Origin of the sequence: Methylocaldum sp. GT1TLB, assembly GCF_051027445.1 — a bacterium.
Lineage (GTDB): Bacteria > Pseudomonadota > Gammaproteobacteria > Methylococcales > Methylococcaceae > Methylocaldum.
In genome coordinates this window covers 2,355,001-2,412,671 of record NZ_CP194898.1, presented here as the reverse complement: position 1 = coordinate 2,412,671, position 57,671 = coordinate 2,355,001, and the positions used below count along the sequence as shown (strand labels likewise).

The window sequence follows — 57,671 nt, the reverse complement described above, 5'->3', positions numbered from 1 at the left end:
GCCTCGATCCGGCCAAGTACGCCGGTCTTACCGAGGGCGACGCCCACGTGATCCGCAATGCCGGCGGACGGGCCAGCGACGACGCCATCCGTTCCCTGGTGATCTCCTACAAGCTGCTCGGCACCCGCGAATGGTTCGTGATTCACCATACCGATTGCGGTATGGAACTGTTCACCAATGAGATCATGGGCGATCTTCTGAGCAATAGCCTCGAAACCGCGACCATCGACGCCAGCGGTTGGCACGATGTGGGTAAGGGGCCGGGGTGTACCGACGGCAAGTACATCAACTGGCTGACCATCAAGAATCAGGAACAGAGCGTTGCCGAGGACGTGAGACGCATCCGCAACCATGCCCTGGTGCCGAAGAACATTCCGATCTACGGTTTCATCTACGACGTAAGATCGGGCAAGCTGATCGAAGTACCGGAGGCGATGAAAGCCGGCAGCGTCGGCTGAATTTCGGTTCCGACGAGTCGAAGCGGATAAGCCCCGCGGAGTCGGTCGGAGTATCCATCGACCGACTTCCCGCCCGAGATTCGGTCGGTACGATTGGTATGAACAATTTCGAGAGGCAATACCATGCAACGAAATCCAAGCTGTTCGTATATCGCCCTCATGCTGGGCATATTGATTTTCGGTGCCGGGATCGGTTCGGCCTGCGCCGAGGAAGCGCCGACGATGGCGCCGCGGCAACTGTTGTTGAAAAAGGCGGTACCGCTATCCGCCGATACCGTCGAAACACGAGTCGTTCGGGTTCAGTTCCCGTCCGGCTACAAGACGCCCCTGCATACCCACGAAGGTCCCGGCCCGCGCTACGTACTCAAGGGGAGGTTAAAGGTGGAGGACTCCGGCGAGACGCACGTCTACGGTCCGGGCGATGTTTTCTGGGAAACGGGGGCCGCCATGACCGTCGAGAATATCGGGGGAGGCGACGCCGAGATCGTGATTTTCGAACTCGCGCCGGTGAAGAGAGATTAAGGCCATGAATCGCCGTGTCGATTCCGGAGGATGACCCGTTCGGTTCATCCGGCAGATGCCGACTTGCCTGTTGTCGGTGACTATTTTTCGTTCGGAACCAGCCGTTGTTTGGCACGTGGCGGACGGTCGGAATCTACCGGCCTGCCGCATCCATCGTGCTCCCTGCTGCTATACCGGTTTCAGGTCATCCGGCCGCGCATCCGGCTGTCCCATCGCCGCCATTAGAGCATTTTCATACCTACTGTACGGGCACTCGCGAGTAGGTCGGGAATCCTTCCCAATCGCAAACGGCGTCTTCGGGAAGGGCGTGGCCGGAGCTCCCGGCCAGGCCGTTTGCGATTGGAGCGCCGAAGCCGCCCTTCCCGACACCACGTCCCGGCCGAGCGTCTTCGTCGGAAGGGTCGCGACTAAAGCGACCGTTTGCGATTGGGAAAGGATTGCCGAGCTACGAATGCTTGAATCAATTCACCCGAGCCGAAGGCGCCAACGACTTTCGCCAAGCCGGTTTTGCCGTACGAGCGAGATGAAAACGCTCTATCATCCTTTGAAACCTCGCGGCGTGTGATCGGCTTGACCCCTTTAATTCGTCCGCCCTTGCGCTTCTTCCTCGCATAACGCCTTCCATCGTTTCAGGGTCATCTTCTTCCCGAACCTCAGATTCTCATCTTGCAGGCTTACGTTCGCCGGATCGCGTGCAACATCGATGAATTCTCGAGGGGCGCTGGTTGGCGCCCCTTTCGAGACGAGGTAATTCAGAATGTCGGGCCTTTCCGCATAGATAGCCATGTCGCTCGGAAAAACCCTGAGCTCGGGGTCTTTTCTATCAACCGGGTAACCCGCTTCGACGAGAATTTCGACGGCCTCTCTGCTTTTGACGGCGATGGCCAATAGAAGCAGGTCGTCCTTGGACTCGAGACTTGCGTTTCTCTCGATCAGTTCCTTCAAAACGAATGGGTTTTGGTAGCGAACGGCATAATAGATGACCGAGTGGCCTCTCCAATCCCTGGCATTGATGTCGAACTTTTTTTGCATCATGCGGCGAGCGATCTCATCGTGACCGCCTTCCAATGCGGCCATTATCAGGGTGTTTTTATAGCTGTCATATTCATGGTAATCGAGGTTCAGCTCTTCATTATTCAGGAGATTTTTCGCTTGCGCGTAATCTCTTTTCTTCATTGCCTGAATGAATTCTCGTTCGAGGTTGCCCGGTTTCCAGGTGTCCGGAATCAGTCCGGGAAGATACTCTTTCGATGCCATGACGGCAGCAAAACCAAAGATGCCGATAAAAGCCCATTTGACGTGTTTGAACCAAACGGGAGCGTGTTCAAAAATAGGGTCGACATCGTTTTCTGTCGCCGCGGACAGCATTGGCCAGCATAGAAGAGTCAATCCGAAGAAGATCGAACCGAGAACAAAATAAATGGCGGCGGCGGTATAGCGTACGTAAAAGGTATCGACATACACGCCGCCTTTTCCATCGGCCACGACGCTGATAGGGACCTGGTCTCCAGGCTCATACCATTCGATGGGAACGATATTGGGATCGGTGTAAGTTTTGCCCTTGTACTCGACCTTGGGCTGCGGAAACCAGACGCCCGTCGTGTAACCGGTGCCTGTTGTTTTTCGGACTCTGGATATCTCTTGGTGGTAGCCAAGCAGTTTGGCGGTGGTTTTCTCGAGAGAGGATGAGAGAACCGTTACCCGCAGTGATTCGTAGGTTTCATGGCAGGCGAGCCCAATCAGGCCGATGCCCGTTACGATGAACAAGCCGGCGACAAACCTAAATAGTCCCATAGCTTATCGTTTCTTTCGATGGTTTATTGTTGCGATCATATATTGCGTCGGCATAAAGAGCGATCTTCGACAATTCAGTCCGTAGGACGCACCGACATTCGGGAAGCGCCCTTCGACTCGGCTCAGGACAGGCGTCGTCGCCGGTTTGGCAATGCTGAAAGCGGCCAAGGTTCGGTTGATTGTCCGCCGCAAATTCTAGTCTAAGACATAGTGGCGGCGCACAATTCCACTGTTCGGATTGGTATCTCTCGCGCGGCGGGAAACACCTGGAGCCAGTTACCTCCCTGTTGCCATCCGGGGATTTCGTTGAGCAAGTTGCGAATAATGAGGAAAACGTCCCTTGTCATTTGCCAGGCTTATCCACCATGTTGTTTCGGGTCTCATTCCTTGAACGCGTATTGATCCGGTTTAGCGGAAAGATTTCGACCTTATCCGCCAGGGTAAAAATCTCCGCTTTCCTTGTTTTGGTCGCGTTCGCCTTGGTCGGTGTTTATGCCACCGTCACATTCATGGTCGAGCGATGGTATTACGGCGCGTTCCCTGAAGCGCAAGTTACTGCCAGCTATCGGAGAGACATCAAGATATCGAAACATCTCTTCGCTCTTGAGCTCGCAAGAACAATCAATACCAAACACCCAAACAGAAAATACTCGACCGTTGCGGCCGCCCGCCTCGATATCGAAAGCGCTGTTTACAAGGTAGAGCCAGACCATTACAGAAGCATCGATAATTTTATCGAGGATGTGAAAAAGGAGGTTTCTTCCGGGATTAATCTCAATAATCCCGACAAAAAGGACGTCCAGCGTTTAGCCGATGTCATCAAACATATCCTGTATCTTCGCCTGATAAATCACACGGCTCCGCAATACCTGTTGTCTCAAGGACTGGATGAAAAATCGCTGGATTGCGATACGCTGGTAACGCTCTATCTCGCGGTCGGTGAAGCGCTCAATCTTCCGTTTCGAGCGGTCGTCCTAAAGACGAACGATGCGGCGCGCGGGAACATCGAGCACGTCATGCTCGTTTGGAGAACGGGGAAAGGACGCTGGTACATCGAAGTGACCAATACCGAGCTTGCTGTGCCGTTGAATGAAGACGAATTTCGCGCTTACCGGGAGAAAGAAGGATTTACGACCTTTTCGGAACTCAACTCTTCCGATTTTTTAGAGGACGTGAAATGGACGGAAATCGCGAAGTATTACTACAACACGATTATTTATCGCCCCTGATTCCGTCCTGCTGGTCGGACAAGACCGGTTCGCCTCATCTTCCCGCATTTCGGGACAACCGCCGAGAGCTTCCTCAACCGCCCGAGGTCGTCACCGGCACCGTACAAATCGGCATTCGCATGACCCCGAGGGTCAGCATCGGCGACAACTTCCGGAGAAAGCGAAGCTTCTACTGTGCCGGTTCGTCTCCCTGCCGCGCTCGAAGGACATTGCGTCTTAAGACGACCGCCGAAGTGCTATACACTGGGATCGGAAATTCCCACTCACTGATCGACCATGAAGCTACTGCCCGACGATCTGAACAAGATCGTAACCCTGACACTGGCGCACTATAACCGGCATGCGGAAGATTTTCGGGAGGGAACGCGGAATCACGACGTCAGCCAGAACATTGATGCGCTGCTGCGCCATATCGAAGGGGACCCGCCCTTCAGAATCCTCGATTTCGGCTGTGGGCCGGGGCGTGATCTCAAGGAATTCGCCAGGCGCGGACACATAGCTGTAGGCGTGGAGGGGGCGGAGCGCTTTGCGGCCATGGCGAGGGAGGATACCGGTTGCGAGGTGTGGCAACAGGATTTCCTGCAACTCGACCTTCCGAAAAGTTCCTTTGATGGCGTATTTGCCAATGCGAGCTTGTTTCATGTTCCATCCCAGGAACTGCCGAGGGTACTCGGTCAATTGCATGTCGCCCTGAAATCGGGCGGCGTCTTGTTCAGCTCCAATCCGCGCGGCAACAATGAGGAAGGCTGGAGCAGCGGGCGCTATGGCGCTTACTATGACCTGGAGGGGTGGCGCCAGCGGATGACCGCTGCGGGATTCGTGGAGCTCGAACACTATTTCCGGCCCGCCGGATTGCCTCGAACGGCGCAGCCTTGGCTGGCCAGCGTGTGGCGGCGGTCCTAGGATCCACAAAACGAATCCTGCGGTTTCGCCGGCCAGTCTCTTCGCGCGAGCTGGCTTGCACGTCGGGAAACTCAATAGACAGGAGATTTCACGATGAATGTCGGCGATCAGAAATCCTTTTCCGTCCGCGCTAGATCGTTCTGGAACGACAGCGGCATCGATCTCGCCGCGGGTGGCATTTATCAGTTTTCCGCTCGGAGAACATGGACGGATTTCTTCATTTCCTGCGGCCCCGCCGGGTACTCCGGTTTGTCTTATCAGAACAAGTTGGGGTCGTCGCTGCGTCTTCCACGCGAGAAATGGTTCGCTCTCTGCGGAGCCTTGGACCGGAACGGCCAGACGGCATTTGTTATCGGGGAAAGCTGTCGGTACACCGCCGAAGCCGCAGGGCGGCTGTACTGTTTCGCGAACGATGTGCCGGGGTGGTACTGGAACAATTTCGGAAGCGCGGAAGTAATTGCGACGCGCCTTGCTTGAACCCGATTCTTGCCGCTATCGACCTGTGACCGTTTCTCCAAACGATTCGGTGCCGATCGGCACGTTCACGACAAACATTGTCGGGTTTCCATCACTCTTCTTTCTTCGGATATCGGCAAAGGCCCGCGAGATGGTGAAAAATCGAGCAGTTTGTATCGGTTTAATCCTGGTACCGGAATTGCTTGATGGCTCATGGGCGTAACGTCCGCCGAGATCCTGTGCGCGGCGCTTCGGTCCGATCCTCAATCTTGGGTGTGCGATATGAATGAGCTATTTGTAGTTTGCCGTACGACGGAAATAGACGAAGAACAGGCGCGGGGCTTTTGGCTGGCCGTGCGAACCGAGACCGGCGAGGTAAAACCCTGGCCGATTCTGATTACGCGCAAGGGCAACCGTTTTTTTGGATTTGAAAATGTCTGCCCTCATGCCGGCAGCCGGCTGGATACCGTACCGGGGCAGTTCATGGATGAAGATGGCAACTTTCTGACCTGCGGCCAACATCACGCCCAGTTCGACATCGATAGCGGGCACTGTTTCATTGGACCCTGCCAAGGCAAGCAGCTCACAGCCGTGCCTTTGATCGTCGATGACGGCGATGTTTGCGTCACCGGCGTGGAACTAGCCGAAGAAGACGGCCTGGATCTCGACGCGTGATGAATTTCCGGACGGCGGTTTTGTGAGGAATCCGAGATGACACCGGAGCAGCAAGTCCGGCTTCGCGCTTTTCTGGCGAGCCTGCCGGAGATGAGCGTGGATCAATTGTTCGAAGCTCTGCACAACGCGCGCAGCTGCAAAGCGGCAGCGACCGAAGGCGATGCTCCTTATTGGCGCGCGCTGATGCTCGGCGTGGGCGAACAACTGCACCGGCGTCTTGGCCCCGGCGCTCTGCAAGAATATGCCAGCCGTTATTGCTGAACCGATCGGCTGATCGCGATCGACACGATTCACCGAAAACGTTCCCGGCGAAGAGTCCGCGCGTTCGGGTGGTCTTGCGGGCGTGAACGCATCGGTAAGAAAGCTCTGATCAGGTCCTTCTTCAGGATCGGGACAAACGGTAAGGTGTTGATTCGGCTCGTGGTGAGCTCATCGACTCCCCTCATGCGTCCAGACGAAGGGCACGAACTGAACCAACTTCTTTAGCGTTTCCGTAATTTTTCCGGAATTCGGCCTCGCTGGAAACCACACTTCCTCGCCGGGAAACCGGCTTTAGAGCATTTTTCACCACAATATAGCGACATAGCATGGGAGACCGCTCCACCCCCTAAAATGGAAGCCGAAAGAATCGTAGGTCGGCAATCCGTTGCCGACAAACCCGCTGGCCGGACAGTTGCTGTCGGGAAGGGTCGCGACTAAAGCGACCGTTTGCGATTGGGAAGGATTCCCGACCTACAACAGCGGGCGCTACACCAAACCGAGAAACCGGCTCTAGCCAAGTTTTTGAGCAGTTCCAGCGCACCCATAAGCGAGTGAATGCCATTCATCGGTTCGCCATGGCCGCTTCCAAAATGGCTTGCATCGTATCGGCTGTCATCGGGCGGCCGAATAAATAGCCCTGGGCGACGTCGCAGCCGTGGCGCTTCAGGAAAGCTAGCTGGGCTTCCGCTTCCACTCCCTCGGCCAGCACCTCCAGTTTCAGGTTCCGCGCCATGGCGATGATGGCGGCGGCGATTTCCATGTTGGACGTATCTTGAGGAATGTCCCGCATGAAGCTTTGGTCGATTTTGAGCTTGTCGATGGGGAAGCGCTTCAGATAGGCCAGCGACGAGTAGCCTGTACCGAAGTCGTCGATCGCAATCCGGACGCCGAGGTCCTTGAGGGCCGCCAGTTTGGCCTCGTTCTCCGGGCCATCCTCCATGAGGGCGGTTTCGGTGATTTCCAGTTCGAGGTGATGGGACGGCAGGCCGGTTTCGGCCAGGATGGCACGGATGCGTTCGTGAAGATCGCCCTGCTGGAACTGGCGCGGCGAGAGATTGACCGCCAGCATTTCCAGCGGCAGACCGGCATCCAGCCAGGCTTTCATGCACCTGCAGGCCGTGCGCAGTACCCATTCGCCCAGCGGCACGATGAGGCCGGTTTCTTCCGCCAAGGGAATGAAACGATTGGGGGAAAGCAGACCCTGGTCGGGAATCTGCCAGCGCAACAGGGCCTCCACGCCGAAGATCCGGCCATCCGTCAGCGTCACCAGCGGCTGATAGTGCAAGACGAATTCATCCCGGTCCAGCGCGTGGCGCAGCCGGGTTTCCAGAGCGAGCCGCTCGTTGGCGGACGTGGTCAACGACTCGGTATAGAAGTGATATGTCCCTCGACCGCTGTCTTTTGCCTGGTAGAGCGCCGCATCCGCGTATTGGATGAGCCGATCGGCATCATCGCCGTCGTCGGGGAAAATGCCGATACCGAGACTGGCGCCGATGTAAACCTCCTGTCCGCCGGACAGCACGAAGGGCGCGCTGAGCCGGTCGATCAGGTGATGAGCCACGCTCGCGGCGTTCTCGGGATCGGACAGTTCTTCCAGCACCACGACGAATTCGTCGCCGCCCAAGCGGGCCACGGTATCGGTCTCGCGCAGGCATTCGCGCATGCGCTGCGAGGCGAGTTGCAACAGTTCGTCGCCGGTGGCGTGCCCCAAGCTGTCGTTGACGTTCTTGAACCGGTCAAGGTCGAGAAACAGTACGGCGCCGCGACTCCTATCACGCCTGGCGCGCTCCAGGGCATGGTTCAGGCGGGAGAGGAGCAAAAGCCGATTGGGCAAGCCGGTCAGCGGGTCGTAATGAGCCAAGTATTCCAGTTGGGTTTCCGAACGCTTGAGGTGGGTGATGTCGGTAAACACTCCCACGTAATTGACCGCCTCGCCTTGCTCGTTGCGTACCGTGCTGATGTTGAGCCACTCCGGATAGATTTCGCCGCCCTTGCGCCGATTCCAGAGTTCCCCCTGCCAGGAGCCGGTGGTGCGGATGGCGTGCCACATGGCTTGGTAGAACGAGCGGCTATGGTGGCCCGATTGCAGAAGGCGCGGGTTCTTGCCCGAAACCTCCGCCTCGGTATATTCGGTGATCATGGTAAAAGCCGGGTTGACCGTGAGGATGTTGCCATCGAGGTCAGTAATGATCACTCCCTCTTGAGTGCTGGTGAATACGGTGGCCGCCTGACGCAGCCGCTCCTCCGCCTGGCGTTGCTCCGTGATGTCCGAGGCCACGCCCGAGGTCAGGATGACCTTGCCGGCATCGTCGCACAGCGCGTAGCTGCGGTCGTTGATCCAGCGCACCGTGCCGTCGGGACGGTTGATGCGGTACTGAATGTCGTAGCGCTGGCCATGGGCCAGCTCTTCCAAGGCACGCAAGACTTGCCGGGAATCCTCGGCATGCACGGCCTCCAGCCAAAGCTTGGGATTCGCATACAGTTCGGCGCAGGGTCGTCCCCAGACCTGTTCGAATGCGGGGCTCACGTAAAGAACGGACCGGAAATCCGGCGAGCTCAGCCAGAACACTTCGCCTATCGTTTCCGCCATCCGGCGAAAACGCAGTTCGCTCTCGCGCAGGGCCATCTCGGCGGCATGCCGCACACGCCGCTCCTCCATCTCGCGCAAGCTGCGCTCTATGGCCGGCCCGAGACGGCCCGGACGGTCCTTGAGGACGAAGTCCCAAACGCCCTGTTTCAGGAGTTCGACCGCTCTCTCTTCGCCGATACTTCCCGAGATCAGGATCACCGGCAAATCGGGCAGCCGTTCCTGTATGAGCCTGAGACTCGCTTCGAAATCCAGGCCGGGTACGCTGTAGTCGGATAACACGGCATCCCAGCTCTCTTCCTCCAGGGCCTGGTTCAGTTCTCCGCAGCTCACAACTCGCCGACAGCTGGCGGTCAACCCGTGAAGCCGCAGCTGGCGCTGAATCAAGAGGAAGTCGGTCTCGCTATCTTCGATGACCAGAAGGTTTAGCGGCGCGGTCACGGTCTCGTCAACCCCATGGCGGTTCGTTCGTGGCTAGCCAGTAAACCCCGAGGCGCGCCACCGTTTCTGCGAATTCGGTGAAATCCAGGGGCTTGCGGACGAAACTATTGGCACCGTGTTCGTAGCTGCCCAAGCGGTCTCTCTCCTCGTCGGAGGACGTGAGGATGACCACCGGCACCAGACGGGTACGCGGATCGGCACGCAGCCGTTCCAGCACTTCCAGACCTCCGATTCTGGGCAGGTTGAGATCCAGCAAAACCACCGTGGGCAAGTCGGGACCTTCGCGTGTCGCGAATTCGCCCTCCCGGAACACATAATCCAGCGCCTGCTGGCCATCGCGTACCACGTCCACCTGATTGGCCAGATTGACCCTGCGCAGCGCGCGCAGGGTCAGCATCTCGTCCTGAGCGTTGTCCTCCACCAGCAGAATCGTCTTGGCTTTCATCGAATTTCCTCGTCTCCGCGGCCCACGGCCGGTAGCGAAAAACGGAAGGTAGCGCCCTGGCCCGGAGCAGAAACGGCGTCAATCGTGCCACCGTGACGATGAACGATGCGCTGGACCGTGGCCAGGCCTATGCCCAGACCCGGAAATTCCTCTTGCCGGTGCAGCCGCTGGAACGGCTGAAACAGTTTGCCGGCGTGGGCCATGTCAAAACCGGCGCCATTGTCTGCCACATAAAATCGCCGATACTCGCCTTCAGAGGCTTGCTCGGCATACACCCGGATCATCGGCGTATCGGTGCCGGCGGTGTATTTCCAGGCGTTGCCGATGAGATTTCTCAGAACCACTTCGATCATTCGAGCATCGCCCCGAGCGAAAAGGCCCGGTTCTACGCACCATTCCACCCGGCGGGCCGGTTCCACACGAGTCAACTCGGCGAGGATGCGTTCCGCAAGCGCCGAAAGATCCACCGGGTCACGCCCCAACTCACCGCGGGTGCAGCGCGAAAGTTGGAGCAGGCCGTCGATCAGTTCGCCCATGCGACGACTGGCGAGCATGATTTGATCCAGATAGACGCGGGCTTCGCCTTCCAGGCGCTCGCCGTAATCCTCCATCAAGGCCTGGCTGAATCCGCTCATAGCCCTAAGAGGCGCGCGGAGGTCGTGAGAGACGGCGTAGGCGAAACTCTCCAACTCCTGGTTGGCGGCCTGGAGTTCGGCCGTACGCTCCTCGACCCGTCGCTCCAGATCGGCATTGAGGAGGCGGATTTCTTCCTCGGCCCGCTTGCGCAGGGTGATATCGACGACACTGACGATCACATGGAGCTCCCCGCCAATGGCCACCGGCCCCAAGCTCACCTCGCAGGGAAACTCTTCCCCGTCGGCCCGGACAGCGTGCAGATCGCGGCCCTTGCCCATGGCGCGCGGCTCCGGATGGCGGAAATACTCCGAAGCGAGCATCTGATGACGAACATGAAAACGTTCGGGTATAAGGACGTCCATCGGACGTCCGATCAGCTTTTCGGACGGGCAGCGGAAGAGCTCGGCGGCACGCCCGTTCGCTTGGACGATTTGTCCGCCGCTATCGACGACGAGCATGGCCAAAGGCGAGGTATCGAAAATCAGCTGGGCTCGCGCCTCGCTTTCGCGCTGTGCCGCCTCGGCCGTGTCCTTGGCCCGGGCATAAATCTCCGCTTCCATCCGCAAAACTTGTTCACGCAGCGACTCGGTGAGCCGGCTCTGCTCGATTCCCTGCTGTTTGAGCCGGACGAGTTCGGTGACGTCCTCCACTCGGTGGATGATGTAGGCGACCGAGCCGTCCGCGCTCAGCACGGGGGAGTTGAATGGGCTCCAGTAGCGCACGGCAAACCCGCCGCCTTCCTCCTCTGGTATACGGATATCGTATTTCTGCACCGCCATGACATCCGCCGTACGGTTCCGCAGCACACGCTGCAGGGAGGCTCTCAAGTTGCGTACGCCAGTGGCGTCAGGGTCCTCGGGGTTGTCCGGGAAGACCTCGAAAATATCGCGGCCGATAATCTCCTTCCGTTGCGTCATCGTGGCACGCGCATAGGAGTCGCTGACGGCTGCGATACGGAGGTCCGGAGTCAGCACAAGATAAAGGCCCGGCGCGGATTCGAATAAGACCCGGAAGTCCGGATCGTCGATTGGAATGCGAGTTAACGGCTGCGAAGCGTCTGGCTCGGCGTTCATATCGCTGATCGGATCAAGCCTGGCCTATTTCGGTTGTCCGGCTGCGGAAAAGCATAGCCTTCGGCGGCACGCGGCAGAGCCAAATTGTTATCGTTCATTGTTATTCTTTATAGTCGTTCATTGTGCCGTCGGCGCCAGCGTTCTCTTCGCTATCGCCGTCGAACAGTCGTTGTCCCAACCCATAACGCAGCACCAAGCGTTACCACGGGCTGCGCCAATCATATTCCCGACCTTACCGTAGAGAAACATGGCGTGCTATCACGTTTGACGTAGCGACCAGCCCGCGGCTTTCCAAGCTGTCCGCTCCCGGCTTCTCGCGTCTGCTCGACAAAAACCGAATCGGCGCTTTCCGTTAAAGAACTATAAAAATAGTAGGAAATTTCGCGCAACGTGAATTGTTATCTTGACAGAGAAAAATTCTACTGGAGGGTTTTGTGCCGGCACATCATCCGCGGAAGAGATTCCTCAGGCGCTCGAAGATTTGATATGGCATCGGCTTGGCGGTTCGAGTGACGCGGCGTCGCCGTGCTGTCCGTCATTTCACCGGCGAGCGCTGCGCAGCTAGTGCATTTTTAAACCTACTGTACGAGCACTGGCGAGTAGATACTGTTATCCGGGTCAAGTGCCATGGAGTGCTGGATCGAAGGGTTTTCCGGACTTGAGGACGCCGAAAGCGACATGGAGGAGCTTGCGCATCATGGCACCGATGATGAGCTTGGCGGGCTTACCCGAGAGCGCGAGCCGGTTCTTGAATGGCTGGCCCCAAGCGGTCTTATACAGGGTCACCATGGCCGGCATGTAGAGGGCTTTGCGCAAGAAGGCATGGCCGACTTTGGACAGCCGCGGCTTGGTTTTCACGCTCGTTCCGGACTCCTGCCGGCGCGGGTCGAGCCCGGCGAAGGCGGCGGCTTGCCGGCTATTGGCGAAGCGGCTAGGCTCGGCATAGAAGGCGAGCAGAATGGCGATGGTGCGTTCCCCGATACCGGGGATGCTCTCGAGTAATTCGCGCTTCCCTTTCAGATCGGGGTTAGAGTCGATGTGCTCATTGATGGCTTTGATCAGGCTTTTGATCTGCTGATCGAGCCAATTCAGGTGTTCTTGAATGTTGGCGCGCACCGCGTCCCGGGCGACCTCCAGGCGGTTACTTTCCTGGGTCCGCATGGCTTGCAACGCATCCAGACGCAACACGAGCGCGCGCAAGGCGACTTCGGCTTGGCTTCTCGCCTGCCAGGGAGGCGGATGGCGCTCGGCGCAAAATTCGGCGATGAGGCGCGCATCGACGGCATCGGTTTTCGTCCGGGTTAAGCGGGAAGCGGCATAGGCTTTGATTTGGGCGGGGTTGATGACGCTGACAGTGAGCCCTTGGGTAGCCAAGCATTGGGCGACGTCTTCCCAATACACCCCAGTGGCTTCCATGCAAACGTGAACATCCCGTGCCTCTGTGCCGGTGAGCCAAGTGACGAGGGTGGCGAACCCGTCTTGGGAGTTGGCGATGACTTTGGTTCGGAACTTCCCGTTGGGGAGGCGTAACGCGCAGTCCAGTTTGGCTTTGGCGACATCAATTCCGAGATAAAACGTGGGCATCATGAACCTCAAATGATCTACCTTGTGAATGCGGGCTGCCGGCATGCCGGGCCGAAGATACTGTTCGATCGCTCGATGAGGGTGAGCGACTGCTGCATCGATCTACGCAACGGGCTAGGTGTCCCAAGGGCGGGAACGGCATCCAGTCGCTCAAACCTGGAGTGCCCTCCAGGCCTGTGGTTACCGGCGGGGGAGTCTTCTCCAACCACTTCCGAACCACACGGAATTCATAATACAAGGTCGGGAATCCCTCCCAATCGCAAACGTCGCTTTAGTCGCGACCTTCCAATCGCAAACGGTCATCCCAGGAGCGCTGGGATGACCGTTTGCGATTGGAGCGCCGAAGCCGCCCTTCCCGACGCCATGCTCCGGCCGAGCGTCTTTGTCGGCAAGGGATTGCCGACCTACGATCGTGCATCCCCGTAGATCGGGAGTCCTTTCGCGACGCCACGGCCCGGCCGAGCGTCTTCGCCGGCAAGGGATTGCCGACGAATGCTTGAATCGGTTCACCCGAGCCGAAGGCGCCAACGAGTTCCGCCAAGCCTGTTTTGCCGTACGAGCGAGATGAAGACGCTCTAAGTACATTCATGAAACTTTTACGGCATAGGAACCGATAATCGAGAGCACCTGCTGTGGAGAGCGGTTGTGACGGTCGAAGAACTCGCGGGCGGCTTGGAGCAAGGCGGCTACCGTCTCGAAGAGTTCGCAATGGGTCACTTCGCGGCGGAAATGGCGCCACAGCATCTCGATCGGGTTGAGCCAAGGGCTATAGGTCGGCAAGTACAGCAGGACCAGTCGCCCGGCGGCTCCGCGCACGACCGCTTCGATGTCGTCGTCTTGATGCGTGTCGGCATTGTCCCACGCGACGTAAATCGTCCCCGTGGGATGCTGGTCCACTATGGCTTGCAGCAGTTCGGCCACCTCCCGACGGCGCTTGTGTCGTTTGAATAAGACCACGGTTTCACCGGTATGGTAATTCACCGCTCCCAACCCATAGCGCTTCTTAGGCTGACCTGGGGTCGGAATCATAATTTGCTGGCCTACCGGGCTCCACAACGCCGTCAAGGTAGGCAGCCAACTGAGGTTAAACTCGTCGGCGTAGTAAAACACATCGCCCGGTTTCAAGTGATCGCGGGTGTCTTCGACCGCTTTTTTTTCACCGCATAGTCTGGATCAGGGCTGCTGATCTTATGCTGCGGACGACTGAGCACAATCCCTTCGCGCTTCAAGGTTTGGCGCAGGGTTTCCAGAGCGATGCGAATCCCGGTTTGCTCGGCCAGGTAATCCACCAGCCGTTGCAGGGTCCATATGGAAAACGGCAGGTCCAAACTGCGCGGACGGCGCCGTACCGCCGCCACCAGGGCGGCCCGATACGCCGCCGTCACTTTGGCTTGCCGTCCCGCTCGCGGCGCATCTTTCAGCCCGTCCACGCCTTCGCTCTGATACCGTTTCAGCCACCGCACCACGGTGTCCTCGCTCTCCCGCACGATCCCCGCGATCTCCAGCGCTTTGAGACCCCGCTCGGCCGAGAGCAAGACCATCTGGGCACGAGTTCGGAGTCGTGGGTCCTTGGTCTTTCGATACAGGGTGTCTAACTCACTCTGTTGCGCTTTGCCCAACGGGGGGATCAGGATGGCTTTCATGCCACCAGTGTACGCCCTTTCCGCAGAACTTTATGGGATGTACTTAGTACTACAGTCGCAGTTATGGTGGACGACCACGACAGCGGCGTCGGTAATGGCACTGCCTGGCGCGCCACTGATGACGGCGCCGCCAGAGTGACCAGGCCAGCACATGCGCCGCCTCGGGACGCCGGGTCCAGAGCACGTGGACCAGCAAGCGGCGGACTTCCGGGGCAGTAAATGGGATCAAGCCGGCCTCAGTGCCCCTTTTTTCGCTTGGGTGCTCATAGCCACCAAGAACGCCTGGGCCAGCAGCGCCAAGGTGATATGCCGATGCCAGGCGTCCCACGTCCGTCCCTCATACTCGTCCAACCCACAGTCCTGCTTGGCCCTCTCGAAGCCCACTTCAATGGTCCACCGTCGCCCGGCGACCTGAATCAGGGTCTCCAGCGTCGTGCCCTCCCGCGGGGCAAACGCTACGTAATACGCCAGCTTGCTCGGATCCTCAAGACTCCGGCGCACCACCAGCCAATGGCCCCAGGCCCGCTCCTCAGCGGTCGGTTGCCACCGCCACAAAGGCTGCCACGCCCAGTCGTACTCCCGTGGCCCCTTGGCACCGTCTCCGGCCGAGTGCCGCTGCCACGCCGAAGCGGGTAGTTCGGCGGCGAGTTCCTGCGCCGGCCGATACACCGGACCATCACGCCACAACGGCACGTTACAGGCCACCCCCAGCACAAACGGCTGGCGCCGTTGCTCCAGCCAAAACCGCAGCCGCCGATCGCCCCCATACACCTCATCACCGGTCACCCAGCGGCACGGCACACCGGCGTCCAACGCGCGTTCGATCATCTCCAACGCTAACCCAGGCTTGGTGCGAAACGTCACCCCTTCAGGCACGTGCGCCTCGGCGCGGCGATGGGGGGCGGCGGCCCACTCCTTGGGCAGGTACAGTGCCCGATCGAGAAAAGCCGCCCCGTGCACACTGGCATAAGCGAGAAAAACGCCGACCTGGCTGTTCTCGATGCGGCCGGCCGTGCCACTGTATTGGCGCTTGACTCCGACCGAGTGCGTGCCTTTCTTCAAAAAACCCGTCTCGTCCACCACTAACACCGCCTCTGGATCGGCCAACCGCTCCACCACGTAAGCCCTCAGGTCATCCCGTACCCGATCGGCATCCCACTCAGCGCCATTCAACAGCCGCTGGACGCCATCCGGGGTCCGCTCCCCCAAGTGCTCCGCCAGCTGCCAGCCGTTCTTGCGCGCGACCGGACTTAACAGCCCACGCAGATACCCCAACGCGCGTTGCCGCGGTTCCGCCCGCCGAAAACGCGAGCCAATCCGCGCATGCAGTGCGGTCAGCTCCGCGTCCCACTGTCGTATCGAGTCTTGCATGGCAGTCTCCTCAGTCGATTACCATGCTTGTTAGACCTAAATAAATGCGGCTGTAGTATTAGAGCCTATCCCAATAGGCCGGTGGCTCGCCAGGTGATGATGCCCAGTGTCAGATGCAACAGAGCGAGATAGGTATCCGCCCGCTTTTCCCAGCGGATGAGAATGCGCCGAAAGCGGTTCATCCAACTGTGCGTGCGCTCTACGACCCAGCGCCGCGCTGCGAATCCCGCGTCCCGCTTGATCGCTTGGGCCTCCTCGCCGCGGGTTCGAAGGTGGGCCGTGAACCCGAACGCGTGGACAATATCCCGCACCTCGTCATAGTCATACCCTTTATCCAAACATAATCCTTGGGGCTGTTCCGGGGTCGGTTCGGGCCGCTGGGCTTGAACCGCCGCCAGCGTCGAACGGACCAGTTTCATGTCGTGGCGGTTGGCACCCTCGACCACTACGGCCAGTGGGATTCCATCCGCCTCGGTCAACAGGCTGCGCTTGACCCCCTGTTTGCCCCTGTCCGTCGGATTTGGCCCCGTTTTTTTGTGCCGGCCAGGGGCGCCTTGGTCGTGGCGCCATCCAGGGATAGCCAACTCCAGTCGATGCCCTTGAGCCGCTCGTATTCGAGCAACCCCTCCTGCCAGAAACGCTCGAAAATACCCGCCTCAACCCATTCCAGGAACCGGCGGTGGGCACTACTGCTGGAGCAGATCCCCGTCGCATTCAGGGCATTCCATTGACACCCGGTACGCAGGACGAACACAATCGCATTCATCGCCACACGGTCGTCGACCCGGCGACGATGACATCCCAGGGGATGCGGCTTGGGCACGTGCACCGGAAGCAGGGGTGACATCTTTTCCCATAAGGCGTCGGGAATCCGCCAGCCATCGTCTTCGGTAATGAGTCCCATGGGTCTTCTCCTCGGTTACCGGTTAAAGACGCTTATTATCGCCTATTGGGATAGGCTCTTAGTGCAAGATCTTCGGTTCGACCGTCTGAGCGGGGCTGGATCGAATTATGAAGCCGGAGAGCCACGATTGGCGGATGCTCGACGAGGTTCAAAATTCCGGGTCATTTCGGGACTTAAGGCATCGGACATACGCTGCTCGTCCGTGCTGTCGCTCTTATCCCAAAAATCATAAAAATTGAACCAATTGTAAGGCGCCTGGCGGCAGTAATGTTCCAGCCGGTCGGCGTAGTGCTGCATGAACGCCCGGATTTTTTCGTCGCGGTTTTTCCGGGAACACTCGATGCGCTCGGCCAGCAGCTCAAAGTGTACGTCGTAATCGGCGCCGCCTTTGTGGAGACAAAAGAACAGAATCACCGGAGCCTTGAACAAGTTCGCCAGCAGCACTGGCGCCGCCGGGAACCAGGCGTCCTCGCCGAGAAACCGGCACAGGACGCGCTTCTCCCCGTGTACGCTGCGGTCTCCGAGCAAGGCGACCACGCCGCCGTTAGCGATGTGCTCATCCAGCCCCAGAAGGGCGCTCGCCGTGCCTACGGGGATGATGTCCTTGAACAGATCCGGGTTCAGCGTCCTGAAAATGGCATTGATCTTGGGGGAATTTTCGCCGTAAACCAGCGCCTTGACGGAAAGCCCCCTGTGCCTCAGCCCGAGGCCGCGGAGGATTTCGAAGCTGCCGACATGGGCGCCGACCAGGAGGAATCCCTGTTTGTCCGCTATCAGCCGCTCCAGCAGATCGAATCCGTGCATCCGGATTTGAAAGAATTCGTCCCGCTCGGCGAACACGAACACCCTGTCGAGCAGAGCTTCGGCGAAAGTGTGATAGTGGCGGAACAACTCCCGGCCCGACGGTGGTCTACCGAAGATGCGTGTCAGATAGGCAGCGGAAGCTTGCCGCGCGCGGTCGGCGAAAATCAGAAAATACGCCGTGATGGGGTAGAGCAGGGCGCGGGCGATCGGCCGCCCGAGCCGCAGGGCGATCCAGACGATCGTTCGCAGCCAGAAGCCGGTGCTGCGCTCTTTTTGATTAATCCAGCTGCGGCTCATGGTGCGACTGAGGTGAACAGCAGACGCCCTTGCGCGATGCGCCGGTCGCCCGAGAAGCAGTCGAATTTCACCGATTTTTCTCCCGCATCATCGAATTGCACCCGGCACGGTTCGCCCGGACGGAGCACCGAGAGAAATTTCGCGGCAGGAATGCCGGCGAGGCGAAAGCCTGGATGGCCCGCCAGCCAGAGACAGGCGATCTCGTCCAGAATCACTACGCCGGGCACCACCGGATTGCCCGGAAAATGACCGGGCAGGGCAGGGTGGTCTGATGAAACGGTAAAGTGTGCCTCCATCGGTCTGGGTGTCGCTCGAGTTCGCCCGGCGGAATTCCGGTCAGTTCCTGGGAGCCGAGATTACGCCCGAGCGGGCGATGGTCGCGATCAAGTGGAGGATGGACGGATGGCTGTGATGCCGGTAGCGGATGCGCCGGTAGATGTACTCGGTGATGAAAAACGCGCCGACGAAGAAATAATTCACGGTGTTGGTGAATAGGAGAAAGGTTTCCACCGGAGCGAACAAAGCCAGCAACACCGATTCCAGAACCAACAGGCAGAAAAAGATCGCCCAGGCCCAGGTGAGATTGCGCGTGTAAATCCGCAAATCGTCGGGCAGCACGCCCCGCCGCTCCAGCCGGGCAAAGCGTGTAATCAGCGGTTCCCGTCCCGGAGTCAGCGTCGTCAGGAATAGGCTTGCGAGTATCAGACCGATGCCGACGGGCGAAAAATAGATCATCGCGTCCGGCCTCAGATAAAAGAGCGGCGCGCAGAGGCCGATGCCCACCGCGAAAGGCCAAAGGCGGCCTATCATGCTCGACCGGCCTTCGCCCGATAAGCGCATTGCAATCAAGATGGCCGTGAAGAGAAGAAAGTCGACGAATCCAAGCCAGACCGGCGAGATGTCCGAACGGACGGCGGCAAAGGAAAAAACCGGAAACAGCGCCGCCAGGCACACGGTTAAAGCCGGTTTGATCCCCATACCTTATTTCGCACGCCGCTTTTCGATGGTGCCGGCCAGCGCCCGGAGCGACGAGAAAATATGGGTGACGTCCGGATCGTCCGATTTGATCTGAAATCCGTATTTTTTGGAGATAACCAGCGAGAGTTCGAGCAGGTCTATGGAATCGAGTCCCAACCCGTCCCGGTACAGCGGTTTTTCCGGCTCGATGTGCTCGGGAATGGCTTCGAGATTCAACGATTCGACGATCATCCGTGCCAGTTCCAGTTCCATCGGGGTCAGTTGCGTGGTCATAAGTTATTGATATTCGACAGTTAGATCATTAAGGCCGATCGCCTTGGACCGGATTACGAACGGGGCAATCGAATGATGCCTTCGATTTCCAGCAAAAGGTCTCTACGGCAAATATCGCCTTGAAGAAAGATAACCGGGCATGAAGGATTCAGGGTTTCCGCGAGCCGTTGCTTCGCGATGCCGAAATGTTCGCGATGGCGTACATAAACCTTCAACATGCAATCCGGCCCCAATTCGTCGAGCCTGATTCGGGACTGGCCCAACTCGTTTAGTACGGCTTGAATGTTGATCAGCGTTTCCCGCAATTGCCCGGCCGCATCCTCGGGATGCAGGGTTTCGTGCCCTACGATGCTCGCGGTTCCCGACAGATAAAGCTGGCGTTCACCGCCGAACTCCGTCAGCGTCGCGCGCGAAAACGACGGGCTGCGCGGTCCGTATTGTAACGGATATCGATAGGCGCTCACCTGGCGCGGATTCTCGATCTGGCGTCCTGGCGCGCGGGAGGCGATGAAATAGATCCGCAGCCCTTCCGTCCCGGTCCCGATCGCGCTGGCGGCGGGCAAATCCCGGTCGAACACGTAATCGGCTTCGGCGAAGGCTTGGTGCCGCCCCAGGCAAAAGCGCTGATAGTTTTCGAGCCCAAGGTATTCGCCGTTGATCCGCGGAAGATAGTTCCACATGCGGATGAGATGGGTATAGCCGGAGAGACGGATCAGATCCAGTATCCGGCAGTACGTCCGGTAAGTCCGGGTTTCCACCGAATCCGGCTCCTGTTCGGGCAAGTAAAAGCAGCCGAACAGAATATCGCCGTTGCAGGCGTAGCGTATCCCCTGATGTTCTCCGTAGCGTGCCGGCTGTGGGCTGAGCCAGACTTCGCAAAGCTTTTGTTCGTCCAAGCTGCTCATGGGCAGCGTCAGGACCGGGTACGGCGTGTCTGTACCGGATTCGGAAAAGCCATCGAAGCCGATGATTCCGAGCACGGAGGCTGGCTTCGTGTTCGTCAGACCGCTCAGGGCTTCGGCAGGAAACAGGGTGAGATAAACGGGCGGATCAAGCCTGGCGGAACGCTGTTGCGTAACGCCTAGGCTCGGATCGAAAGAGCCCATTCGTGCTGGCAAATTCATGTCGGGCGTATATGAGACGAGCTTCAGGATGCGATGTTTTGGCGTCTGCGCTTATGGGCCGCGTAGTTATTGATCGGGTCGAACAGGCTTTTCAAATAATAAATAACCTTGAACATCAAGAGTTTGGGCGCGATCGGGGTGTTCCGGAACAGGTCGCCGGCAAGCAGCGAAATGACGCCTTCCTTGATACGGAACCGGTTGTGAGGATGGATGATCAAGTCCCGCATGGCGGGTGTGGTGATGCGGTAGATGAACCAGGAAAACGTCTTCAGCCCGCGGCGCACCGATTTTTCGTACTGATTGAGGCGTTTTTCCGCGGTTTTCGGCTCGCGCAGGATGCCGTCCACGGTCTCCGCGCCGGACATCGCGCCGTATAGCGCGAGATGGACGCCGCTGGAAAATACCGGATCGATAAAGGCGAAAGCATCGCCGATCAACAAGTAATTCTTGCCCCTCATCCGTTTGGAAGCGTACGAATAATTGCCGGTCGCGGTTACGGGCGATACCAGCCGGGCGTTTTTCAGGCGAGCTTGCACCGGCGGGCATAAGGCGATGGTGTCGAACAGGAATTGTTCGACCGGTGTCTGGCGGCCTTTCAGATAATAAGGCCAGCAGACGGCGCCAACGCTCATCAGGTCCCCCTTGAGCGGGATCATCCAAAACCAGCCGTGATCGAACCAGTAAATGCTGATATTGCCTTCGTCCCGGCCGCTTCTGCGCTCGGCTCCTTCGAAATGGCCGAAAACAGCCGCGCTGCTGTGTTTCTTGTTGCGCTCCTTGGTGCCGAGCCTGTCGGCCAAAAAGGTGTCGCGGCCCGATGCATCGACCAGGAAGCGCGGTTGCCAGACATGCTCCGCGCCGTTTTCACCGGTCGCCCTGACTTTATCCACGCGGCCTTCGTGGAATTCCACCGAAGTCACGCGGCAGCCCTCGCGAACGTCCGCGCCCTTGGCGGCGGCGTTTTTCAAGAGGATATGATCGAACTCCGCCCGCTTGACCTCGAAGGCATAGGGATGAGTTTTGTCCAGAGCCTCGCCGAACTGAAAGTCGGAGCACTTGCCGTGGTAGATGGAATCGAATTCGGCGGCGTACTTGCGAAGACCGATCTTCTCGACCTCATTCAGCACGCCCAGCCGTTCCAGGTAAGGAAGACTCAAAGGCAGCAGGGATTCGCCGATGTGAAACCTCGGATGTCGATCCTTTTCGGCCAGAACGACGCGCCAATTCTTTTCCGCCAGCAACGCCGCAATCGACGACCCGGCCGGTCCTCCCCCGATGACCAGCACATCGCATGATTCGCTCATATGAGAATTCTTGAGTTGATAAGTCAGCCCCCGAGGCCGATAAGGATAATCGGCAAGATTCGTGCTGCCAAGCCACGTTTGCAGAAGACAGGGGGCGCAGACCCGCCCGGCCGCCGGCGCGGCCGGGATCGGCCGATCAGGGACGCGCCTTTCTCAATGATCCGTCACGAGGTAGTTCCGGGTGATCGGTACGGCTCCATGCCGCTTCGCCAGCTGAAGTTGAAAAACCACCATATCGCGCCAGCGGAACGAGCCTTCGCATACCGCCAGATAAAATTCCCACATGCGGGCGAAGCGTTCTCCCATCCGCTCGACCACTTCGGCTCTATGGTTCTGGAAACGCCGAAACCATTCGCGAAGGGTATATGCATAATGCAGCCGCAACACCTCCAGGTCGGTCAGAATCAGGCCCGAGCGCTGCATTGCCGGCGACACGTCGGAAAGCAAAGGGATATAACTGCCCGGAAAAATGTGGCGCTTTATCCATGGGTTGGCAGGGCCATCCTTGTTGGTGGCGCCGATGGTATGGAGCAGTGCTATGCCGTCGGGTTTCAGCAGTTTCGCCATTTGCCGGAAGAAAGCCGGATAGTGTCGGGCTCCGACATGTTCGAACATTCCGACGCTGACGATCCGGTCATATTCTCCGGTGTGCTTCCGGTAATCTCGAAGATGGAAGCGAACCTGATCTTGAAGTCCGAGTCGTTCGGCATCGGCTTGCGCCACTCGGAGTTGCTCCCTGGAGAGCGTTACGCCGGTTACTTCGACGCCGGCTTCTTGCGCGAGGTAAACGGCTAAGCCTCCCCAGCCGCTGCCGATATCGAGGACCTGCATTCCGGGCTGTAGACGCAGCTTTCGGGCGATGAGCCGGCATTTGGCGAGTTGCGCCTCTTCGAGCGTCTGCTCGGGCGTTTCGAAATAAGCGCAGGAATAAAACAGGCGTTCATCCAGAAACCGTCGGAACAGCCATTCGTCGAGATTGTAATGATGGCTCACATTCCGGTAACTGCGGGCGATGGCGTTACCCGTTCGAACAAGCGGGTGCAGCCATCGGCGGACATGCAGATAGGGTGCGGGTCCGGGTTCGGAGAAATTCCGCATCATGACCTCCATGAACGCCGGCAACGCCTCGGAGGATCCCACGTTCCAACCGCCTTCGAGATAGGTTTCGCCCAATTGAAGTTCCGGATCCCACAAGAGACGGAGCAGGGCCGAGGGGTCTAGAACATTCCAGTGCGCTTCCGGCTGCCCGGTTCCGAAGCGGCGGCTCGGACCGCCTGTAACGTGAAGATGGAGAGAGCCTTCCCGGATATGCCGGTCCAATAGTCCGGTTACGGTCTGATGCAGTATTTTTTCCAGTGCCATCGGTTTTCACTCCTTGTTCACCGCGGTACGAAAAGCCTACCCGGATAGGATATAGCCAAAAACAATGTTCCGATTCGTGTTTCCGGCGTAGGGCGGGTTGGGAGAGCATCGCAAGGGAACCGAAAAGTTCCTTTGGGACACCTCGAAAAATCTACTGCGCGACTCGATTGCTGCGTTGCGCGGTGCGCGGAATCCTCATGTACTCCATGTACACTCCGGTTCCTGTGCTCCGGGCGCCTAGCACTCGGGGCGCTCGCGACGGTTTTTCGAGGTGTCCTTTGGTGTTTCCACGCGCCGTCGTCCACCGGGCAAGGCCGCGGAATCAGTGAGTTAGGCGCGCGGAGAGTCCGGCAGCGACGGCATGGCTCGTAGCAGTGCGCGTCTAATCCACCCTATATCTGAGTGAGACAAAACGGGAAGCGACAGATGCCGAACCGCTGGAACCGGGTACGCGCCAATCGGCATCGTTCAGCGAAAAGCCTGTTCGTTTCTATAGATCGAGTTGCTGCTTGAGCAGGGCGAGCTTAAAGTCGGGAGTTTGCGATTCGGCGTTTTCCCAGGGGAAATTCGGCAGATTTTCCAAAGCGAGAATCAATCCCTCGTTCCATTTTTCGGAAAGCTGTCTGGCGAAAGGATCGTCCTCGGTGAGGAACAGCCGGCGGCCTTCGGTCAGGCTGTCTCGCTCGTAGATCAACAATTCCACCGGCGGGCCGACGGTCACGTTGCTGCGTATGGTGGAGTTCATGGAGACCAGGGCGCATCGGGCAGCCCGTTCCAGGCCGATGTCCCGCTTGATGATGCGGTCCAGGATGGGCTTGCCGTATTTGGTTTCGCCGATTTGCAGAAAGGGATGTTCCCCGGACTCGTGAATGTAATTGCCCTGCGGGTAAATCATGAAGGTCTCGGGCGGGCTATGGCCCAGCTGGCCGCCGAAGATGAAGCTGGCCTCGAAGCTGGTGTTGGCGGTATCGCGGCTAGCCTGCTGGCGCTGTAGCTGGGTGCTGATCATGCCGACGTAATCCGCGGCTTCGCACATGTTGGTCGCCGTCATCAGATTGGGTACCCAGGCCTGCTCGACATCACGATAAATCTTTTTTACCACAGCCTGGGTGGTGGCGAGATTGCCGGCGGAGAGCAAGATAAAAACCCGCTCTCCCGGCCACACGAAAGTGTGCATTTTCGAATAGGTGCCGATGCTGTCCATTCCGGCATTGGTGCGGGAATCGGAGCAGAACACCAGACCGCGTTCCACGTTGATCGAAAGGCAATACGTCATGGCAATGTCAGAATGGGCTCAGTGTATGGGTATTCGATCGATTCTATCGTCAGATGTTTCAGGAAGAAATCGTTTAATACGACAGGCTCTCTTAGTGCCGTATCCGCGTAGGCCGTTGGCCCTGAGTTCGTCGACGGGCGTGTCCCGAGCAAGGTCGAAGGGTTTCGAGAGTCTGATCGGATGGGCTCCCATTCTCGAGCGTGCGAACGCCACGCCATATCACTATGCGCACCACAACAGCGCGGGGCGCATGCAACCGTGCACCTTATTCGCTTTGTCAGGGAGTCGACACAGACGGCGAAACGCTTGCTTGCCCGGTGGCGCGCCGTAGCGCTCGTCTGCGCCATTGGCACGGAGGATGCTTCGTCGGAAACGTCAACATCATCGTTCGCTCATGAACATTTCCCACGACTACCGCAGCAGCGAAGCCTACGACGAACTCCTGGAACCGGGCGGCCAGCCGCGATCCGCCGCCCGAGCTCTGTTCCGTTATCTGAACTCTCTTCAGCCGGGAGAATTGGAAGCCCGCCGGCAGTCGGTGGATGCGGCCATCATGACGATGGGCATCACGTTTACCGTGTACAGCGAGGCTGGGAACATCGATCGGGCTTGGCCTTTCGACATCATCCCCCGCGTCATGGCGAAAAGCGAATGGATGCGGATCGAGGAGGGGCTGAAGCAACGGCTTACGGCTCTGAATTTGTTCATCAACGATCTTTATAACGAGCAGCGCATCGTCAAGGACGGCGTTTTTCCGCTGGAAGTGATCGCCGGTTCGCGCAACTTCCGGCCGCAGTGCCGAGGTATCACGCCCCGTTTTGGCGTATGGGCCCATGTGTGCGGTACCGATTTGGTGCGCGACAAGGACGGCACGGTCTACGTGCTGGAGGACAATCTCCGGGTGCCGTCGGGCGTGTCTTACATGTTGGAAAACCGACAATTGACGAAGCGCCTGTTTCCCGAGTTTTTTCAGGGTTGCGATATCCTGCCGGTCGATGACTACCCGGTTCAGCTTTACGATGCGCTGGCGGCTCTTTCTCCGAGGGATGGCGAGAGGCCGGTGGTGGCCGTGCTGACTCCGGGGATTTTCAACTCGGCTTATTTCGAACACAGCTATCTCGCGCAGCAGATGGGCGCCTTCCTGGTGGAAGGCTCGGATCTGATGGTGGATGCGGATGACCGGGTTTATATGAAGACCGTTTCCGGCCCCAGGCGGGTCGATGTGATCTACCGCCGCATCGACGACGATTTTCTGGATCCGGAGGTCTTCCGTCCGGACTCGGCGCTCGGCGTTCCGGGTCTCATGCGCGCCTGGCGCAACGGCAAGGTCGGCATCGCCAATGCGCCCGGCTCCGGTGTGGCGGACGACAAGGTCGTATACACCTACGTGCCTAAAATCATCCGCTATTACCTCGATCAGGACCCGATTATTCCCAACGTGCCGAGCTACCTCTGCATGGACGAAAAAGAACGGGCCTATGTGCTGGCCAACCTGGACAAACTGGTGGTCAAGCCGGCCAATGAGTCGGGCGGCTACGGCATGATCATAGGCCCTAGGGCCAGCCGCGAGGAACGTGCGGCGTTCGCCGAGCTGATCCGGGCCAATCCGCGCAATTACATGGCGCAGCCGACGCTCAGCATCTCCACCGCGCCGACTCTGGTCGGCGATTGCCTCGCGCCCCGCCATCTGGATCTTCGGCCTTTCATACTGCAATCCAGCCGGCTCTACGCCACCACCGGCGGACTGACGCGAGTGGCGCTGAAAGCGGGGTCCCTGGTCGTGAATTCATCGCAGGGCGGGGGCAGCAAAGATACCTGGATCGTCGACACGGAGGACGCATGCTATCCCGCGTAGCCGAGAACTTGTATTGGATGGCCCGTTATCTGGAGCGGGCCGAGAATACCGCACGCTTGATCAACACCACGACCGATGTGCTGCTGGATCTCCCCAAAGGCGCCTCGTTCGGCTGGGATATCCTGCTCAAGTTGGTCGGCCTGGACGAACTCTTCGAAGAGCATTACCGAGAGGCGAACGAATCCAATATCCTGCGCTTCCTGATCCAGGACGAGCGCAACCCGAGCGCCATCGTATCCAGCATCCGCCGCGCCCGCGAGAACAGCCGCACATTCCGGGAAATCCTTCCCAAGGAATTTTGGGAGCGGGTGAACGGGCTTTATCTCTATGTCCAAGGGTTCGCGTCCAGCGCGGCGCAAAATCGGGCGCAGCGTTACGAAGTCCTCAATCACATCATCGAGCGCAACCAATCGCTGGCCGGCTTGCTGATCAGTTGCATGAGCCACGACCTGGTTTATGAATTCATCAGGCTGGGGAGAAACATCGAACGCGCCGACATGACCACGCGCATCGCGGATATCAATGCAGCCGTGCTGCTCCCGCGGCAAGGCGGCGCGTTGGAGCCTTTGCAGGAGCGGTTGTGGATGAGCGTGCTCAAGGCCCTGAGCGCTTACCAAATGTACCGCCGTCACGTGGACGTGCATGTGCGCGGCCACGCCGTGCTGAATTATCTGCTGCTCGATCCCCATTTTCCGCGGACCGTCCGTCACTGCCTCTCGGAAATCGAGGAGTGTCTGGCCATGCTGCCGAACCACAAGGAGGTCATGAAAGTGACTCGCCGGACTTGGCGGCGGCTTACGGGTCTGCGCTGGGAAGGTTTGGCGCCTGCCGTGCTGCACGAATATTTGGATCAGGTCCAAACCGACTTGGGCGCCATTCATGTGGCGGTGTCGAATCAGTATTTCTATTTCTATATGCGACAGCAACAGACTACTTCGACGACACGGGTAGTCAATGAATAGGGAGTAGCGACCGTGATGTCTTCGCTCGATTTTCCCCGTCATGGCGACAAGGTGAACTCGCCGTTTTTCGAGGAGTTCTTGATCAAACTGCTGGAGCAGCGCGATCGGATCGGGCTTACCGAGCTGATCCATCAGGTCGATGCCATGATGATCGCGGTCGAGCCCGGGCACTCGGTTCCCTACGTGGGCGAGCTGTGCCTGATGACGCCTTATCATTATCTCGCGACGATCGAATCGGAACGCCATTACACCCATGTGCTCCGCATCGACCTGAACGCTCCCGACGTTCTGATTCGCGAAGTCAAGGACCCCGAGACGCGAGGCATTTTTCGAAGCCTCAACGAGCTATACCCGATCGGCGCGCATAAGCCGAACTCCCGCTACATGGGCGAAGTTTTTCGGGTGACCGATGTGAACGAAGTGGTGGCATTGCAGAAGTCGAGGGATGTCCGCTTCTTCAATCGGGCTCAGATCCAGAAGCTCGAAATGCCCGACGACATGGCCATCGTCAAGCCGTCGCCCTATACCCACAACATCGTTGGTTATTGGGAGAGGCCGGAAGCGGACACCCGTGTTTATGCCCCGAGTCGGAGTACCATTCGCGACGACGTTCAAAGGGCCTACCTGGAGGCGAAGGAAGCTCAGGTCAAACTGGGGCTGGAAGCGCTGCTCCTGCCCATCGACCACCTCGCCACCCGCATCTATAGCCAGAACCGGGAAGCGGCCATCCTCGAATGGCTGACCTTGACCAGTTATTACTACTGGGGCTCTTACGACATCGCTTCCCAGAATTCCTCGACCAACGTCACCAAGAGCGTGCATCACTCGAACGAGCTGGAATGTCCCGCCAAGGTGTTCACCGCCGCGAATCATCCCTATTTCGTCAACCACCTGCTCAGACTGCCGTCGCCGACCGAAGCCTTCGTCCGCAACTACGGCCCGAGGCTTCATCATCTCGCGGTCGCTGTCCGGGACGGCGAAACGGAAGGGAAGGCCAACATCGATTACGTGGTGGGCACGCTGCGGGATTGCGGCAAGGAATTCCTGCTCGACGTCATCGGCTCCAGGGAGGAAGGACTCAAGCAAATCTTCTCCAGCGCCTCGGAATATTCCTCCCTGATCGTGGAATACGTGCAACGCTTCGGCGACTTCCAGGGATTCTTCACCAAGGACAACGTCGCCGAGCTGACTCATGCCGCCGGGGTGGAAGAAAACTTGCGCGCGTTGGAGACCGAGGCCGTTTAATCGCGGCGTAAGAATGCGGCTGGTTTCGTGCTTGCCCTGGCGCGAAGATCGGCGGAGACGAAGGCAGCCCAATACTTGGCCGTTTTAGAATCGCTCTTCCGTCTTTCAAGTTGTAGGTCGACAATCCTTTGCCGACGCCGGCGGTTGGTCGACCCGTCACGGCGGTACCGATTCGTAGGTCGGCAATCCTTTGCCGACGAAGTTGTCTATCGCCTCCGCGGGGGAACGGGCCGTAATACGGTCCCCGTGTTAGAATCGGCCCTCGACAATTCGAGCCGAAACGAACTTCGGCGCACCGCTCGTCGACTTTCAGCCGATCAACCCGCACTCTGCAGAATCCTGTGAATACCCCTATGACTTGCCCCTGCGGCTCTGAAAAACCTTTCGATCAATGTTGCGGCCCTTATCTGGCGGGACAATCTCCTGCGCTCACTGCTGAAGCCTTGATGCGCTCGCGTTTTACCGCGTTCCAGCTGCGCGATGCCGATTATCTCAGGGAGAGCTGGGACCCCGGCAAGCGGCCGGCGTCTTTGGACTTCGAAGGCGACACCCGCACCTGGTCCCGTCTAGAGATCGTCGGAACCATAGGTGGCGGCGAAAACGACGATAGAGGCGTCGTGGAATTCAAAGCCCAGTTCGAGTTGGGAGACGACACCTATCTGATCCATGAAGTCAGCCGGTTTCACCGGGTGGCGGGACGATGGGTCTATCTGGACGGCACCATCAATTATCACGGCAAAATCGCCCACAAGGGCGAAATCCTTCGCAATGCGCCGTGTCCCTGCGGCAGCGGTAAAAAATACAAGAAATGCTGCGGCGGCTCGGCCGGACGCTCGGGCAGGGCATAGCGCCCGTCGTGCACTAGCGACGCAGCACGGTCATTCCGATAGCGTTTTCGACCCCAATCGCGGCGAAAATGTAGGCTATGGCAATTCCATCATCTCCCTGAGGCATCTCACGCCCTTTATCCACGCGCGTTTCGGTAAGTGCTGCAATAACTGGCGTTGCTCATGGCATATGAATTGCAATTTATGTTTCGGCGGCCGGTGAGTGATCGGCAGGATGCCACCAATCAACATCCACTCATCGGACCGCACCATTCAGCATCTCCGATTCTCTCCCCTCCCTCTCTGGACCGGGTGCCGCCGGGAATGGCGACACCTTTCTTTTGTCCCGGTTTATCGTGCCTTCTTGCGGCTTCCTTCCGGGGTCGTGATATTTCCTCGATGCCTTGATACGATCGGTATCGCGGACATCGAATCGAACGGAAGGAGGATCAGGAATGATCAAAGAGCTGGCTCTATGGCTGACGATCATAGGTCTCTGGGAAAGCAGTCCGATCTATGGAGACGAAGGCCGCTACTTCAAGGTTGCTCGCCAAGATCCAAGACAGTGCGTTGCACCAACGTGCGACAAGGTTTTCGTTAAGGAAGTCAACAAACCGCGAACGCGCTGCGCCGACGGGATTTGGCGCCGGGAATGCTATGTCGGCGCGATAGACTTTTCCGAGACGGGCGGCGTGCCGCAACAAAACGAGGACTTCAAGAAGGAGTTCGTTTTGGGGCGCGGGCTGGTGCGCGGAATTCTCGAGAGGCGTGCGACCGATTCCAACAGAGAAGACAGCGTTCTGGTCGTGCACGAAACATGGCGGGCCCAGGCACGGGCATCTCCCGCGGGCGCTCTGTACCGGGTGAGGGATGTCGATGGCCCTTGTCCGACCGAGCCCTGCGAGCACATCGAGGAAGAGCGGCTGAATACGCTGACCAAGGCTCTGATTGCCGAGGTCGACCTGCTCGCATCCGCCGCCGATCCGGAGAAGGTCAATGCCGGATATCAGGCTCTCAAGCAGGGGAGCATACTGGTGGCCGGCACTCATCAGGCCGTGACCGGCCCGGCCGGTACGAGCAAGTCCCTTATCGCGAGCGAATTCTACCTGATGGAATCCCCGGCGCCGGTGACCGGCCAAGCCTGCGGCGGAACGACAGGGGCACGGTGTCCGCCCGGCCAATACTGCGAGATCGGAACTCCCAATGCATGCGGTTCGACCAGCATATCGGGAACCTGCGAGGTTCCGCCCGAAATCTGCACGACCGAGCACAATCCCGTCTGCGGATGCGACGGCGAAACCTACAGCAACGATTGCGCACGCCGCCGCGCCCAGGTTCAGCTCGATCACGCCGGCCCCTGCGCGAAACCGGCCGGGGCGCCGACTTCCAAGCGTTAGGGAGGTTTCGATTCATTTGCCGCCCGATCTGTGCGAATGTCTCGGCGGCGCAAGTCGGCGGGAACTGCGGCGAAGCGCGAGCATCAAACCAAAAATCAACGGGCGGGTATTTCGCGGGGAAAACAGGCTTTTAGGCCAGGGGAAGAGTCCCGATCGGGCGCTGGGATTTGGCGCGGCGCCCCGAAACCACCAGGTGAAGACCGGAGGCAAAAATGAAGGGAGTCGTTTTTCACGGAATCGGCGATATTCGTCTGGAAGATATCCCCGAGCCGCATATCGAAGATCCTACAGACGCTATTTTGCGAATCACCGCCAGCGCGATTTGCGGAACCGATCTGCACATGGTGCGCGGCACCTTGGGCGGGCTCAAACCCGGCACCGTACTGGGACACGAGGCCGTCGGCGTCGTCGAATCTCTGGGATCGAACGTTCGGAATCTCAGGGAAGGCGATCGGGTGGTGGTGCCGTCGACCGTTGCCTGCGGCTATTGCTCCTATTGCCGAGCGGGCTACTACGCCCAGTGCGACAACGCCAATCCCAACGGTCTTCTGGGCGGCACGACCTTTTTCGGCGGTCCGGCGATCGCCGGCGGCCTGAACGGATTGCAGGCGGAAAAGGCGCGCATCCCGTTCGCCAATGTCGGGCTGGTCAAGCTGCCGGACGACATCACCGACGATGAGGCCATACTCATCTCGGACATTCTGCCGACGGCGTACTTCGGCGCGGAACTGGCGGAGATCAAACCCGGCGATACCGTAGCCGTCTTCGGGTGCGGACCGGTCGGGCAATTCTCAATCACTTGCGCCAAGCTTCAGGGCGCCGGCCGGGTCCTGGCCGTGGACAACGAACCCTCTCGTCTCGAGATGGCACGCAATCAGGGTGCGGAGGTCATCAATTTCGATCTCGAAGATCCGGTGCAGACTATCCGCGATCTGACCGGCGGGATTGGCGTGGACCGCGCCATCGATGCGGTGGGCGTGGATGCCGAGCGTCCCCATCATGGGCCGGCCGCGCAAAAGGCCGATGAGCAAAAGGCCCAGTTCGACCAGGAACTGAACGAAATCGCGCCGGAAGCCCAGCAGGCCGGGATTCGCTGGCATCACGGCGACAGCCCGTCCCTGGTTTTGACCTGGGCCGTTCAGGCTCTGGCCAAGGCCGGAACATTGTCGATCATCGGCGTTTATCCGCCATCCGACCGTTTCTTCCCGATCGGCATGGCGATGAACAAGAATCTCACCCTGAAGATGGGGAACTGCAATCATCGCCAGTACATTCCCATGCTGATCGACCTGGTTCGGAGCGGAGTCATCGATCCGACCGAGATCCTGACCCAAACCGAGCCTTTGACTTCAGTCATCGAAGCCTATCAGGCATTCGACGAGCATCGACCCGGCTGGCTGAAGGTCGAACTGGTTTGAGGTTCACGGGCGGGTTTTATATCCCATACGGCATTACACCTTCCGTAACTCAAGGCATCCGAATTGATTCCCTCTGCCGGTCCACTCTCATACTCGTGATAGAGAGATTGATGTTTTAAGGAAGCTCTGAACAAGTGGAATCCGTTCATGCCCCTTCGACAGGCTCAGGGCAGGCTCAGGAGAGCGTTCGACAAGCCTGTCCTGAGCCGAGTCGAAGGGCCTGTCCTGAGCGAAGCCGAAGGGCTCACCGCGAACGGAACCAATACGTTACCGTTCGTCCTGCGCCTGTCGAAGGACTTAATCAGAGCTTCCTTAACTCAACCGCATTTTCGAAAGCTTGTTTTCCCATTGAAACTTCCCCCGCTGTGCAGTATCGCTACCATTGAAATGTGACGGCCTGATCGGGCCCGGGAAGAGGATTGGATGCGAACGGATGATCCGGGCAGAATCAGTGCTGAATTGCGCTGTCAGAGAAATAGGGAGAGATCACAGGACAGTCTGCATGAACATCGTTGTGCTGGTGTTTGCGGTTATTGTGGCCGTTCTGTCGGCCGGGCGCGTCTTTGCGCTCATCCACGGCGAACCGTTGCCGATCGGCCGGGAATCGACCCTGCCGCTGACGATCGAACTACATCACTGGGATGAGTACCGGCGGGTCTGGAAAAGTGGGAACGGTGCTTGCAGTTCCGCGGTACTCGGCACGCGCCCGCTGACTTTGATCACGGCTGCGCATTGTCTGCGCGACGTACGTCTGGAGGGACCGCTTAAATTGCCGGCGGTCCGCTTGCAGGCCGCTCCTTCCGCAACGGTATCGAATGCCAGGCTGCGCGCGGCGGTGTATCCGAATTTCGGCGTCGTGCAGGAGAACATCGCCGAGGATATCGCCATTCTGATTTTCGACGCGGATGTCGGGGACGCGCTGCGGCCATTGCCGATCACGACCGGGAATACTCCCGATAAGGCCCTGATCTGTGGCTTCGGTTATGGTTACCGGGAAACGGAAATCGATGGTCCCCGCTGTGCCGAGAAGCGCGTCTTCGATTTGACGAGCAGTTTCTATGAGTTCGTGCCGAAGCGATACGAGGATCTGGATCCCATACTTCACCTGCAGTTCCGGGCGCAGTTCGAATCCAAGGAATCATCGGTGTCTTCGCTTTCCACCCTGCTGGCGGTCAACCGATTGGATGCTCAAGGGGCTTATTCGGTCGACGAGCCCATGCCTACGCGCGGCGATTCCGGCGGTCCGTGGATCGCTTCCGATCCGCAGGGGAATGCTTCGCTCTTGGCCATCACCAGTTTTGTGGAAACCTTCTACCGCAAGAACAAGCAATGGCCTTTCTTTCAGGGGAGCCGCGCGCCGCTTTCCGACCTCGCCTACGTGGCGTACGGCGTGCGCCTGGACACCCGTGAGGCGAGGGCGCGGATCGAAGAGGCGCGCCGCCTGGATGCGGATATCCGCGAAATACCGGTGGCGGGGTCGGCGCATGGCTTCGCCGGGAGCGGAACCACGGAAACCCGATAGAGCGGTGTGGTTTGGCTGTTTTCGTTACCTCGGTTTGTTACGCAGGACGTACGCAGATACAAAATGGACCGGGCACATGGTTTACATCCATTAAGGTATTGGCGAGGAGGAAACGCCGATGCCGTGGAAAGAGACCTGTGCCATGGACCAACGAGTTCAATTTATCGGCGACAGCCTTCGTAGATACCGTCTTAGAAATCACGATGCAAGCCCATGATTGGGATCGAACGGTCGGCCGGACTTAAGGACGCCGTAGGCCAGGACGAGGAGCTTGCGCATGGCGGCGCCGACGATGAGTTTGCCGTTCTTGCCTTGGGCTTTAAGGCGCTCGCAGAAGGCCCGGATCAGTGGGTTATGGCGCCGGGCGACGATGGCCGGCATGTAAAGGGCCTTGCGGAGCAAGGCATCGCCGGTCTTGGACAGGCGGGTGTGGCCTTTCCACTTCCCGGACTGGTGCTCTTTGGGCGAGAGGCCCGCAAAGGCGGCGACGCTGCGCGCGTTTTCGAAGCGGTGAACGTCGCCCAGGGCGGCCAGCAGCACCGGGATGGTGGCGTCGCCGAAACCGGGGATGGTGTCGAGCAGGTCACGCCGTTGGCGGAGGTCCGGATCGTGGTCGATGTGCTCGCGGATGCGTTGTTGGGTAGCGGCGATCTCGGCGTCGAGGGTGGCGAGCACGGCTTCGATGGAGGGGCGTACGGTGGGGTCGGCCCCGTCCAGGCGGTTTTTTTCCATCTGCCGCATCTCGAGGAGGCTCTCGAGCCGACGCACTAAGGCTTGTAATGGGCGCACGGCCGGCGGAGGCGGCTGCCAGAGCAGCGGCCGTTGGCTGAGACAGAAGCGGGCGATGCGCTTGGCATCGCTTTTATCGGTCTTGGTGCGGCTCAGTTCGGCTTGGCCGAAGGCGTGGATTTGGGCGGGGTTGACCACGCTGACGGCGAGGCCGTGGTCGACCAGGAACAGGGCCAAGCCCTCACCATAGCGGCCGGTGGCCTCCAGGCATACGTGGGGCGTTGGGAAGGCTTGCAGCCAGGCCAGGAACGCCTTAAACCCTTCGGGCGTGTTCTGGAAGACCTTGGTTTTGTACTTGCCGTTGCGTAGCGCGGCGGCGTCGAACTTGGCTTTGGCGATGTCGATCCCGATGGGGCTGAACGTCATAGGGTCTCCTTGGTCTGCGTTGACGATGGGGCAAAGTGCTGACCGATCGAAACCGCTCCTGCCGGGTTCAGCCTTATCCATCCAGGGTGTTGCCCAAGGCAGCCCTACGATACCGTTCGAACTCTATGGCGAGGAAGGGACGCTGGGGGACGATCTACGGCGCGGGCTTCAGGCCCAAGGTCGGCAACGTCTTGCCCAGCGTCTGGGTCCGATGATCAGTCGGAGATTCTGCCTCTTGTGGAATCCAGAATCGAGATATAAGGTCGGCAATCCTTTGCCGATGCAGACGCACGGTCGGAGCACGGCGTCGCGAAAGGATTCGCGACCTACGGCGGTACGGTCGTAGGTCGGCAATCCTTTGCCGACGAAACCGCCCGGCCGGGAGATGGCGTCGGCAAGGGATTCCCGACCTACCGGGTGCCTCGGTCAAGCCGCTTCGGCTCCCGTCCTCATGCGCTGCATGACGACGGCGACCGCGGCGGCGCGGGTGCCGACGCCCAGCTTTTCGAAAATGTGCTCCAGATGTTTGTTGACCGTCCGGGGACTGCTGCCGAGGATAGTCCCGACCTCGCGGTTGGTTTTGCCGCGGGCGATCCACATGAGGATTTCCGCTTCGCGGAAGGTAAGTCCGAGTTCGTCCCGCAAGGACTCCAAGTTCCAGTCGCCGGAAAATTCCTGCAATAGCAGCAGGTATTCGCGTCCGCTTTCGCATGGGGCGAGCTTCGCGGTGAATTTCTTGCCGTCGCGATGAAGCGTGAACAACTCGTGTTCCGTGGTTCCGCCCGGAGCGATACGGGCCAAAGCCCAATCCAGAAGTGTCTTGGGCAAAAAGCAGGCTGAGGTCTCGAAATCGAACACCTTGATTCCCGAGAACGCCGCCAGCCAGCGGACGGCCGAGGATGTCAGCCAGATGATCCGCCCGGCGGCATCGATGCTGATCGTCGCGAATCCGCTGCGCTCCAGGGCTTCTTCCGCGCGGAACACCATCCGCGACTGGGCCAGATGTGCTTCGACCCGGGCCAGAACCTCCTCATGGCGGATCGGCTTGACCAGATAATCCACGGCGCCTTCGCGAAAACCCCGGAGCAAATCGTTCAGCTCGCCGAGTCCGGTCATGAAAATGATGGGAATGGAGCGGGTCGCGGGATTCGCCTTTAGGTGGCGGCAGGTTTCGAAACCGTCCATGCCCGGCATGACCGCGTCCATCAATATGACGTCGGGTTCGGCGTAGCGAAGCTGCTCCAGGGCGGAAGCGCCGTCGGTCGCAACCAGTACGCGATAGCCAGCTTCGTCCAGGGCGTCGGAAAGCAGGGCGAGATTGGCCGGTACGTCGTCCACGATCATTACCGTGCCTTGGCGGTATTGACGTTTTAAGCTCATCTTAGACCTCGCTGAGTGTTTTCTTGATGTCGCCGAGACGGAACTCCCGCGAAAGCGCCTGGAGATGCTCGGCGAACGGGATGTAGCCGGCATCGCTTCCGGCCAGCGTGTCCAGGCGGTCCGCAAGGCCCCGAAGATCGCCGATGCGGGCGAATGCGGCCAGTTCTTCGAGGCAGTCGGGCGGCGGCCTTAACATCGGCTGCGCGGTGTCGGGGGCGGTTTCGATTTGCTCCGTATCCTCTCCCCGATAGAGCCAGTCGAGACTCAAATGCAGTTTGAGTTTGCGCAGGAGTTCTTCGATCTGAATCGGCTTGGCCAGGAAATCGTCGCAGCCGGCGGCGCTGGCCGAACGGCGGTCGCTTTGGTAGGCATTGGCGCTGACGACGATGATGGGGGTCTTGCATCCGGTCTGGCGCAGGCTGGCCGCCGCTTCGATGCCGGTCGTTCCGGGCATGATGATGTCCAGCAGAATCAGGTCCGGATTCCATTCCCTGGCCTTCGCCAGGCATTCTTCGCCGGAACCCGCTTCCTCGAGAACGAACCCCAAGGGGGTTAGCGCCGAGGTCAGAATGCCGCGATGCTCGGGTTGGTCGTCGACCACCAGGATCTTGCGGCGCGGACCGCGGTAACCCACGATGTCGCCTTCATCCAGAACCTCTTCCGCGCTGCGCAGGCTGGGAAGGAAAAGCCGGACGGCAAACGTGGAACCCTTTTGAGGCTCGCTCTCCACCGTCAGTTCGCCGCCCATGATTTGCGTGAGCATCTTGCTGATGGTGAGTCCGAGACCGCTGCCCGGAATGGCGTTGCCGCGGGCTCTGGGCAGGCGCCGGAAGGGCAGGAAGATGGTTTCGATCTGGTCCTGCGATATGCCTTCTCCGGTGTCCGTCACCTGGAACCGTGCGATTTCTCCGCTGTAGCCTACACGGAAAACGATTCCGCCCTCCTGGGTGAACTTCACGGCGTTGCTCAGCAGATTGATGAGAATCTGGCCCACTCGCTTTTCGTCGCCGCGAATCCGGCGCGGCAGCACATCGACGATCTGGCAACGGAAGGTCAGTCCTTTCGCTTCCGCCTGCGGCCGGAACATGCGCACCAATTGCTCGATGAACGCGGGAAAATCGATAGCCCCGTGCCGCAGCTCGATCTTGCGCGCCTCGATGCGGGCGATGTCGAGAATGTCTTCGATCAGGGAAGAAAGGTGTTCCCCGCTGCGCTGAATGATCTCCACCGCCTCCCGGCGATGGGCCGGGATGCTCGGATCTTTGCGCAGGATCTGGGCGTACCCGAGTATGCTGTTCAATGGCGTTCGAATCTCGTGGCTCATGTCGCTTACGAAGCGGCTCTTGGCCTGATTGGCGCGGTCGGCGGCCTCCCTCGTTTTCTGGAGCATGCTGTCGGTTTTGCGATGTTCCTCGATTTCCTTGAGCAGCAGGGCGGTTTGTTTCCCGGATTCCTCCTGCGCCACCTGACGGCTTTCGTTGTTGAGCACGATCCACCACGCGGCGAGGCCCAGGAAAACCAGCAGCGCCGAATAGACCTTGAGGAAATTGGCGAACAGCGCTTGAGATAAAGCCTCGTCCCCGGAAGCGGCTGCCAGGATATCCTGGTAATAGATCACACCTACGAAGACGCCGGTGAGCGCGGCGAGCAGCAGGTAAACGAGAGCGAACTGAATCAGGCGCAGCCTGAATTGCGGCGACAGGCACGAGGGCAGCCAGCGGCGGCTGGCCCGTTCGAGCTGGTCCTTGAGCCGCGCGTTCGGTTTGCAGGTGTCCAGGCAACGGGCATCCAGGGTGCAGCAGAGCGAGCAGATCGTTCCCTGATAGGCCGGGCAGTACGCCTTGTCTTCCAGTTCGAAATCGTTTTCGCAAATGCAGCATTTGGCATGGGGCGTGGTCGAGCCCCAGTCGTTGCGGTCTCTCGCCAGATAGTGGCGGCCTCGGGTCAGCCAAGCGATGACCGGCGTCAGCAGAAAAGCGGTCGCCAAAGCGATGAAGGCCGAAAATGCTTGCGGCAGCGCCCCGAACAACCCCGTGTAGGCTGCGGTCGAAATCGCCGAAGCACCGAGCGTGGACAGTACGCCGACCGGGTTGATGTCCGGCAGGTACGCTCGCTTGAATTCGACGAAAGGCGGACTCAGGCCCAGCGGCTTGTTGATCACCAGATCGGCCACCAGGGCGCCGATCCAGGCGATGGCGACGTTCGAAAACAGGCCGAGGACCCGCTCGAGCGCGCCGAAAACGCCGAGCTCCATGAGGAGCAGGGCGATCATCACATTGAAGACCAGCCAGACCACTCGACCGGGATGGCTGTGGGTCAGCCGCGAGAAGAAATTCGACCAGGCCAGCGAGCCCGCGTAAGCATTGGTGACATTGATCTTGAGTTGCGATACGACCACGAACAGTACCGTTGCCGCGAGCGCCAGCCTGCCGTCGTCGAACAGGTAGCCGTAGGCCACCCGATACATCTGGGTGGGTTCGTGCGCCCGCTCGCCGGCGATGCCGTGCTTGAGCGCCAGATACGCCAGGAAAGCGCCGCCCAGTTGCCGGGCCATGCCCAAAAAGATCCATCCGGGGCCGGCGATAATGGTGGCCGCCCACCACCGATATCGGTTGCGATGATTCTTTTCCGGCAGAAACCGTAGAAAGTCCACTTGCTCGCCGATTTGGGCCACCATGGAAAAGGCCATGGTCGCGGCCGTTCCGAACAGTATCCAGTCGAACTGCGCGCCGCGATTCTCGCTTCCGGGGAACAGGGCGAGTTCGGTCAGAGCCTCTGGTTCGCGCCAGATGACGGCCGCGTAGGGTGCGACAAGCAGCACGATCCACAACGGTTGGGTCCAGAGCTGAAGCCGGCTGATGGTGGTGACGCCGAAGGTGACGAGCGGAATGACCGAGAGGGCGCTGACGACATGCGCTGCGGCGATGGGAATGTCGAAGTACAGTTCCAGCGCCAGCGACATGATGGACGCTTCCAGCGCGAATAGGGTGAAGGTGAAGGAGGCGTAGATCAGCGAGGTCAGGGTCGAGCCGATATAGCCGAACCCGGCGCCGCGGGTCAGCAAGTCCATGTCGATGTTGTGTTTGGCGGCGTAGTAGCTGATCGGGAGCCCGGTGAGGAAAACGACGAGGCCCACCGCGATGATGGCCCAGCAGGCGTTGACGAATCCGTAGTTGATCGCGAGAAAACCGCCGATGGCTTCCAGAACCAGAAACGAAATCGAGCCGAAGGCGGTGTTCGCCACCCGGAACTCGGACCACTTCCGAAACGACCGCGGCGCGAACCGAAGCGCATAGTCTTCCAGGGTCTCGTTCGCGACCCAGGCGTTATAGTCGCGCCGTATCTTTACGATGGCCTGACGGCTCAATCCTTCCAAAGCGATGGTTTGCCTCTTGTCTGATCTTGTTGTTTTTATGCCGAGTGCAATTCCAATTTGTCGCTCGAATTCAACAAGGTGAGCAAATCACGTGCCGTTGAGTTGACTACAGGGAGAAGGCAGAAGAAGAGGGTGTTGCTGAACGGTCGCCGCCCCGATTTGGGGCGAAGACCGCAAGATTGCACGCTAAAAGGGCGGGTGGCGGCAGGAAGCCGGCGTCAGGCCTATTTCCGCTCGAAGCCGAAGTCGAGGATCACCGGGTTGCCGCGATTGTGAATGATGATCCGCTTGCGACCTTCCTCCGTATCGGTGTTGGTTTCAGTTGTTACCGGCGGCTCTTCGGGCGGGTTCGATTGGCCGTCTTCGGAGTTCCGCGCGTCCGGATTCGTGGGCCTATCCGTTTCCACGGGGAGAACGGGAAGCGCGCCGGTCGAGGCGCCGCTTTCGGACTTCGCCGGTTTTTCCGTGACTTCGATGCGTATCTCGGGCATCCAGGTGCTGGTGCTGGTCGACGAGGCTGCTTTTTTTCTCGGCACCTTCAGCTTGTCGAGAAGATTGAAGCAGACCGTTCCGATGTGATTCTCGTAAGTTTCCAGCAATGCCGGATCGCTCTTGATGCGGTTCGGATTCTTGATTTTCTCGTCGGCGATGAAATCCATGAAGAGGCTTACGGTTTCGGACGAACGCGCGGTGGATTTGAGCGTACAGGTTACCGGCAACACGTCCGCCTTTTGAAAATCGAGCGCGCGCGGGTCGGAATTGCCGATGCTGAACGAGAACCCGGTGGGCGTGCTCTTGTTCTCGATCCTGCCAACCCGTGCTTCCATCTCGTGAGTGGCGCCGGTTTCGCCGCTCTCGTCCAGGCCCGGCTCCACCGGATATCCCCAGGAACTCAGATTCATGCTGATCCGTTCGGCCATGGCTGCGGTTTGCTCCTCGTCCAGATTGTCCGGCGCCACGCGGAACAGAATCTCGCCCACCGATTCGGGCCGGAGCGGAGTGCCCTGGGGTTTCAAGCCGATGGAGCAGCCGGCGAGCAGGCTCATAGAAACGATCAGAAACGGAATACGCATATTGTTTTCATAAGATTAAGAGTGCTTACGGCGTCGGCGGCCAAGCCGGTTCGAGTTCTCTGAGCGGCCCGGCACCTAACGTCGGCAAAGGGTTGCCGACCTACGACCGTAGCCCTTGTAGGTCGGGAATCCCTCCCAATCGCAAACGGCGTCTTCGGGAGCGCCGAAGCCCCCCTTCCCGACGCTACACCCCAGCCGAGCGTCTTCGTCGGCAAAGGATTGCCGACCTACAATCGTGCACCTTGTAGGTCGGGAATCCCTTCCCAATCGCAAACGGCCATCCCAGCGCTCCTGGGATGACCGTTTGCGATTGGAGCGCCGAAGCCGCCCTTTCCGATCTTGGCGTTCCGGGTTGTTCGCCACTGCTTACACACCCTCCAAGTCGCCTGTAACCGGCCGCGAGTGCGCTGCCGAGACTCTAAGCCGATACCCCCCGCTCCGGGATACGTCATTTGACTGATTGTGACATATACCCCCCGGAAATCTAATTACCCCCGTGCCGACAACGAGTTAGCCGCAACGGCCGACTCCGTGAACAGCTCTTCGGATTCAACCGATAAGGATATTTGCCGCGCCCGATGAAAGGCCTTCGCCGACGGGGCGCGGACATCCGGGCGGCTCGCGACTACACCGGAAACGACCGGTGGCGCGGACCGCCCGCGGACCGACTTCAACGATCAGGGGGTTTCAAGTCATGAAGAATCGAACAACATGCGCGACGCAAGCGGATCGCCGCGGCTTGCGGATTGCGCTTTTGCCCGCCGCCTTGGCGGCGCTGACGACGGCGTACGCACCCGTGTCGCTTGGGGGAGCGACGTTCAAAATCGACGATACCAAGTGGGTGAGCATAGGCGCCGGCCTCAGAACGAGCTTTACCGCTACCGAGGAAGCCGCCAATGCGGGCAAATGGTCGAACGATTTCAATCTGGACAATATCCGTTTGTACCTGAACGGCCAGATTCACAAGTATTTCAAGATTGAGTTCAACACCGATTGCCAGACCTGCGGCGACGGCGGCGAGATGCGCATTCTCGACGCCATCGGCAAATTCGAATTCGATCCCATGTTCAATATCTGGATGGGCCGCATGCTGGTGCCCGCCGAGCGCCGCGAAATGAACGGACCGTTCTTCAGCGCCGTGTACAACATCTTCGGCGCCGGCACGCCCTTCGAGCCGGCGGACTTCAACACGACGATCCGATCCGACGGTACGTCCGCCGGCTCCTTCGGCCGCGACGACGGCGCCACCATCTGGGGTTCCTTCTTCGACGGCCGCCTGCAATACGCGGCGGGCTTTTTTCGTGGGCTCCGCAACGGCGCCAACGTCGACGACAACATCCTCTACGCCCAGCGCGTCGCCTACAACTTCCTCGACGTGGAAAAGAACCCCGGTTACTACACCAGCGGAACCTACTACGGCCAGGGCGGCGACATCCTGACCTTGGGCGTTTCCAACCAGTATCAGGAAGACGGCGCCGGGACGCGGAGCGATCCGGGCAATTTCCGCGGCACCGCGGTCGACGTTCTGTTCGAGAAGCCGTTGGGCGATATGGGCGTGGTGACCGTCAATGGCGAATACAAGAACTACGGCATCAAGGGCTACGGCATGGCGTCCAGGCTCGCGGGCGGCGGCTTCGCCATGTTCGAGGGCAACGCCTACGACGTAAGCGCCATGTACCTGCTTCCGCAAAAGGTGTGGGTCGGTCAATTCCAGCCTTACGTCCGCTATGTCAACGTCGATCCGATCAAAAGCGCCAGCCGCGACGTTTACGAAGCCGGCATCAATTACATCATCGACGGCCACAACGCCAAGATCATGCTGATGTACGAGTACGGCGATCTGCTCACCAAGGGGCTGGATTACACCTCGACCGCCGCGGGCGACGACGTCAGCTCGATCAAGCTGGGCTTCCAGTTGCAGATCTGATCACTCCTAGACACTCCATCAATTACTCGAGAGGTAACTATTCATGCCTGATTATGCAAGATCCTTACGACAGTTCTGTTTGGCTCTGTCGGCGGCCATGCTCCTTTTTGGTGCGGAGGCGCGCGCCGAAGACACGATCAAGGTGGGCATTCTCCACTCGCTCTCCGGCACCATGGCGATCAGCGAAACCACGTTGAAGGACACCATGCTGATGCTGATCGACGAGCAGAACAAGAAAGGCGGCCTGCTCGGCAAGAAACTGGAGCCGGTGGTGGTCGATCCCGCTTCGAACTGGCCGCTGTTCGCCGAAAAAACGCGAGAGCTTCTGACCAAGGACAAGGTCGCCGCCATCTTCGGCTGCTGGACCTCGGTGTCCCGCAAATCGGTGCTGCCGGTGGTGGAGGAATTGAACGGCCTTCTCTTCTATCCGGTTCAGTACGAGGGTGAGGAATCGTCGAAGAACGTGTTCTATACCGGCGCCGCGCCCAACCAGCAGGCGATTCCCGCCGTCGACTATCTGATGAAGGATCTGAAGGTCAAACGCTGGGTACTGGCCGGCACGGATTATGTATATCCGAGAACGACCAACAAGATTCTGGAGGCATATCTGAAATCGAAAGGCGTGAAGGACAAGGACATCATGATCAATTACACGCCGTTCGGCCATTCGGATTGGCAGAGCATCGTCGCGGACATCAAGAAGTTCGGTTCGGCGGGCAAGAAAACGGCGGTAGTGTCCACCATCAACGGCGACGCCAACGTGCCTTTCTATAAGGAGCTGGGCAATCAGGGCATTTCGGCCGAGTCGATTCCGGTCGTGGCGTTCTCGGTCGGCGAAGAGGAGCTGTCCGGCATCGACACCAAGCCTCTGGTCGGCCATCTCGCTGCCTGGAACTATTTCATGAGCGTCGATACGCCCGAGAATGCCGTGTTCATCACCAAATGGCACCAGTTCATCAAGAACCGGAGCCGGGTAACCAACGACCCGATGGAAGCGCATTACATCGGCTTCAACATGTGGGTCAAGGCGGTGGAAAAGGCGGGCACGACGGATACCGACGCGGTGGGCAAGGCGATCATCGGCATCGAGGCGCCGAACCTGACCGGCGGGACGTCGAAGATGCTTCCGAACCACCACATCACCAAGCCCGTGCTGATCGGAGAGATTCAGGACGACGGCCAGTTCCAGACGGTATGGCAGACCAAGAGTTTGGTCGAGGGCGATGCCTGGTCGGATTACCTGCCGGAAAGCAAGCCGATCATCGCCCAGTGGACGGCGCCGATCAATTGCGGCAACTACAACACCAAGACCAAGAAGTGTTCGGGTCAGAAGTATTGATCGATGGGGTTTCTTCTGGGGATAGGTCGACGCAAAACCTCTCCCTCTCCCGCCGGCTACGACAGCGGCGAACGGAATACGGGATAGGCGGGGGCGAGGTTTTGACTCGGGGTTCCGCCGTAGGGTGGGTTAGGCGCGCCTTGCACTGAGTCCGCAATGTTCGCTGGTGGTGTCGCGCGCCGTAACCCACCGGGCAAGGCCACGGAATCGGTGGGTTACGGCGCGTTCATAGCCCGGTGACCGCCAGAAAACGCTTTCTGGTACGCGCCTAACCCACCCTACGGCGGAAATATTCGCGATCAGATTGTGTAAAGAATTCGGGAGACGAGATGAGACCTTTGATTTTCGGCATGAGCAGATGGTATATCGCCATGCTGATTATGATGATGCCGGGCTTGTGCAATGCGGTGGCGGAGCCGGGGGGACCGTTCGTCGACGCATTGGCCCGGCTCAAGGAGGCTCCTCTGACTGAATTGGGCGAAGCCGTCGATCGGCTCGCCGAAACCAAGGACCCGAGGGTCGCGCCCGTGTTGCGGGCTCTGCTCGACGGTCGGCTTTATTACCGCAAGGACGACGGCAGCGTCGTTTTCGGCGATCCGGCCGAGGACGGCCTGGCTATCGTGAACGTCCTCGACGGAGAAACTTTGGGCATAGTCGGCAAGTTCGATCTCAAGAAGGTCGGCGTCAACAATGCGCTGCGCACGAGTTTACGCGAAACCCTCGGGAGGCTCGAATTGACGGCGGACGACCCGGCTCAGCGGCTCAAGGCGGTCGAAGCCATGAGCAAATCGCTGGACGAAGAAAACCTCGAATTGCTGCGCGCCCGACTGAATACCGAAACCGATGCCAAGGTGTCGGAAGCGATCGAAACGGCTCTGGCTTTGGCGGATCTCTCCAGCGAAGACAAGGGCGTGCGCATCGCCGCCATCAATGCCTTGCACGGCAGCCTCAATCCGGAGGCGCTCAACCGTCTGAATCAATTGCTGGAGAAGGACGACGAGGGACAATATCTTGAGCCCGACTCGGACGTTCGAAATTCGGCGCAGGTCGCCGTCAAATCCATCGAATCCAAGCTGACCGTGTATCGCGCGGCCGAGACAGTGTTTTTCGGTTTGAGCCTGGGTGCGGTGCTGGTGCTCGCCTCCATCGGCCTCGCGATCACCTTCGGCGTCATGGGTGTCATCAACATGGCCCACGGCGAATTGATGATGCTGGGCGCTTACACCACCTACGTGGTCCAGCAGCTGATGCCGGGGCATCTGGACATTTCCTTGTTCGTGGCCATCCCGGCGGCATTTCTGCTGTCCGCGCTGGTCGGGATCGCCATCGAGCGCGGCATCATCCGGTTTCTCTACGGACGTCCTCTCGAAACCCTGCTGGCGACGTTCGGGGTGAGCCTGTTTCTTCAGCAGCTGGTCCGCACGATCTTTTCGCCCCTGAATCGCAGCGTCGCGACGCCGGCCTGGATGAGCGGTTCGCTGGAGATCAACGGCGCGTTGTCGCTGACCTTGAACCGGTTCTACATCCTGATGTTTTGCCTTCTGGTGTTCGCAGCCTTGCTGCAAGTCCTGAAACGTAGCCGGATTGGTCTGGAAGTGCGGGCGGTCGCGCAAAACCGCGCCATGGCCAAAGCCATGGGCATTCCGACCGACCGGGTCGACGCGCTGACCTTCGGCCTCGGCTCGGGCATCGCCGGCGTCGCCGGCGTGGCGCTCAGCCAGCTCACCAACGTGGGACCGAATCTCGGGCAGTCGTACATCGTGGATTCGTTCATGGTGGTGGTGTTCGGCGGGGTGGGCAACTTGTGGGGCACCCTGATTGGCGGATTTTCGCTGGGGATCGCCAACAAGCTGCTGGAACCGTACGCCGGCGCGGTGCTGGCGAAAATCCTGATGCTCGTGTTCATCATCCTATTCATCCAGAAACGCCCGCGCGGATTGTTCCCGCAGAAGGGCCGGGCAGCGGAGGCTTGATCCATGGCGTTCGGTTTATTGCGGAAATCGACGGTTGACGTTCCGTTTCTGGCGGTGCTGGCGGCCATAACCGTGCTCGTTCCGCTAGCGAATCTGGCCTTGCCGGAATCGTCGCCCTTGCACCTTTCGACTTACACCGTGACCTTGGTGGGCAAATACTTGACCTACGCACTACTGGCGCTGGCCGTGGACCTGGTTTGGGGCTATTGCGGCATCCTGAGCCTCGGCCACGGCGCTTTTTTTGCCTTGGGCGGCTATGCGATGGGCATGTATCTGATGCGGCAGATCGGCGAACGCGGCGTGTACGGCAATCCGGTACTGCCGGATTTCATGGTCTTTCTCAACTGGCAGGAATTGCCCTGGTATTGGTACGGCTTCGATCATTTCTGGTTCTCTCTCCTCGTGGTGGCTTTGGCGCCGGGCCTGCTGGCCTATGTGTTCGGATGGCTTGCGTTTCGCTCGCGGGTGACCGGCGTCTATCTTTCCATCATCACTCAAGCGCTGACCTACGCCCTGATGCTGGCATTCTTCCGCAACGAGATGGGCTTCGGCGGCAATAACGGCCTGACCGATTTCAAGGACATCCTGGGTTTCAATTTGCAGTCCGACGGCACGCGCGCGGCGCTGTTCGCGGCTTCGGCGATTGCGTTGATGGGGGCGTACGCGGCCAGCCGCCTGGTGGTCGAATCGAAGCTTGGTCGGGTGGTCGCGGCGATCCGCGACGCCGAAAACCGCGTGCGCTTCCTGGGTTATCGGGTCGAACAGTTCAAGCTCTGGGTCTTCGTCTTTTCCGCGGTCCTCGCTGGCATCGCCGGGGCCTTGTACGTGCCCCAGGTCGGCATCATCAATCCCAGCGAATTTTCGCCGCTGAACTCGCTCGAGATCGTCGTCTGGGTCGCGGTCGGCGGTCGCGGAACGCTTTACGGCGCGGTGGTCGGCGCGATTCTGGTGAATTACGCCAAGACCGTGTTCACCGGCGTGCTGCCGGAAATGTGGTTGTTCGCCCTGGGGGCGATATTCGTACTGGTCACCTTGCTGCTCCCCGAAGGCCTGACCGGGTTTTGGCGTCGAAAGGAGCAAGCCGCATGATCGCCGCAAAGGCGGAAATTCCCGGCGCTCCGGCGCATGACCAACCCGCCGCCGATCGCCGGATCGAGCCGGCGCACAAGCCGATCCTTTATCTGGAAGAAGTCACGGTTAGCTTCGACGGATTCCGGGCGCTTAACGCGCTGACCCTGTACATCGACGAAGGCGAGCTGCGCTGCATCATAGGGCCGAACGGCGCCGGCAAGACGACGATGATGGACGTCATCACCGGAAAGACCCGGCCGGACAAGGGTACGATCTATTTCGGCCAAACCTTGGATCTTTTGACGCTGGACGAGCCGGCCATCGCCGAAGCCGGCATCTGCCGGAAATTCCAGAAGCCCAGTGTGTTCGAGAAGCAAACCGTGTTCGAAAACCTGGAACTGGCCATGCGCACCGACAAGCGGGTGTGGCCGACCCTGTTCGCGCGATTGACCGGAGAGCAGCGGGATGCCATACACGAAGTGCTGGAGACCGTCGGCTTGGCCGCCCACTGCGACCGGCGGGCCGGCGAGCTGTCCCACGGGCAGAAGCAATGGCTGGAAATCGGCATGCTGCTGATGCAACAGCCCAAGGTGCTGCTCGTGGACGAACCGGTGGCGGGTATGACCCACCAGGAGACCGAGCGGACCGCCGAGCTGCTGTTGTCGCTGGAAGGGAAGCACTCGGTCGTGGTGGTGGAGCACGACATGGAGTTCGTTCGTTCCATCGCCCGTAAGGTCACCGTGCTGCACGAAGGTTCGGTACTGACCGAGGGCCGCATGGACGAGGTGCAGAACGATCCGCGAGTCATCGAAGTGTATTTGGGGGCCTGATGCTGAGCGTAGCCGCACTGAATCAATACTACGGCGAAAGCCACACGCTCTGGGATCTGAGCCTCGATATTCCGGCCGGGGCCAGCGTGGCCCTGATGGGGCGGAACGGCGTCGGCAAGACCACGCTGCTGAAATGCATCATGGGGCTTTTGCCCGCGCGCTCGGGCGAGATTCGCTATGAGGATCGTTCGTTGACCGCGCTCCGAGCGGAACGGCGCGCGGAACTCGGAATCGGTTACGTCCCGCAGGGCCGGGAAATCTTTCCCATGCTGACTGTGGAGGAAAATCTCAGGACCGGGCTTCGGGCGCGCGGCGACAAGTCCAAACGCATCCCTGAGGAAATCTTCGAGATCTTCCCGGTGCTCAAGACCATGCTGCGCCGCCGGGGCGGCGATCTTTCCGGCGGCCAGCAGCAGCAACTCGCCATAGGGCGGGCGCTGGTGCTGAGACCTAAGCTGCTGATTCTGGACGAACCCACCGAGGGAATACAGCCCAACATCGTCAGCGAGATCGGCGATGTGATAATCCGTCTGAACCGGGCGCGGGGGAAGGAGGTCCATTTCGAGAAACGCGAGCCGTCGATGGCGGACGAGATCCGCGATGCCATCGTGCTCGTCAACCGGGAAATGGGGGTAACGGTTCTCCTCGTGGAACAGAAACAGCATTTCGTAAAGCGCGTGGCCGACCGGTTCCTGGTCATGGACAAGGGACGCATCGTCGCCGGCGGAGCCATGGCGGAATTGACGGAAGATTTGGTGCGGCGATATCTGACCGTGTAGCTTAGAGTCCATCTCAGTAGCCCGTTCGCCCTGAGCTTGTCGAAGGGTTTTTGGGACCTACTGGGAAGGGCCTTGGTAGATCCATTACCGATTTCGATTTTTGGGAGAATTTATGAGTAAGCGGTTTTTCCACAGCCTGGCGGTTATCGTGAGCTTGGGCACACTGCCCGTAGGCGTGTTCGCCCACACCGGAGCGGGTTCGATACACGGGTTTACCGCCGGATTCGTGCATCCCTTCCTAGGACCGGACCATCTGCTGACCATGCTCGCAGTCGGTTTTTGGGCTGCCGCGTTGGGCGGTCGCGCCTTGTTGCTCGTACCGCTGTCCTTCGTTACCGTGATGGCGGTCGGGGCGGGTCTACAGCATTTCGGTTTGGTTTTGCCGTCCGCCGAGATGTCGGTGGCGCTTTCGGTCGCCGTGATGGGGCTGGTTCTCGTCGTCAACTGGCGCGCGGGCTACGGTCTCGCGGGCGCTTTGGCGGCGGGGTTCGCGCTTTTCCACGGCTATGTCCATGCCGAGGAGATCGGGCGGGACATGGGCGCGTTTCACTACGCCGGGGGATTTTTGATCGCGACCGCAGTCTTGCACGGATTGGGTATGCTGCTCGGTGCGGCCGTCGGCAGGCTCGATTTGCTGCGTAAGGCGCTCGGAGCGTTTTGCGCGGGGGTGGGGGTCTACCTTCTGGCGGGAAGCTAGGCGGCTCGCTTGTTGGCCCAAGAATTGGGAGGCCCCGGTTGGGCGGCGGAACTCAAGCTCGGTTTCGAATCCCGAGGCGACAGGACCGTCCTGGCGGAGCGGCGGCACCGCGGCCCGCTTGCGGTGCAAAGGCCGTTTTATCCGGAAGGCGGGGTTTGCCACGTGTATCTTCTGCATCCGCCGGGCGGCGTCGTCGGGGGCGATCGTCTGGACATTCGGGCAACGGCCGGAAAGGAGAGTAGGGCTCTGATCACCACGCCCGCTGCGGGAAAGTTCTATCGGAGCGAGGATATGCCGGCACGGCAGACGGTGCGTTTGGCGGTGAACGACGTCGCTGCGCTCGAATGGCTTCCGCAGGAGTCGATTTTCTATCGCGGGGCTCGCGTCGTTTCGGAGGTGGACGTGGACTTGGCGGAAACAGCGCGGTTCATAGGCTGGGAAAGCTTTTGCTTCGGCCGGCCGGCGAGTGGCGAAATGTTCGATCGGGGAAGGGCTGCGTTTCGCTGGTCGGTGCGGGTGAGCGGACGGCCGCTGCTGATCGAACGGTTCGAGGTGGATGAGGAGGTTTTGAACGCGAACTGGGGCTTGCAGGGGCAGCCGATAGCCGCAAGCTTGTTCGCCTATCCCGCGCTTCCGAAAAATCTGGAGTCGGTGCGGGCAATCGCGGGCGATCGAGCCGGCTTCGGAGCCACGCTGATCGACGGTTTGCTGGTGTGCCGGGCACTGGATAGTCAGATCGAACCGCTGCGCCGGCTGTTGGTCGAGTTGTGGCGGGCCGTTCGTCCGGACGTCATCGGCCGGAAGGCATGCTTGCCGAGGATTTGGGCGACTTGACGACCTTTGAATGTAGGGTGGGTTAGGCACGCTTTCCGATTACCTTTCCGGTTGAGACGCGAGTTTGATGCGTGCCGTAACCCACCGGCGACGTTCGGGGCAAGCTCAAAGGCTAATCTGGTGGGTTACGACGCGCACGAAGGCAGAGTAAAGGGAAGGGTCAAAGGAGGCGCGTCTAACCCACCCTACCCATGAATTTTCGTTTTTGAATGTAGTACCGGCCATGCAATTAACCCCACGCGAAAAAGACAAACTGCTCCTCTTCACCGCCGCGCTGCTCGCCGAGCGGCGCAAGGCCAAGGGATTGAAGCTCAATTACCCGGAAGCGGTGGCCTATCTCAGCGCCGCCATCATGGAAGGCGCGAGGGAAGGGCGCAGCGTCGCGGAACTGATGGAATACGGACGCACTCTGCTGAGCCGGGACGATGTTATGGATGGCGTGGCGGAGATGATTCCGGAGGTGCAGGTGGAGGCGACGTTTCCGGACGGCACCAAGCTGGTGACGGTTCACAATCCGATTTTGTAGGGGGGAGACTCGATGATACCCGGAGAAATCATCGTCGAAGACGGCGAGATCGAGCTGAACGCGGGACGCGAGGCTATTACCGTGGTCGTGGCGAATACCGGCGATCGGCCGATCCAGGTGGGCTCCCATTATCACTTCCTCGAGGCCAATTCGGCCTTGCGTTTCGATCGGGATCTGGCGCGGGGCTATCGGCTGGACATTCCGGCGGGCACTGCGGTGCGCTTCGAGCCGGGCCAGACGCGCGAGGTGCGGCTGGTGCCGTTCGCGGGCAAGCGCCGCGTTTACGGGTTTCAACAGAAGATCATGGGGGTCATATGAGCCGGATCGGGAGGCAAGCCTATGCCGAAATGTTCGGTCCGACCACCGGGGACCGGGTGCGGCTGGCCGATACGGAGCTTTTCATCCAGGTTGAGGAAGACCGGACGGTTTACGGCGACGAAGTGAAGTTCGGCGGCGGCAAGGTGATCCGCGACGGTATGGGGCAAAGCCAATGCACGTCGGAAACCGCGGTGGACACGGTCATCACCAATGCGCTGATCGTGGACCATTGGGGTATCGTCAAAGCCGATGTCGGCATCAAGAACGGGCGGATCGCCGGGATCGGCAAGGCGGGCAATCCGGACACCCAGGCCGGCGTCGACATCGTTGTCGGGCCCGGCACCGAAGTCATCGCGGGCGAGGGCCAGATTCTCACGGCGGGCGGCATCGACGCGCATATCCATTTCATCTGTCCGCAGCAAATCGAAGAAGCCCTGATGTCCGGCATCACCACCATGATCGGCGGCGGCACGGGCCCCGCAACCGGCACCAACGCCACCACCTGTACGCCGGGACCTTGGAACATCCATCGCATGCTGCAGTCGGTGGACGGCTTGCCGATGAACATCGGCTTTCTCGGGAAAGGCAATGCCAGTCTGCCGGAGGCGCTGGAGGAGCAGCTTCGCGCCGGGGCGATGGGATTGAAGCTGCACGAAGACTGGGGCACGACGCCGGCCGCTATCGATTGCTGCCTCTCGGTTGCCGATCGTTTCGACGTGCAGGTGGCGATTCATACCGACACCTTGAACGAATCCGGCTTCGTCGAAGACACGATCGCGGCGTTCAAGGGGCGCACCATTCATACCTATCACACCGAAGGCGCCGGCGGTGGCCATGCCCCGGACATCATTAAAGCCTGCGGCGAAGCCAACGTGCTGCCCTCCTCCACCAATCCCACCCGACCTTATACAGTCAATACGGTGGACGAACATCTCGACATGCTGATGGTCTGCCATCACCTGGACCCGAGCATTCCCGAGGACGTCGCTTTCGCGGAATCCCGCATCCGCCGGGAGACGATCGCTGCCGAGGACATTCTGCATGATCTCGGAGCATTCTCCATGATCTCGTCCGATTCGCAGGCCATGGGACGGGTGGGAGAAGTGATCACGCGCACCTGGCAAACCGCCCACAAAATGAAGATTCAGCGGGGATATCTCCCCTCTCCCTTTGGGAGAGGGGATGGGGGTGAGGGGCGGCACGACAATTTCCGCGTGAAGCGCTACATCGCGAAGTACACCATCAACCCGGCCATCAGCCACGGCATCGCCCACGAGGTGGGTTCGGTGGAAGTCGGCAAGCTGGCCGATCTGGTGCTGTGGCCGCCCGCTTTCTTCGGCGTGAAGCCCAGTCTCATCATCAAGGGCGGGATCATCGCCGCGGCGCCGATGGGCGATCCCAACGCATCGATCCCGACACCGCAGCCGGTGCATTATCGTCCCATGTTCGGGGCGTATGGCGGCGCGTGTCAGGCGACCTCGATGACGTTCTTGTCGAAGGCGGCGGCCGAGGCGGATATCGCGAAGCGGTTGGGGCTAAAAAAGCTCGTCGGCATCGTTTTGAATACCCGAAACATCGGCAAGGCAAGCCTGATCCATAACGATTACCTGCCAAAGATCGAAGTCGATCCGCAAACCTATGCGGTGCGCGCGGACGGCGTATTGCTGGCCTGCGAGCCGGCGAACGTGCTGCCCTTGGCCCAACGGTACTTCCTGTTTTGATTCTTGGGGCATGACTAGACTCACAGAATTCGCCCCGCCGGGAGCGGAGCATCACGACACCCTGACCCTGCTTTTCGAGGCCCGCCAGAAATCCCGTTTGCTGGTACGCCTGGACAGCGGGGCCGAAGCAGGCGTTTTTCTCCCTCGCGGTACCGTTCTTCGCGACGGCGACCGTTTGCTAGCCGATGATGGCCGCGTGGTGTTGGTGCGCGCGGCGGCGGAGCCGGTATCGGTGGTACGGACCGCCGATGCCCTATTGTTCGCACGCGCCTGTTACCACTTGGGCAACCGGCATGTCGCTTTACAAATCGATAGTGGGGAACTGCGTTATCTGCGGGATCACGTCTTGGACGACATGGTGCGAGGATTGGGGCTCACGATCGAGCATGCGTTGATGCCTTTCGAACCGGAACGTGGGGCTTATCATGGGGCTCACAACCATGATCACTGATCTGGGGCTGGTGAGACTGCTGCAACTGGTCAGTCCGGCGCTGCCCATCGGCATGTACAGCTATTCGCAAGGCCTGGAGCGCGCGGTAGAGGACGGTTGGATCGGAAATGAGCGGCAGGCGGGCGAGTGGATTGCCGGCATTCTCGAACGCTGTCAAACCAGAACCGATTTGCCGTGTCTGTCGCGCCTCTACGATGCCTGGGCTGAAGGCGATGTGGCCTCGGTCGAGCGCTGGAGCATCCATCTTCTGGCCTGCCGAGAGACGAGCGAGTTGCGGGCGGAGGACCGGCAGAGTGGACAGGCCTTGGTGAGACTTCTCGTCGGCTTGAGCGTCGAGAGGGCAGAGGCCTGGATACGGCACCCGTCCGCCACTCTCGCCACGGGTTTCAGCTTGGCGGCGGTAAGCTGGAAGATCCCGAAGTTCGAAGCATTGCTGGGTTACCTTTGGAGTTGGCTGGAAAACCAGGTTTTGTGCGCGGTCAAGCTCGTGCCCTTGGGCCAGGCGGCGGGACAGCGGCTGCTAAGCCAACTGGCGGAACATCTTCCGGAGCGAGTGAAGACGGCGCTCGATCTGAGCGATGACGAGATCGGCGGGAGTGCCTTCGGCCTGGCTCTAGCCAGCAGCCGTCACGAGGTGCAGTACTCGCGATTATTCCGTTCATAAGAGCAACGAAATGACTGATCAATATCGGCACGTATTGAGAGTGGGCGTCGGCGGTCCGGTGGGTTCGGGCAAGACCGCGCTGGTGGACGCCTTGTGCAAGCTGATGCGGGAGCGCTATGAGATTGGCGTGGTGACCAACGACATCTACACGAGGGAAGACCAGCAATTCCTGATCCGCAGCCAGGCGTTGCCCGAAGAGCGCATTCTGGGCGTGGAAACCGGCGGCTGCCCCCATACGGCGATCCGGGAGGACGCTTCGATGAACCTCGCAGCGGTGGATGATCTATGCCATCGCTTCCCGGAGCTGGATTTCGTGCTGGTCGAAAGCGGCGGCGACAATCTGAGCGCCACCTTCAGTCCGGAATTGGCCGATCTCACCATTTATGTCATCGACGTGGCCGCCGGGGACAAGATTCCTCGTAAGGGCGGGCCGGGCATTACCCGCTCGGATCTCCTGGTCATTAACAAGATCGATCTCGCGCCCTATGTTGGGGCTTCTTTGGACGTTATGGAGCGCGACGCCAAGAGGATGCGCGGCGAGCGGCCATTCGTCTTCACCAATCTCAAGACGGGCGAGGGACTGGAGAGCGTTGCGGATCTCGTGGTCCGCCAGGGGATGCTGCACGACTAGTGCGTTTTTATCTCGCTCATACGGCATAACAGGCTTGGCGGAAGTCGTTGGCGCCATCGGCCAGGGTAAATCGACTCAAGTATTCGTAGGTCGGCAATCCTTTGCCGACGGCGCCGCCGGGCCGATGGGTTCGTCGGCAAAGGATTGCCGACCTACTCGCGAGTTCCCGCAGGGTAGGTACGAAAATGCTCTGGTTGGTTGCCGCGGATCGTACCCTACCCTACCCTACCCGTCTTCTTTCGGCCTAAGCGATCCGCGTAGCGAAACCCTCGGCGATATTTCCCGCCTCGTCCGTTTCTTACCGTTCCGAAGGTTCGAGCCTTCGCGCTCGTGCGGTTCCGTGCTTCCGGTTGCAATTGTCAAAGTAATTCAATATAAGGGTTTTCCCCTATCTCCATAGAACGATGCGACGGCCTTTCCGTCGCCGAAGAACCCAATAAATAGAAGAGAGGAGCAGCATTCTATGTTTAAGCTGAATCTACTAATCAGTGCTCTGGCACTGGCAGGGGCGTCGATGACTGCTGCGGCGGTCGAGTGGCAAGCTTTGCCGGGCAAGGCGCCGGAGCCCGCGGATAATCCGAGCACGCCCGCTAAAGTCGAATTGGGCAAAATGCTCTATCACGACCCCCGTTTGTCCTCTAGCGGCACGGTGTCATGCAGTTCTTGCCACAATGTGATGGGCGGCGGCGAGGATAACCGCGGCGGCTCCGTAGGCGTGCGCGGACAGGTGGGTGGGCGCAGCGCCCCGACCGTTTGGAACTCTGCCTTCAATTCGGTGCAATTCTGGGATGGGCGGGCACCGAGCCTCGAAGCGCAAGCCAAGGGGCCGGTTACCAATCCGATCGAAATGGGCATGAAAAGCTGGGACGACGTGGTTGCTCGCTTGAAATCCATTCCGGGTTATGTACAGGCGTTTTCCGCTGCTTTCGGTGGTGCCGATTCCGTTACCGCCGATAACGCCGCCAAGGCGATCGCCGCCTACGAGCGGACGCTGATTACGCCGAACAGCGCTTATGACCGATACGTCAACGGCGATAAGAATGCCATGACCGCGCAGCAGGTGCGGGGCATGAATACTTTTGCCGAAGTCGGTTGCAGCAGCTGTCATTCGGGGCCCGCTTTCAATGGCCCGCAATTGCCTGAGGGCACGGGTTTCTTCATGAAGTTTCCCACTTATCAGAACGGTTATCTCGAGGCCCAATACGATTTTTCCAAGGATTTGGGCCGTTACGACGTGACCAAGAACGAAGCCGACAAGCACATGTATAAGGTGCCGACGCTGCGCAACGCCGCCTTGACCGCGCCTTACTTCCACAACGGCAAAGTCAAGAACTTGGAGGACGCCGTTAAAGTCATGGCCAAGCTTCAGTTGAACAAAGATCTGACGCCGGAGCAAACCGGGGATCTTGTAGCTTTCCTCAATGCTCTGACCGGCGAGTTCCCGAAACAGGAAATGCCGCGCCTGCCGAGCTATGCGGACAAGACGTTCAATTACGAATAACCGCAACGGTCGGCGTTTCGCAAAAAGCCAGCTCGTTTCGAGCTGGCTTTTTTATTTGCGCGCGCCGGACATCGCTATATTCACGACAGGGATAATTATTTCGTCTACGGCGCCTTAGGGGGATTACGGCTGATAGAGACTGCAAGCCAGGATTCGCTCTTCGATCTGCTGTTTCAACGCATTGAATTCGGGACTTTGGATGTCCTTGAAACGTTGCGCGAAATCGGCGGGACTCAAATTTTCCGGCAAGTCTTTGATGTTCGGCATAAACAAAGATTCGTCGGCACTCTGGCTCAGAATATTCTGTACTCTGCGTGCCTTTTCTTCCGAGCGTACTGCGGTCTTGCCGAACAGTGTGCCGGCATGATCGGCGGCTAAATCGGTGAAACTGAAACCGCTGCCACTGTGGGTATCATTCATTTCTTTGGCGAGGCCGATCATGTTCGCCAAGGTACTGTGACCGGACATCGCCAAAGCCGCTGACGCCATGAAGTGTTGGGCGGTATCCGTGCGACGGTTAAGGAGAACCTCGCGCCGGGAAGGAATTACCGGTTGGTGATTTAACGGAAGCCACTGAACGATGTTTTTACCGTTAACGTATGCGCTCAAAACTAAGATAAGCGCGCGGTTTTCCGCGATAGGGTCGCCGTTACCTTCCGATCTGCTCTTGGCCAAGGCGAATAGTTGTTGCATCAAAGAGCCGAGTCGTATGAATCGCTTCAGTTGTGATTGATTGATGGTTTCGGCGAGCTTGTCGTTGTAAACCAATAATCGCTCTTTATCGGCCAAATCCGTTATTAACCCCTTTGCCTGGCTCAATGCGTCGCGGTTCCAGTTGACAGCCACCTGTAGCTGCCCATCGACAATGCGGATTTCCTTGACCAATTGATGACCGACCTGGCTATATCGAAATAGCGGCGTAAAGTTCAAGAAACCGTTCAATAGCCATTTGACCACCACTCTGGGCATGGCCAAACGGCCGAGTTTGACCTGCTTGATGACCGCATGCGGTTCGGCGTCATCGGCGATGACTCTGAAATTGAGAAAAAGCGGAATCAAATTTGTCGGCAATCGAATGGTTGCAATGAGTTTCAATCGGTTTTTTCTGATCGTGCAATTGGCATGGCCTTCGAATTTCTTTTTAAGTAGAGCGAAGTTAGCGGCGGCGGTCAGATCGTTGGCCGTCAGAACGATCAATCGCTCAGGATTGTCAGTCTGCGTGAGCTGAACCGTCGTGCTGAGCAGTTGACGAGTTCTGGCCAGATACTCGTAGGTGGGATCTTGGTTCGGCGGCACCAATGGCTTGGTTTCTATGCTCAATGCGAGCAGAACGAGAAGCGTCAAAACCGCCGGAATGACGAGATAGCGGCTAATAAAGTGAACTTGAGTCATGGCGCGAGGTAGAGAATCAGGTTGGTCAAATTATCTATCTACCTGCTGGCGAAGGTCCTAAACGTTGTATGCTCGATCGATTGTATTTGTTAGGCGGTTGCTGGCACTGGTATAGAATCACCCATACTTCGACAAGTCTAATGAAAAATGCTCCAAATCGCACGGACGATGAGCGGGTTTCATTGACATCCGCAAGCGAAGCATCGATCCCGCTTGTGCACACTTCAAACCAATTCTGAGCGACGCAAATCTGTCCGCTGTTTTACAATTCGTGGTTTTTTATCCAAAACGATCAACAGGGTTTCTCTATGTCTGTCGACGAAGCATTAGCATTGATTGGACGAGGCACGGCGGAGATCATCAGAGAAGATGAACTAATCAAGAAATTGGGCGAAAGGCGCCCTCTG

The 57,671-nt window shown here is 59.3% G+C and carries 52 protein-coding genes (2 of these 52 only partly in view); 30 read left to right on the top strand and 22 right to left on the bottom strand.

Annotated features, from left to right (window positions below; genetic code table 11):
* Positions 1-458: the 3' portion of a beta-class carbonic anhydrase gene (locus ACR2R1_RS10365; RefSeq protein WP_434114031.1), read on the top strand. Its footprint begins 121 nt before the window's first position; the window shows 458 of its 579 coding nt (coding positions 122-579); the start codon falls outside the window, past its left edge; it ends in the stop codon at positions 456-458.
* 159 nt (positions 459-617) lie between these two features.
* Positions 618-980: a cupin domain-containing protein gene (locus ACR2R1_RS10360; RefSeq protein WP_434114229.1), complete on the top strand. Its 363-nt coding sequence runs from the start codon at positions 618-620 to the stop codon at positions 978-980.
* A 579-nt stretch (positions 981-1,559) separates the two neighbouring features.
* Here the strand turns inward: ACR2R1_RS10360 and ACR2R1_RS10355 are convergent.
* Positions 1,560-2,774: an ankyrin repeat domain-containing protein gene (locus ACR2R1_RS10355; protein WP_077731640.1), complete on the bottom strand. Its 1,215-nt coding sequence runs from the start codon at positions 2,772-2,774 to the stop codon at positions 1,560-1,562.
* Between the two features lie 179 nt (positions 2,775-2,953).
* Here ACR2R1_RS10355 and ACR2R1_RS10350 point away from each other — a divergent pair, with 179 nt between their 5' ends.
* The 5 genes from ACR2R1_RS10350 (at position 2,954) to ACR2R1_RS10330 (ending at position 6,298) form a co-directional block, all read left to right on the top strand.
* Positions 2,954-4,003 (top strand): hypothetical protein, encoded by a 1,050-nt coding sequence (locus ACR2R1_RS10350; protein ID WP_434114027.1) that lies wholly within the window; start codon positions 2,954-2,956, stop codon positions 4,001-4,003.
* A 276-nt stretch (positions 4,004-4,279) separates the two neighbouring features.
* Complete coding sequence (locus tag ACR2R1_RS10345; RefSeq protein WP_434114024.1) at positions 4,280-4,906, top strand: class I SAM-dependent methyltransferase; 627 nt, start codon at positions 4,280-4,282, stop codon at positions 4,904-4,906.
* Between the two features lie 93 nt (positions 4,907-4,999).
* A complete protein-coding gene (locus ACR2R1_RS10340; protein ID WP_086132820.1) occupies positions 5,000-5,383 on the top strand; it encodes a hypothetical protein in 384 nt (127 codons plus the stop codon).
* Positions 5,384-5,644: 261 nt separating this feature from the next.
* Positions 5,645-6,037, top strand: a complete 393-nt coding sequence (locus ACR2R1_RS10335) for a Rieske (2Fe-2S) protein (RefSeq protein ID WP_077731688.1) — start codon at positions 5,645-5,647, stop codon at positions 6,035-6,037.
* 36 nt (positions 6,038-6,073) lie between these two features.
* The gene (locus ACR2R1_RS10330; RefSeq protein ID WP_086132819.1) at positions 6,074-6,298 is read left to right on the top strand and encodes a hypothetical protein; all 225 of its coding nucleotides are present in this window, start codon (positions 6,074-6,076) and stop codon (positions 6,296-6,298) included.
* A 562-nt stretch (positions 6,299-6,860) separates the two neighbouring features.
* Here ACR2R1_RS10330 and ACR2R1_RS10325 read toward each other — a convergent pair.
* The 16 genes from ACR2R1_RS10325 to ACR2R1_RS10250 all read right to left on the bottom strand — a co-directional run bounded on the left by ACR2R1_RS10325 (position 6,861) and on the right by ACR2R1_RS10250 (position 24,400).
* Positions 6,861-9,326, bottom strand: a complete 2,466-nt coding sequence (locus tag ACR2R1_RS10325; RefSeq protein ID WP_347258495.1) for an EAL domain-containing protein — start codon at positions 9,324-9,326, stop codon at positions 6,861-6,863.
* Between the two features lie 7 nt (positions 9,327-9,333).
* Positions 9,334-9,771, bottom strand: coding sequence for a response regulator (locus tag ACR2R1_RS10320; protein WP_086132817.1), 438 nt, complete (start codon positions 9,769-9,771; stop codon positions 9,334-9,336).
* Positions 9,768-11,480: a PAS domain S-box protein gene (locus ACR2R1_RS10315; protein ID WP_347258494.1), complete on the bottom strand. Its 1,713-nt coding sequence runs from the start codon at positions 11,478-11,480 to the stop codon at positions 9,768-9,770. The genes ACR2R1_RS10320 and ACR2R1_RS10315 overlap by 4 nt, the downstream gene beginning before the upstream one ends.
* A gap of 618 nt (positions 11,481-12,098) precedes the next feature.
* On the bottom strand, positions 12,099-13,064 hold the full coding sequence (locus tag ACR2R1_RS10310; protein WP_434114226.1) for an IS110 family transposase: 966 nt from the start codon (positions 13,062-13,064) through the stop codon (positions 12,099-12,101).
* 585 nt (positions 13,065-13,649) lie between these two features.
* On the bottom strand, positions 13,650-14,189 hold the full coding sequence (locus tag ACR2R1_RS10305; RefSeq protein ID WP_434114021.1) for an IS630 family transposase: 540 nt from the start codon (positions 14,187-14,189) through the stop codon (positions 13,650-13,652).
* Positions 14,186-14,707, bottom strand: coding sequence for a helix-turn-helix domain-containing protein (locus tag ACR2R1_RS10300; protein WP_434111134.1), 522 nt, complete (start codon positions 14,705-14,707; stop codon positions 14,186-14,188). The genes ACR2R1_RS10305 and ACR2R1_RS10300 overlap by 4 nt, the downstream gene beginning before the upstream one ends.
* A gap of 225 nt (positions 14,708-14,932) precedes the next feature.
* Positions 14,933-16,078, bottom strand: a complete 1,146-nt coding sequence (locus tag ACR2R1_RS10295) for an IS701 family transposase (RefSeq protein WP_434110624.1) — start codon at positions 16,076-16,078, stop codon at positions 14,933-14,935.
* A 65-nt stretch (positions 16,079-16,143) separates the two neighbouring features.
* Positions 16,144-16,982 (bottom strand): IS5 family transposase gene (locus ACR2R1_RS10290; protein ID WP_139841180.1). Its coding sequence is split into 2 segments (ribosomal slippage): positions 16,144-16,616 and positions 16,616-16,982, totalling 840 coding nucleotides; the frame shifts between segments, so codons are not numbered across the junction.
* A gap of 105 nt (positions 16,983-17,087) precedes the next feature.
* Complete coding sequence (locus ACR2R1_RS10285; RefSeq protein WP_077731647.1) at positions 17,088-18,083, bottom strand: hypothetical protein; 996 nt, start codon at positions 18,081-18,083, stop codon at positions 17,088-17,090.
* Positions 18,080-18,379 (bottom strand): 3-hydroxyacyl-ACP dehydratase FabZ family protein, encoded by a 300-nt coding sequence (locus ACR2R1_RS10280; protein ID WP_077731648.1) that lies wholly within the window; start codon positions 18,377-18,379, stop codon positions 18,080-18,082. Before ACR2R1_RS10280 ends, ACR2R1_RS10285 begins: the two co-directional genes overlap by 4 nt.
* 40 nt (positions 18,380-18,419) lie before the next feature.
* Positions 18,420-19,061 (bottom strand): hypothetical protein, encoded by a 642-nt coding sequence (locus ACR2R1_RS10275; protein WP_133718847.1) that lies wholly within the window; start codon positions 19,059-19,061, stop codon positions 18,420-18,422.
* Between the two features lie 3 nt (positions 19,062-19,064).
* A complete protein-coding gene (locus tag ACR2R1_RS10270; protein WP_434114016.1) occupies positions 19,065-19,334 on the bottom strand; it encodes a phosphopantetheine-binding protein in 270 nt (89 codons plus the stop codon).
* Between the two features lie 53 nt (positions 19,335-19,387).
* Complete coding sequence (locus tag ACR2R1_RS10265) at positions 19,388-20,458, bottom strand: hypothetical protein (RefSeq protein ID WP_434114014.1); 1,071 nt, start codon at positions 20,456-20,458, stop codon at positions 19,388-19,390.
* Positions 20,459-20,481: 23 nt separating this feature from the next.
* Positions 20,482-21,762 carry an NAD(P)/FAD-dependent oxidoreductase gene (locus ACR2R1_RS10260; RefSeq protein ID WP_077731651.1) on the bottom strand — a complete coding sequence of 427 codons (1,281 nt, stop codon included), beginning with the start codon at positions 21,760-21,762 and terminating at the stop codon, positions 20,482-20,484.
* Between the two features lie 153 nt (positions 21,763-21,915).
* Positions 21,916-23,124 carry an SAM-dependent methyltransferase gene (locus tag ACR2R1_RS10255; protein ID WP_086132812.1) on the bottom strand — a complete coding sequence of 403 codons (1,209 nt, stop codon included), beginning with the start codon at positions 23,122-23,124 and terminating at the stop codon, positions 21,916-21,918.
* A gap of 490 nt (positions 23,125-23,614) precedes the next feature.
* Positions 23,615-24,400 carry a peptidase gene (locus ACR2R1_RS10250; protein ID WP_434114012.1) on the bottom strand — a complete coding sequence of 262 codons (786 nt, stop codon included), beginning with the start codon at positions 24,398-24,400 and terminating at the stop codon, positions 23,615-23,617.
* Positions 24,401-24,758: 358 nt separating this feature from the next.
* On the opposite strand from ACR2R1_RS10250, the gene ACR2R1_RS10245 reads away from it, so the two are divergent.
* From ACR2R1_RS10245 to ACR2R1_RS10215, 7 genes are all read left to right on the top strand, one after another.
* Positions 24,759-26,255, top strand: a complete 1,497-nt coding sequence (locus ACR2R1_RS10245) for a circularly permuted type 2 ATP-grasp protein (RefSeq protein WP_434114010.1) — start codon at positions 24,759-24,761, stop codon at positions 26,253-26,255.
* Positions 26,240-27,217 (top strand): alpha-E domain-containing protein, encoded by a 978-nt coding sequence (locus ACR2R1_RS10240; RefSeq protein ID WP_434114008.1) that lies wholly within the window; start codon positions 26,240-26,242, stop codon positions 27,215-27,217. Before ACR2R1_RS10245 ends, ACR2R1_RS10240 begins: the two co-directional genes overlap by 16 nt.
* Positions 27,218-27,232: 15 nt before the next feature.
* On the top strand, positions 27,233-28,462 hold the full coding sequence (locus ACR2R1_RS10235; RefSeq protein ID WP_434114006.1) for a hypothetical protein: 1,230 nt from the start codon (positions 27,233-27,235) through the stop codon (positions 28,460-28,462).
* Between the two features lie 353 nt (positions 28,463-28,815).
* The gene (locus tag ACR2R1_RS10230) at positions 28,816-29,310 is read left to right on the top strand and encodes a YchJ family protein (RefSeq protein ID WP_434114004.1); all 495 of its coding nucleotides are present in this window, start codon (positions 28,816-28,818) and stop codon (positions 29,308-29,310) included.
* 434 nt (positions 29,311-29,744) lie between these two features.
* Positions 29,745-30,686 (top strand): Kazal-type serine protease inhibitor family protein, encoded by a 942-nt coding sequence (locus ACR2R1_RS10225; RefSeq protein WP_077731659.1) that lies wholly within the window; start codon positions 29,745-29,747, stop codon positions 30,684-30,686.
* Positions 30,687-30,898: 212 nt separating this feature from the next.
* Positions 30,899-32,104, top strand: coding sequence for a zinc-dependent alcohol dehydrogenase (locus tag ACR2R1_RS10220; protein WP_077731660.1), 1,206 nt, complete (start codon positions 30,899-30,901; stop codon positions 32,102-32,104).
* A gap of 502 nt (positions 32,105-32,606) precedes the next feature.
* The gene (locus ACR2R1_RS10215; RefSeq protein WP_347258314.1) at positions 32,607-33,626 is read left to right on the top strand and encodes a hypothetical protein; all 1,020 of its coding nucleotides are present in this window, start codon (positions 32,607-32,609) and stop codon (positions 33,624-33,626) included.
* Between the two features lie 198 nt (positions 33,627-33,824).
* Here the strand turns inward: ACR2R1_RS10215 and ACR2R1_RS10210 are convergent, their stop codons facing one another.
* The 4 genes from ACR2R1_RS10210 to ACR2R1_RS10195 all read right to left on the bottom strand — a co-directional run bounded on the left by ACR2R1_RS10210 (position 33,825) and on the right by ACR2R1_RS10195 (position 40,610).
* Positions 33,825-34,781 carry an IS110 family transposase gene (locus tag ACR2R1_RS10210; protein ID WP_434112109.1) on the bottom strand — a complete coding sequence of 319 codons (957 nt, stop codon included), beginning with the start codon at positions 34,779-34,781 and terminating at the stop codon, positions 33,825-33,827.
* A gap of 426 nt (positions 34,782-35,207) precedes the next feature.
* Complete coding sequence (locus ACR2R1_RS10205) at positions 35,208-36,161, bottom strand: response regulator transcription factor (RefSeq protein ID WP_077731663.1); 954 nt, start codon at positions 36,159-36,161, stop codon at positions 35,208-35,210.
* A gap of 1 nt (position 36,162) precedes the next feature.
* The gene (locus ACR2R1_RS10200; RefSeq protein WP_086132809.1) at positions 36,163-39,537 is read right to left on the bottom strand and encodes a response regulator; all 3,375 of its coding nucleotides are present in this window, start codon (positions 39,535-39,537) and stop codon (positions 36,163-36,165) included.
* Between the two features lie 224 nt (positions 39,538-39,761).
* A complete protein-coding gene (locus ACR2R1_RS10195) occupies positions 39,762-40,610 on the bottom strand; it encodes a hypothetical protein (protein ID WP_156880731.1) in 849 nt (282 codons plus the stop codon).
* 694 nt (positions 40,611-41,304) lie between these two features.
* On the opposite strand from ACR2R1_RS10195, the gene ACR2R1_RS10190 reads away from it, so the two are divergent.
* From ACR2R1_RS10190 to ACR2R1_RS10120, 15 genes are all read left to right on the top strand, one after another.
* Positions 41,305-42,537 carry a hypothetical protein gene (locus ACR2R1_RS10190; protein ID WP_434114000.1) on the top strand — a complete coding sequence of 411 codons (1,233 nt, stop codon included), beginning with the start codon at positions 41,305-41,307 and terminating at the stop codon, positions 42,535-42,537.
* A gap of 97 nt (positions 42,538-42,634) precedes the next feature.
* On the top strand, positions 42,635-43,876 hold the full coding sequence (gene urtA, locus ACR2R1_RS10185) for an urea ABC transporter substrate-binding protein (RefSeq protein WP_434114224.1): 1,242 nt from the start codon (positions 42,635-42,637) through the stop codon (positions 43,874-43,876).
* Positions 43,877-44,205: 329 nt separating this feature from the next.
* Positions 44,206-45,849 carry an urea ABC transporter permease subunit UrtB gene (gene urtB, locus ACR2R1_RS10180; protein WP_434113998.1) on the top strand — a complete coding sequence of 548 codons (1,644 nt, stop codon included), beginning with the start codon at positions 44,206-44,208 and terminating at the stop codon, positions 45,847-45,849.
* Positions 45,850-45,852: 3 nt separating this feature from the next.
* Entirely contained in the window at positions 45,853-46,938 is a 1,086-nt protein-coding gene (gene urtC / locus ACR2R1_RS10175) for an urea ABC transporter permease subunit UrtC (protein WP_434113996.1), read from the top strand.
* A complete protein-coding gene (urtD, locus tag ACR2R1_RS10170; protein ID WP_434113993.1) occupies positions 46,935-47,750 on the top strand; it encodes an urea ABC transporter ATP-binding protein UrtD in 816 nt (271 codons plus the stop codon). Before urtC ends, urtD begins: the two co-directional genes overlap by 4 nt.
* Positions 47,750-48,529 carry an ABC transporter ATP-binding protein gene (locus tag ACR2R1_RS10165; protein ID WP_434113991.1) on the top strand — a complete coding sequence of 260 codons (780 nt, stop codon included), beginning with the start codon at positions 47,750-47,752 and terminating at the stop codon, positions 48,527-48,529. Before urtD ends, ACR2R1_RS10165 begins: the two co-directional genes overlap by 1 nt.
* A gap of 112 nt (positions 48,530-48,641) precedes the next feature.
* The gene (locus tag ACR2R1_RS10160) at positions 48,642-49,226 is read left to right on the top strand and encodes a HupE/UreJ family protein (RefSeq protein ID WP_434113988.1); all 585 of its coding nucleotides are present in this window, start codon (positions 48,642-48,644) and stop codon (positions 49,224-49,226) included.
* Between the two features lie 9 nt (positions 49,227-49,235).
* Positions 49,236-50,060: an urease accessory protein UreD gene (locus ACR2R1_RS10155; RefSeq protein ID WP_434113986.1), complete on the top strand. Its 825-nt coding sequence runs from the start codon at positions 49,236-49,238 to the stop codon at positions 50,058-50,060.
* 223 nt (positions 50,061-50,283) lie between these two features.
* Positions 50,284-50,586, top strand: a complete 303-nt coding sequence (gene ureA / locus ACR2R1_RS10150; protein WP_086132804.1) for an urease subunit gamma — start codon at positions 50,284-50,286, stop codon at positions 50,584-50,586.
* Positions 50,587-50,598: 12 nt separating this feature from the next.
* The gene (locus tag ACR2R1_RS10145; RefSeq protein WP_156880726.1) at positions 50,599-50,904 is read left to right on the top strand and encodes an urease subunit beta; all 306 of its coding nucleotides are present in this window, start codon (positions 50,599-50,601) and stop codon (positions 50,902-50,904) included.
* Entirely contained in the window at positions 50,901-52,625 is a 1,725-nt protein-coding gene (gene ureC, locus ACR2R1_RS10140) for an urease subunit alpha (protein WP_434113982.1), read from the top strand. The genes ACR2R1_RS10145 and ureC overlap by 4 nt, the downstream gene beginning before the upstream one ends.
* Positions 52,626-52,635: 10 nt before the next feature.
* Positions 52,636-53,076, top strand: a complete 441-nt coding sequence (ureE, locus tag ACR2R1_RS10135) for an urease accessory protein UreE (RefSeq protein WP_434113980.1) — start codon at positions 52,636-52,638, stop codon at positions 53,074-53,076.
* The gene (locus tag ACR2R1_RS10130) at positions 53,051-53,740 is read left to right on the top strand and encodes an urease accessory protein UreF (RefSeq protein ID WP_434101546.1); all 690 of its coding nucleotides are present in this window, start codon (positions 53,051-53,053) and stop codon (positions 53,738-53,740) included. Before ureE ends, ACR2R1_RS10130 begins: the two co-directional genes overlap by 26 nt.
* Before the next feature lie 10 nt (positions 53,741-53,750).
* Positions 53,751-54,371 (top strand): urease accessory protein UreG, encoded by a 621-nt coding sequence (gene ureG, locus ACR2R1_RS10125; RefSeq protein WP_086135683.1) that lies wholly within the window; start codon positions 53,751-53,753, stop codon positions 54,369-54,371.
* A 463-nt stretch (positions 54,372-54,834) separates the two neighbouring features.
* Positions 54,835-55,872 (top strand): cytochrome-c peroxidase, encoded by a 1,038-nt coding sequence (locus ACR2R1_RS10120; protein ID WP_077731681.1) that lies wholly within the window; start codon positions 54,835-54,837, stop codon positions 55,870-55,872.
* Between the two features lie 123 nt (positions 55,873-55,995).
* On the opposite strand, the gene ACR2R1_RS10115 is transcribed toward ACR2R1_RS10120, so the two are convergent.
* Positions 55,996-57,264: a hypothetical protein gene (locus ACR2R1_RS10115; RefSeq protein WP_086135682.1), complete on the bottom strand. Its 1,269-nt coding sequence runs from the start codon at positions 57,262-57,264 to the stop codon at positions 55,996-55,998.
* Positions 57,265-57,572: 308 nt separating this feature from the next.
* Between ACR2R1_RS10115 and tyrS the strand changes: the two genes are divergently transcribed.
* Positions 57,573-57,671, top strand: the start of a protein-coding gene (gene tyrS / locus ACR2R1_RS10110) for a tyrosine--tRNA ligase (protein WP_133718865.1). 1,110 nt of this gene lie beyond the right edge of the window; 99 of the gene's 1,209 nt are visible here — the first part of the coding sequence; it begins with the start codon at positions 57,573-57,575; its stop codon lies beyond the right edge, outside the window.

Excerpts from the sequence above, each read along its gene's own strand:
- ACR2R1_RS10240 (WP_434114008.1), top strand. The coding sequence starts at position 26,240 with ATGCTATCCCGCGTAGCCGAGAACTTGTATTGGATGGCCCGTTATCTG.
- ACR2R1_RS10145 (WP_156880726.1), top strand. The coding sequence starts at position 50,599 with ATGATACCCGGAGAAATCATCGTCGAAGACGGCGAGATCGAGCTGAAC.
- ureE (WP_434113980.1), top strand. The coding sequence starts at position 52,636 with ATGACTAGACTCACAGAATTCGCCCCGCCGGGAGCGGAGCATCACGAC.
- ACR2R1_RS10235 (WP_434114006.1), top strand. The coding sequence starts at position 27,233 with ATGTCTTCGCTCGATTTTCCCCGTCATGGCGACAAGGTGAACTCGCCG.
- ACR2R1_RS10115 (WP_086135682.1), bottom strand. The coding sequence starts at position 57,264 with ATGACTCAAGTTCACTTTATTAGCCGCTATCTCGTCATTCCGGCGGTT.
- ACR2R1_RS10205 (WP_077731663.1), bottom strand. The coding sequence starts at position 36,161 with ATGAGCTTAAAACGTCAATACCGCCAAGGCACGGTAATGATCGTGGAC.
- ACR2R1_RS10270 (WP_434114016.1), bottom strand. The coding sequence starts at position 19,334 with ATGACCACGCAACTGACCCCGATGGAACTGGAACTGGCACGGATGATC.
- ACR2R1_RS10295 (WP_434110624.1), bottom strand. The coding sequence starts at position 16,078 with ATGCAAGACTCGATACGACAGTGGGACGCGGAGCTGACCGCACTGCAT.
- ACR2R1_RS10285 (WP_077731647.1), bottom strand. The coding sequence starts at position 18,083 with ATGAGCCGCAGCTGGATTAATCAAAAAGAGCGCAGCACCGGCTTCTGG.
- ACR2R1_RS10165 (WP_434113991.1), top strand. The coding sequence starts at position 47,750 with ATGCTGAGCGTAGCCGCACTGAATCAATACTACGGCGAAAGCCACACG.
- ACR2R1_RS10265 (WP_434114014.1), bottom strand. The coding sequence starts at position 20,458 with ATGAATTTGCCAGCACGAATGGGCTCTTTCGATCCGAGCCTAGGCGTT.
- ACR2R1_RS10275 (WP_133718847.1), bottom strand. The coding sequence starts at position 19,061 with ATGGGGATCAAACCGGCTTTAACCGTGTGCCTGGCGGCGCTGTTTCCG.
- ACR2R1_RS10300 (WP_434111134.1), bottom strand. The coding sequence starts at position 14,707 with ATGAAAGCCATCCTGATCCCCCCGTTGGGCAAAGCGCAACAGAGTGAG.
- ACR2R1_RS10315 (WP_347258494.1), bottom strand. The coding sequence starts at position 11,480 with ATGAACGCCGAGCCAGACGCTTCGCAGCCGTTAACTCGCATTCCAATC.
- ACR2R1_RS10195 (WP_156880731.1), bottom strand. The coding sequence starts at position 40,610 with ATGCGTATTCCGTTTCTGATCGTTTCTATGAGCCTGCTCGCCGGCTGC.
- ACR2R1_RS10345 (WP_434114024.1), top strand. The coding sequence starts at position 4,280 with ATGAAGCTACTGCCCGACGATCTGAACAAGATCGTAACCCTGACACTG.
- urtD (WP_434113993.1), top strand. The coding sequence starts at position 46,935 with ATGATCGCCGCAAAGGCGGAAATTCCCGGCGCTCCGGCGCATGACCAA.
- ACR2R1_RS10260 (WP_077731651.1), bottom strand. The coding sequence starts at position 21,762 with ATGAGCGAATCATGCGATGTGCTGGTCATCGGGGGAGGACCGGCCGGG.
- ACR2R1_RS10225 (WP_077731659.1), top strand. The coding sequence starts at position 29,745 with ATGATCAAAGAGCTGGCTCTATGGCTGACGATCATAGGTCTCTGGGAA.
- ACR2R1_RS10245 (WP_434114010.1), top strand. The coding sequence starts at position 24,759 with ATGCTTCGTCGGAAACGTCAACATCATCGTTCGCTCATGAACATTTCC.
- ACR2R1_RS10280 (WP_077731648.1), bottom strand. The coding sequence starts at position 18,379 with ATGGAGGCACACTTTACCGTTTCATCAGACCACCCTGCCCTGCCCGGT.
- ACR2R1_RS10210 (WP_434112109.1), bottom strand. The coding sequence starts at position 34,781 with ATGACGTTCAGCCCCATCGGGATCGACATCGCCAAAGCCAAGTTCGAC.
- ureG (WP_086135683.1), top strand. The coding sequence starts at position 53,751 with ATGACTGATCAATATCGGCACGTATTGAGAGTGGGCGTCGGCGGTCCG.
- ureC (WP_434113982.1), top strand. The coding sequence starts at position 50,901 with ATGAGCCGGATCGGGAGGCAAGCCTATGCCGAAATGTTCGGTCCGACC.
- ACR2R1_RS10120 (WP_077731681.1), top strand. The coding sequence starts at position 54,835 with ATGTTTAAGCTGAATCTACTAATCAGTGCTCTGGCACTGGCAGGGGCG.
- ACR2R1_RS10220 (WP_077731660.1), top strand. The coding sequence starts at position 30,899 with ATGAAGGGAGTCGTTTTTCACGGAATCGGCGATATTCGTCTGGAAGAT.
- ACR2R1_RS10355 (WP_077731640.1), bottom strand. The coding sequence starts at position 2,774 with ATGGGACTATTTAGGTTTGTCGCCGGCTTGTTCATCGTAACGGGCATC.
- ACR2R1_RS10190 (WP_434114000.1), top strand. The coding sequence starts at position 41,305 with ATGAAGAATCGAACAACATGCGCGACGCAAGCGGATCGCCGCGGCTTG.
- ACR2R1_RS10160 (WP_434113988.1), top strand. The coding sequence starts at position 48,642 with ATGAGTAAGCGGTTTTTCCACAGCCTGGCGGTTATCGTGAGCTTGGGC.
- urtB (WP_434113998.1), top strand. The coding sequence starts at position 44,206 with ATGAGACCTTTGATTTTCGGCATGAGCAGATGGTATATCGCCATGCTG.
- ACR2R1_RS10215 (WP_347258314.1), top strand. The coding sequence starts at position 32,607 with ATGAACATCGTTGTGCTGGTGTTTGCGGTTATTGTGGCCGTTCTGTCG.
- urtC (WP_434113996.1), top strand. The coding sequence starts at position 45,853 with ATGGCGTTCGGTTTATTGCGGAAATCGACGGTTGACGTTCCGTTTCTG.
- ACR2R1_RS10340 (WP_086132820.1), top strand. The coding sequence starts at position 5,000 with ATGAATGTCGGCGATCAGAAATCCTTTTCCGTCCGCGCTAGATCGTTC.
- ACR2R1_RS10255 (WP_086132812.1), bottom strand. The coding sequence starts at position 23,124 with ATGGCACTGGAAAAAATACTGCATCAGACCGTAACCGGACTATTGGAC.
- urtA (WP_434114224.1), top strand. The coding sequence starts at position 42,635 with ATGCTCCTTTTTGGTGCGGAGGCGCGCGCCGAAGACACGATCAAGGTG.
- ureA (WP_086132804.1), top strand. The coding sequence starts at position 50,284 with ATGCAATTAACCCCACGCGAAAAAGACAAACTGCTCCTCTTCACCGCC.
- ACR2R1_RS10310 (WP_434114226.1), bottom strand. The coding sequence starts at position 13,064 with ATGCCCACGTTTTATCTCGGAATTGATGTCGCCAAAGCCAAACTGGAC.
- ACR2R1_RS10320 (WP_086132817.1), bottom strand. The coding sequence starts at position 9,771 with ATGAAAGCCAAGACGATTCTGCTGGTGGAGGACAACGCTCAGGACGAG.
- ACR2R1_RS10360 (WP_434114229.1), top strand. The coding sequence starts at position 618 with ATGCTGGGCATATTGATTTTCGGTGCCGGGATCGGTTCGGCCTGCGCC.
- ACR2R1_RS10230 (WP_434114004.1), top strand. The coding sequence starts at position 28,816 with ATGACTTGCCCCTGCGGCTCTGAAAAACCTTTCGATCAATGTTGCGGC.
- ACR2R1_RS10250 (WP_434114012.1), bottom strand. The coding sequence starts at position 24,400 with ATGACGTATTGCCTTTCGATCAACGTGGAACGCGGTCTGGTGTTCTGC.
- ACR2R1_RS10330 (WP_086132819.1), top strand. The coding sequence starts at position 6,074 with ATGACACCGGAGCAGCAAGTCCGGCTTCGCGCTTTTCTGGCGAGCCTG.
- ACR2R1_RS10335 (WP_077731688.1), top strand. The coding sequence starts at position 5,645 with ATGAATGAGCTATTTGTAGTTTGCCGTACGACGGAAATAGACGAAGAA.
- ACR2R1_RS10130 (WP_434101546.1), top strand. The coding sequence starts at position 53,051 with ATGGGGCTCACAACCATGATCACTGATCTGGGGCTGGTGAGACTGCTG.